This window comes from Acidiferrobacterales bacterium, assembly GCA_028820695.1.
GTDB lineage: Bacteria > Pseudomonadota > Gammaproteobacteria > Arenicellales > JAJDZL01 > JAJDZL01.
In genome coordinates this window covers 1-57,671 of sequence record JAPPIB010000048.1, presented here as the reverse complement: position 1 = coordinate 57,671, position 57,671 = coordinate 1, and the positions used below count along the sequence as shown (strand labels likewise).

Sequence of the window (57,671 nt, the reverse complement as noted above, 5' to 3'; positions counted from 1 at the left end):
AGTAAGTAAGCATATTCCAAAAAAATCTCATATGAAAATGTAAATCCCCCCAAAAATCGCGTTAGAAAAATTTTGGCGCCATGATCGGTGGATGCAATTTATAAATTTAATACAGTACATCAGTAAGTGTGGTGGTATTGCTGTACGGATACCGACCGACATCGCTGAACACTGTGAGATGATCGAAGGTGTACTATTTTTGGTTGCCCACGGTTGTGATTTTTGATTCTGACCACACTTATGGCATTTGTCAGCATGTTCGATTAAATCACATCTGACAATATAATGCGACGTCGAATTGACTGATGTTCGGTCAGTCATGCAGATTTCCCACTAACCCGACATTCAGGAGAATAGGCAAAAATGAAGCGGTTTCATATTCATATTGGCGTTGACGATCTAGAACGAAGCATCAGCTTCTACAGCCAACTGTTCGGTGAGAAGCCAACCAAGGTTCACCATGACTATGCCAAGTGGCTTCTTGATGACCCAAGAGTGAATTTCGCCATCTCAACGCGGGTGGACCGATCGGGTGTGGATCACCTCGGCATCCAGGTCGACGAAGAAGTCGAGCTGGACGATTTGCGCAAGAATCTGAAACAGGCGAATGTGACTTTGTTTGACGAAGGCGAAGTTGTCTGCTGTTATTCCCATTCCGCAAAGTCATGGTTGAAAGACCCTGCTGGAATAGCTTGGGAAGCGTATCATTCCATGGGGGATGCGAACGTATATTCACGCAAGATTGATGCAGGACAGGAACAATGCTGCGCTGAAGGCACACACAGCAAAACGTACGAACCCGATCTGAAAGCGACTGCAGACTGTTGTTCCTGACCGGAAAGGATCGACCGAATTCAGGGTTTCAGGCCAACAGGACAGTCAGCATCCAAGCCGGCACAACCGGCGTTAGCCTGTCATCCGCTCCAGAATCAGTGAGCCTGCGGCTCATCGATAGCGCCGCCCCATATATCGCCAACGGTAAACCCGTTCGGGAATGGGTCGTCGGGGTCCACTACGTATTCAGCGATTGAAGTGATCCAGGCCTGCCCGCGGATGGTCGGAACCACTGCAGTCAGGTCGCCAATTCGAGTTTCGCGAATCAGTCGACCGGTGAAGATTGTTCCCAGAATTCCCTCATGGTGATAATCCTGGTTTAACCCCAGCTCACCTTTTGCATACAGTGCGGCCATGCGGGCACAGGTTCCGGTCCCGCATGGCGAGCGGTCCACAATGCCAGTCCATGTTGTCGGCCGTTGCCAATCGAGTTGACCGGATGAGACAACCACAGCATTTTTCGCAGTCGCATCGACTGCTGTGGGAGTGCCTGTCATCACACAGATTGTGACTCCGGACACATCAGGGTTTTCCGGGTGTACACACGGCAACTGTTCCCGTGCTGCGGCCTTGATCATCTCTCCGGCACGGGTAATTTCACCGGCCCGGTCTGGAAGCAACGCGATCTGCAGCCGTTCAGCGTCCGCTATGACATAGAACATACCGCCCCAGGCGACGTCAACCGTGACCTTGCCAAGTTCCGGTACATCAATGGTCTGGTCCAGATGAACGGCAAATGCCGGTACATTTTCGAAAGTGATGCCTTTGGCCTTTCCATCGACCACCTCAGCAGTGACCTCGACCAATCCGGCAGGTGCCTCCAATGTCAGTATGGTCTCAGGTTCCGTGACCTCAACCATACCTGTCTCGATGAGTGCGGTGGCTACACAGATTATGTTCGAGCCCGACATCAACGGATACTCGACCTGTTCCAGAATTACGAATCCTGCGTCCGCTTGCGGGTTCTGTGACGGAAATACGATGTTGCAGTTGGCCGCAGGATAGCCTCGAGGTTCACGCAGCATCCGCTTGCGCAAGTCGTCACCATTCCGTTCAAGGTGGCACATCTTCTCGTACATCGTCTTGCCGGGCACATCCGGGAGACCTCCGACAATGACCCGGCCGGGCTCGCCACAGGCATGCAGGTCCACGGCGTGGATGACATTGGAAAACTTGGGAATTCTGTAATCGAACATGACAAGATCAAGCAGTGTTATTTTCTAGACAGCACGGCGTACCAACCGATTTTCAGTACGTTGCGATTGAGACCTGACTTCGCATGCAGAACCTCGGCCTGGCAATCGCCTCTGACATCCCCGATTCGCTGCCTGTGATCGGTTTTTGCCTGCTTGCAATCATCCGCCGAAACCGCCTGTGCCTTACCCGACCTGAGACACTGCCGCCAGTTATCAGGTTGGCGTGTCCTTGCCAGGCGTGTCGGCATACAGGCTTTTGCTCAGCAATCGGGCATCGGCGAAAGTCTCGGAACCAAGCCAAAAGCGAACTTTTCAGCGACGCATTAATTCAATTATAACTGCCTGTTATAACGGAATTTATACTGTTTCGACCTTCTGCTTTCAGACCAACTCATCCGTCCAATGTGGCAGGGTAAGCCGATGATGACTGCGCCTGCTGATATGGATTCGACGCATGCCGTCGGTGTTTCCTGGCCCGTATTGGCGTTTCTGGAATGAATGGATGCCGGCGAACTGACTGAAGGTCTTCGGTCGCAATCATCGGGGACGCCAGCTGCGCAACACCCACCACATATTCTGACGGGCTTTGTATCGTTGAATATAATCCGCATATCTTCCAGATTGGCGACATTCTGTCACATGCGTGAGACAACGCGACAGACAGTCGCGACCTCAGATTAACAACAATTCAGCTAAGGACAACCTGCAAATGTCGACTGAGTCGCTTCGACCCGGATTCAACTGGTTTCATCCGATCATCATTGTCACCTGCGGCTGCCTGGTGATTTTTCTCGGGTTCGGTACACGCTCCACCATGGGAGTGTTTCTGGTACCGATTACCGAACAGTATGAATGGGGACGAAGCATTTTTGCGTTTGCCGCCGCAATCCAGAACATCTTCTGGGGCTTTTCGCAACCGCTGTTCGGAGCCATAGCGGATCGGTATGGCTCAGGGCGGGTCATATTGCTTGGCGGCATTTGCTACATCATCGGTCTTTTGCTGATGATGGTCGCCTCATCGCCGCTTGGCTTCTATATTGCAAATGGCATCCTGATTGGACTGGGGCTTTCTGGAACGAGTTTTGCAGTCATTCTTGCGGTCATTGCCAGGGCCGTACCGGAACACAAACGTTCAATGGCACTGGGAATCGGGTCTGCAGCCGGCTCCCTCGGACAATTCGTGCTGGTGCCGGTCGCAAACTCGCTCGTTCTTCAACTCGGGTGGTCGAGTACCATTCTTGTATTGGCATGCCTGATGGCAATTGTCATTCCATTTGCGTTGATGCTGAAAGGAAAGCAGACGGTATCGGGTCCGGAGCAGAGCCTGACAGAAGCACTGTCTGAAGCGGCCAAGCACTCGGGATATGTTTATCTGACTGCCGGTTTCTTTGTCTGCGGATTTCAGGTGACATTCATTGGCGTCCATCTGCCGGCCTATCTGACGGATATCGGCCTGTCGAGCAGTGTGGGTGCGTGGGCGCTTTCGCTCGTCGGCCTGTTCAATCTTGTGGGAACGTTGCTCGCCGGATATATGGGAAACAGGTACCTGAAGAAAAACATCCTGAGTATCATCTATTTTGGTCGGGCGGTTGCAATCGCAATTTTCGTGCTGATGCCGCCTTCGGTCGCCAGTGCCTTGATTTTTGCCAGTGCCATGGGAATTCTCTGGCTTGCGACGATTCCGCTGACTTCAGGCATTGTAGGTCAGATTTTCGGTCCCCGATATCTGGGCACCTTGTTCGGTTTTGTTTTTCTGAGCCATCAGCTTGGAAGTTTTCTCGGTGTCTGGATGGGCGGGTTGCTCTTTGACACCACCCAGTCCTACGAGGTCGTCTGGTGGGTTTGCGCAGCACTCGGTATCATGGCCGCGGTACTGCACCTTCCGATCAATGAGGATCCGATCAGAAGAGCTGTTCCGGCGGCTCATTGATTTGCATGAGTTACAACAATTTCTAGATTTTTTGAGGTGAATAGTGAGTAAACGTAGTATTCAGACAGTAGCGGTGTTGGGCGCGGGTACAATGGGTGCCGGAATCGCTGCCGCTTGTGCACAGGCGGGTTGTGAAACTGTGCTGTTGGACGTGTCCGATGAGCTGGCACAGCGCGGCAAGGACAATATGCTGGCCGGCCGTGCGCCTATGCTGGACGATCCCGGTAGTGCCGACCTGATCACGGTCGGTAGTTTTGAAAACTCCCTTGATCTTGCATCAAATGCCGATTGGATATGCGAGGCGATCGTGGAGGACCTTGAGACGAAGCGCGGTATGTTCTCCAAATTGGAAGCGGTACGAAAACCGGGTTCGATCGTCACCACCAACACGTCCGGCATTCCACTTCGATCGATAAGCGACGGCATGCCCGAGCAATTCAGAAAGGATGTTGCTGTCACACATTTTTTCAATCCTGTCAAAGTCATGAGACTGCTGGAAGTCGTGCCCGGTGAGGAGACAGACCCCGAAGTCATCACCAGCCTGGCAACCTTCGCCAGGGACCGACTGGGCAAGGGCGTCGTCTACGCAAAGGATACCGTGAACTTTATCGGCAACCGGATCGGTTGTTTCTGGATGCTGGCAGGTCTTCACAAGGGCGGCGATGCTCAGAATAAGGGAATTTCGATTGAAAGGATTGATGCCCTGATGAGTGCTGGTTTTAAGACCCCATCCACCGGCCTTTATGGATTGATTGATCTTGTGGGATTGGATGTGATGGATCTGGTCGCCGACAATCTCGACAGAAACTTGTCGTCTGAGGACGCAGGCAGATCCTATCTGATGTTGCCTGCTGTCGAGCAAGCCATGCTGGATTCCGGACAGCTCGGGCGAAAGACCGGTGGCGGATTTTATCGAATGCTCAAAAATGAGGACGGCAGTCGCACCAAACAGATGTTCCAACCTGCTTCAGGCAGTTGGGTTGATGCGATAGGCTCCTCGTGCGATCAGGATGCTCGCACTTTGGCTTTTGAAATGTCCGACGAAGGGAATTTCGTCTGGAGCCTTATGTCCAAGACGCTGTGTTATGCCGCTGATCTGGTTACGGAGATTTCCGATGATATCGTGAATATTGATCGGGCGATGCGCTGGGGATTCAATTGGAAGAAGGGTCCATTCGAGCTGCTGGATGAACTTGGACCGAAAGATGTAGCGGATAGATTGCGCTCTGAACGCCGGCCGGTTCCCAGGATGCTGGCGCATCTGGAGTCCAGCGGCCAAGATCGATTCTACAGTGAATCAGGTGCGAGTTTTCTGGGAGCGGATGGTGCAATGCACGATATGCCTGCCGAGTGATTAAAGGATTTTGTTGGGATTCGATGAGTTGCTTATGTCAATATGATGAATGGGCCGGCTTGTGAAAAAGCGCAAGCTGACTTGCCGTTTAGGAATTTCAGAAAGTCCGTCCCGTTAGACGTCAATGACGACAAAATTCCATCTCTCGAGCGCCTGACAGCACTTTTTAACCTTGGCTCAATCAACGCATTTGGATTCGGCTTGGAGTTAAACAAGTCAATCGCTGCGTTCGAAGACGACGGTTGCGCAGGCACATCTGGTAATTTGGAGATCAAAAGTCGCAATGCTGCCGAGGTGTTTGCGGCCAGCCATACAAGCCAGGAAAGTTTTGAGCGATGGATTCGATTCCTATAGTATTTGATTTGGATGGACGATTCGGGATCGTTGGGCGTGGTACACAAATGTTCTGACAGGTATATCCCAAGTGGATGAAATCCAACTTCAGGAAAATTGTTTAGTGGGCGGAGAATCGGCAGATTATGCACGGAGGTCGGAATATCCATCAGTCGATTCGTCAACAATTGTCAATTGAATATCCCCAACGTGTACCGGTTGGCCATAGTCCAATCTGAGAGTGGTCAGATGTTGGAACAGTATGGCCAAGATGAGTGATTCTGCTGATGTCTGCGCCAAGAGCCGGGTCTTGAAAAAATCGAGTTTCCTGGCTGTATTATCTGGACTATGGAATCGGCCAACGCGGCGATATCCGAGATGCTTGATGTAAACTGCATGCATTACGCGGTTCAACCGGATATTTCTTTATTCCTCCAACCGCCGCCAAGAATCGGAAGTTATCGTGTTGCCCGCCGGTTGAATTTTCCAGTTGGGTCAGACCAAGTAACTGGTACCGGTCATCACCCGTGACATCAGTCGCATCATCCCTTTCGCGGGTTCTGACAGTTGCAGGTCACCGACTTGTTCGGCAGTCTTTGCGTGTTCAAGCTCATCCTCGGTCATCTGCCTGATGACGCTGTGACTTTTTCGATCAGCAGCCGGCAGTTTCTGAAGATGCCGGTTGAGATGGTCTGCAACCTGGTATTCGGTTTCTGCCAGGAACGCGGCGCTGGCCCGGTCTCCCAGCACGCCGGCCATCGCACCGATTGCGTATGATCCAACATAGAACAGCGGATTGAGACGGCTGGTTCGACCGTCCAGCGACCTGATTCGGTCCTCGCACCACGCGAGATGATCGTTCTCCTCTTCGGCCGCTTTGCGAAATGTTTCGCGCAGTGCCGGATTTCGGGCCGTCAGTGACTGCCCTTGATACAGTGCCTGCGCACATACCTCACCGGTATGATTCACCCGCATCAGACGTCGGGCTTCATCCTGCTCCCAGGTCTCAAGACCTTGATTTTCAACGTCCGTCGCAGGGGAGGGGCGGGCAGCGCTCGGCGGCGCGAACAGGGTACGAAGCATGTTGTCCGCATGACCGATCAGGTGGTCTGACAGGGAATATCGTCTTTGCATCGAAACGTTCTCGAAATCCAGTTTGGAATATGATAATGCAGGTTGCGTCTATAATACCGATCCATAGGCATCGTGCGGTTTTGAGCGGAAAGTGAACTTACAGGCTTACGAAAAATCACGAAACCCCGAGCTTGCTGGAATACTTCGCGCAATCGTCGGTACCGACGCTGTCATCACCGACGAGGAAGCCTTGCGGCCGTTTGAATGCGATGGCCTGACAGCTTACCGCGAACTGCCTCTCATGGTGGTACTTCCGTCCACTGTTGACGAGGTGCAGCAGGTCATGAATCAATGCGCCTTGCATTCAACCCCGGTAGTCACCCGTGGAGCAGGGACCGGACTTTCGGGTGGGGCATTGCCGATTTCAGATGGTGTCCTGTTGAGTCTGACGCGCATGGACCAGATTCTTGAAGTCAATGAAGCCGCCCGCACCGCCCGGGTTCAGCCCGGAGTCCGCAATCTGGCGATTTCAGAAGCAGTCCGGCATTTGGGACTGTACTATGCGCCTGATCCCTCGTCACAGATTGCCTGCTCCATCGGCGGCAACGTTGCGGAAAATTCAGGCGGTGTTCACTGTCTCAAATATGGGTTGACCGTACACAATATCCTGCAGTTGAAGGTTGTCACTGTCAATGGCGAATTGATCGAGGTCGGCAGTGAGGCGCTTGATTCCCCCGGGTACGATCTGCTCGCCTTGATGACCGGTTCTGAGGGCATGCTGGGAGTCGTTGTTGAGGTTGTGGTGAAGCTGCTTCCGATTCCGCCGGTCGCTCAGGTTGTCATGGCCGCGTTCGATGAGGTGGATCAGGCGGGTAACGCAGTCGCAGCAATCATTGGCGGCGGCATCCTGCCGGCCGGACTTGAAATGATGGACAGTTATGCAATCACCGCCGTTGAGGATTTTGTCCATGCCGGGTATCCGGTCGACGCAGCCGCCATCTTGCTGTGCGAGCTGGACGGTACGCAAGAAGAGGTTGACGCCCAGATCTCCAAGGTTGAGCGGATTATGGCCGAACATGGAGCGACCGACACGCAAGTCGCCGCCGACGAGGAGACGCGACAGCGATTCTGGTCAGGCCGCAAGGCGGCTTTTCCGGCAGTCGGCCGAATCTCACCGGACTACTACTGTATTGACGGTACGATTCCCCGACGCGAGTTGGGCACCGTCCTCACCGCAATCAGCGAGCTGTCCGAACAATTCGGTTTGCGTGTCGCCAATGTGTTTCACGCCGGTGATGGCAATCTGCATCCTCTGATCCTATACGATGCCAGCCAGGAAGGTGAGTTGGAAAAGACCGAGGAGCTCGGTAACCGAATTCTCGAACTGTGTGTCAAGGTCGGCGGTACGATAACCGGTGAGCACGGCGTCGGGGTCGAGAAACTGCGCCCGATGTGCTTGCAGTTCGAAGATCCGGTCCTTGAACAGTTCCACGCGGTCAAGGCAGCCTGGGACCCTGAAAACCTCCTCAACCCCGGAAAGGCGGTACCGACGCTGGCGCGATGTGCCGAGTTCGGTGCCATGCATGTCCATCACGGAAATCTGCCATTTGACAATCTGGAGCGATTCTGAATTGCCGGACAATGACGATATCAACCCTCTGGTTGAGCAGGTCCGCACCTCATATCGGAATTCCGAACCTCTCCGAATTTGCGGTTCTAAGAGCAAGTCTTTCCTCGGGCATCCCATCGTCGGATCCCTGCTGGATGTCAGTCGCCACACCGGAATCATGTCCTATGAACCTTCTGAACTGGTACTGACTGCCAGAGCCGGAACAACACTTCGGCAAATCACTGACACCCTGGCCGCGTCGGGCCAGATACTTGGATTCGAACCGCCGTGGTTTGGAGATAAAGCGACACTGGGCGGAACAGTTGCCTGCGGGCTGTCCGGGCCGCGTCGACCGTTTTCCGGCTCCGCCCGGGATTTTGTACTGGGCGTCAAGTGTATTACAGGCAAAGGAGAACTGATGTCGTTCGGCGGTCAAGTGATCAAGAATGTTGCCGGTTACGATGTCTCAAGACTGATGGTCGGCGCGATGGGAAGTCTCGGTGTCCTGACCGAAGTCTCGCTCAGGGTGCTGCCCCGTCACGAACTCGAGACGACGCTGATACTTGAGCTTGACGAACAGCGTGCGCTGGACAAGATGATTGATCTGGCGCGATTGCCGATTCCAATTTCCGCCTTGAGCTATTCCTCGGGGTTGATGCGGGTTCGACTTTCGGGCACCGAAAATGGAATTGCTTCGGCAACCGCTGAGATCGGTGGGCAGGACGATGCGCAAGGGCAGGAATATTGGTTGCAGCTCAAAGAGCAAAGGCTGAGGTTCTTCAGTCGAAATCAGATGCTTTGGCGAGTATCGGTTCCAGCAACCGCGCCGGCTATGAATTTGGGTGAGGATTGCCTGATTGACTGGGGCGGAGCCTTGCGATGGGTCTATACCGACATGACCGCAGACGAGATGTTCGAACTCGCAAGACAGATGAGAGGTCACGCGACAGTATACTGCGCCGAGTCCCACTACCAGGGCGAGAGATTCAGCCGATTGTCAGGTGCAGTCGCCGAACTCCATTCCCGATTGAAGTCGTCATTTGATCCGCACCGGATCCTGAATCCAGGCATCATGTATCGGGATGTCTGACGCGATTGTCACAATTGACTGCCTGACTGATAAGCAATGAAAACTGATCTGGCTGATTTCATCCGCAATACCGACCAAGGTCAGGTTGCCGAGTCGATCTTGCGGAAATGTGTCCATTGTGGGTTCTGCACCGCAACCTGTCCGACCTATCAGTTGCTCGGCAATGAGCTTGATGGGCCGCGGGGGCGAATCTATCTGATCAAGCAGATGGTTGAGGGTGCGCAGCCTACTGCCCGCACCCAGTTGCACCTGGATCGATGCCTGACATGCCGTTCGTGCGAGACGACCTGTCCATCCGGCGTCCGCTACAGCAAACTGCTGGAAATCGGCCGCGACATTGTAGAGCAGAAGGTGGGCAGAAGCCCTTTCCAGCGCGCAGTCCATATGGGATTGCAATTTGTCGTTCCGAATACATTCCTGACGTCCGTCGCACTCATGTCGGCTCGTCTTGTCGCTTTCGCGCTGCCTGAGAAACTGAAGCGAAAGATACCTCCCAAACAGAAAGTGGAGGCCTGGCCCGAACGCAATCATGTCCGAACGATGATCATTCATCAAGGATGCATCCAGCGGGTTGCCCGACCGGGCATCAATGCCGCCGCCGCACGATATCTTGATCGTCAGTCAATTTCAGCAGTGCGAACTTCAGACAGCTGTTGCGGTGCGCTGGGACTGCATCTCGGCAACCGTGATTTCCTGATCCGGCATGCGCGCAGGAATATCGACGCCTGGTGGCCGCAGATAAAGGCGGGCGCGGAGGCGATCGTGTCGACCGCAAGCGGTTGCGGGGTCACGATCAAGGAATATGGCGAGTTGCTTGCGGACGACCGCGAGTATGCGCACAAGGCCGAGAAAATTTCTTCGCTGACGATCGATATTTCCGAAGTCGAGACCAATGCGTCACCAGCCAAACTCGACAGTCAGGTCAGCAACGTTGCCTTCCACTCCCCCTGTACCCTGCAGCACGGTCAGAAAGTCACTCATTCAGTGGAGCAAATCCTTGCTAATCATGGTTTGACGCTCGAAACTGTGGAAAATTCCCATTTATGTTGCGGTTCAGCAGGTGTGTATTCGCTATTGCAGCCGGAAATCGCCGAAAAGCTGCTGGAAGACAAGATCGCGGCCCTCGAGCGCGGAAATCCTCAGATCATCGTCACGGGAAATATAGGCTGCCTGATGCATCTGAGTTCCCGTTCCAGTGTCCCGGTAAAGCACTGGGTTGAGATTGTCGCTCCGGCATCGGATACGTGACCGCGCACTTCGACACCATCAGATGGGCCGATGTGTCGGTTCGGGACTGGACCCGGGCGAAGGCATTTTATGCGGCAATGTTTGACTGGGAATTTGCGGATCAGCATTTCGAGGGACGGACAGTGTACAGTCTGGCACGACTGGATGGGCCTGCCGGACCGCATGCAAGCGTCGCGGTGGCAGGACTCGGTCCTGCGATGGACCCTGATGCGGACGACGGGCCGAAAAGCTGGCGCTCGTATATCAACGTTTCGGATCTGGCATCGACACTCGATAAAGTCGACTCTGCACGGGGGCAGGTGATCATGCCACCGATGGACGTGATGGATGCGGGGGTCATGGCCGTCTGCAAGGATTCGAACGGGGCTGTCTTCAGTCTGTGGCAACCGGTCCATCATACCGGTCACGATCGCGGAAACATACCCGGGATGATCTGCTGGTTTGAGCTGACCTCATCCGATCCACAGGACTCGCTGGAGTTTTATGGTTCGGTTTTTGGCTGGAACGCTGACAAGAGACGTTCGTCGACCGATGAATACTCCTGGATTTTCACCTCCGGCGCAAAGGCGGTTGCGAGCATGCACTCCAGACTGAATGAAACGTCCGGGAAGGCGCTTTGGCTGCCGTTCGTCCGGGTTGCCAGCCTCTCTCGGACTGAACGGATATGCAGGGAACTCGGCGGGTCTGTCCTGTTCGGTCCCCAACTGGAAGCGGGTATTGGAGTTTATGCGGTGGTGACGGATAATGAGCGCAATATGTTCGGAATCTCACAATTCAATGCGTGACATCACGGTTTCACCTTGAAATCGCCATGATCAAGTTTACGACCTACAATATTCAGTATGGCCGCGGCCTGGACGGCCGAATCGATCTCGGGCGAATCGCTGATACAGTCAGCGACTCGGATGTCATCGCCTTGCAGGAGGTGGAAAGATATTTTCCGCGCTCAGGTGATATCGACCAGGTCGCGGAATTGGCCGGGAAACTGGGTGGTTATCACTGGGTATACGGTGCCGGGGTGGACATCGATGCGGATGATATGAGCGACGACGGGACAGTCAGACACCGTCGCCGTCAGTTCGGCAACATGCTGCTCTCCAGACAACCGATCATCACGTCCAGAAATCATCTGCTGCCCAAATACGCGTCGACCGGACCTCTCAGTATCCAAAGAAGCGCCCTGGAGGGTGTTATCTCGTTCGGTGCTCGAAAGATTCGCGTGTATTCCGTGCATCTCACACATATCAGTGCCTGCACCCGTATGCGTCAGCTGCACGAACTGCTCCGAATCGATCGGGAAGCGGTTGTTGAGGGCGGGCCGATTGCAGGCGATGCATCTGTGACGGATTTCGATCAGGAAGTCAATCTTGCGGATATGCCGGCCGAGTCGATCTTGATGGGCGATTTCAATTTCACACCGGACTCTGAAGAATATACCGCGGTCGCTGGTCCCGTATCAGATTACGGTGGCCGAATTGTCAATCCAACGGGACTGATCGATGCCTGGACCCATTGCGGGAACAGCGAGATGGCGGGGGTCACCGCCGAACGACGGGGGGAAGGCGTTCGTATGGATTTCTGTTTTGTCAGCTATTCACTGAGCGACCGTATCGAGTCGTGCAGAATTGATTCCGACGCCGTCGGTTCGGACCACAAGCCATTTTCAGTAACGTTCGATTTGTGAGAACTCTTGTCGCAGCAAAGCGCCGCCGCACGGTCTCATGCTGATTCGCTGACTTCCTCGGCACCCTCAAGTCCAGGTTCCGACCGCCGCAGTCGGTCCAGTATCCTTTCGATCACAGCAAGCAGTGACGGGATGAAAAACAGCACCAGCACGGTTGAGAATGCGAGTCCGAATACCAGCGTTGCGGCCATCGGAATGAGGAACTGTGCCTGAGTTGACTTCTCGAACAGAAGCGGCGTCAGTCCTACGATGGTGGTCAGGCTGGATAGGACGATCGGTCGCAGCCGCTGACATCCGGCGTCCAGCATGGCTTGCTCGAGATTCTTTCCGGCGTCGTACCGGTTCTGTTTGTAAAAGACGATCAGGACGATCGCATTGTTCACCACGATTCCCGAGAGCCCGATGATGCCCAGCATTGTCAGGATCGTGAAATCCAGTCCAAGGAAAAGATGTCCCCATAGTGCGCCGACAATGCCGAATGGAATGGTCAGCATGACTACGACAGGCCAGATATAGGAACCGAATACCAGTGCCAAGGTCAGGTAGATCAGGGCCATCGCAAGGATAAACCCATTTCTCATTGATTCCTCAGTGCGCTCCTGATCCTCCTGTCGGGAGCCGACCGACCACTTCACCCCATGTTTGGCGATGATTGCCGGGCGCACCTCCTCGTCGAGAAAAGTTGACACATCTGTAATATTGGCAATTCGGGGGTCTACGCTGGCATTGACTTCAATCGCAAATTCGCCGTCGGCGTGCCGCAACGTATCGAACCCCCTGCTACTTTCTATCTCAACGACATCAAGCAACGCGATGGACTCCCCGGACGGAAGTATGACATGAATATTCTCAAATTCGCTGAGTTGGTGTTTTTCACTGTCAGGGAGCATAAGCCTGACATCAATCTCCTGATTCCGGGTTGTGAATGACTGCAGAGTCAACCCCTCGATTGATGCCCGCAACTGTTGACTGACATCAGCGACTGACAGGCCAAGCGCCTCGCCCAGAGGTGTCAGCGACAGTATCTGCTGCTGTCTGCCGTAGCTTGTATCGTCCTCGATTGCATACACCCCCGGTATCTCTCGCAGATACTCACTCAGTTCGAGGGCTGCACTCTTGACAACAGTCTTATCTGAACCGCTGAACCGGACCTCGACATCCCGCCCGGGCGGACCGCCGAGAGGTGTCACCACCACCAATTTCTCAAGTCCGGGGACGTGCTTGAGCTTGCTCTCCCATCGACGGACAAATTCCGTCGTGCGCACATCCCGATCGTCCGAATGAACCAGGTCGACCATGATGTTTCCGTTGTTGGACCCCCTGATCAGGGAGTCGCTGCTGACATTGAAATTGGCACCGTGAAAAATCAATGACGAAACGATGAGGTTGCCTCCCAAATCCGACTCGGTTTCAAGCAGCGCGTCATAGGCGTACTCCATGTACTCGTCGACAGTCTTTTCCGGAGTGCCAGCTGAAAAGCTTACATTCGCGAACAGCAGGTTCAATTCCGGAGTGGGGAAGAAACTGTAGCTCAGGCGCCCGGATGTAAACAGGCCCACGGTGAGGATCAGAAGCGAAATGCCGGTTGCAATCACTGTAATCGGATGTCTGATCGAGAGCTTGAGTGCTGAGCGATACCAGCGATCCCGGACCACACTCAGTATCCGATCCATGACGGTTGACTTGGCACGGGCGATGTTGTATTGCATTTTTTGGAACGATCCCCGCAGGTGGCCCGGAAGGATCAGAAAGGCCTCGATCAGCGATGTCAGGACGACGCAGACAACTACGAGCGCGATAAATCCCAGAAAAGTCCCGATCACGCCGGTGGCCAGGATGACAGGTAAAAATGCCAGTATCGTCGTCAAAGATGCAGCCAGAACCGGAATCAGCAGACGGCGTGCCGCGCCGTAGGCCGCTTTGAGTGGATGGGGCTTCTCCTCGAACTGACTCAGGGCTTCCTCACCGACAACAATGGCATCGTCTACAAGAATGCCGATGGTCATGATAAAGCCAAACATCGTAATCATGTTCAGTGTTCCGCCGAGGGCAAGAAGGAGGGCCAGTGCGCCAGACAGCGCTATGGGAATGCCCACAGCAACCCAGAACGCCAGTCTCGCGTTGAGAAACAGATAAAGAACAACCAGTACCAGCAAAAGGCCGATCAACCCGTTATTGACCAGCGTGTCGAGCCGTCCCTGAAGCGAGATCGACTGATCAGTGTATATGGAAAGCTCCACATCGGCTGGAAGGACGGACTCGGCCTCAGCTTTCCAATCCTTCAATATCTTGGCGCTTTTCAGGGTATCACCGGATCCCAATCGCTTGATGCGCAACTCAACCGCCGGTCGGTTTTTGAACGAGGCCTGCAATTGATCCGGTTTGGGCCGCTGCTCGATCGTTGCGATGTCGGAGAGCATGATCAGGCGTCCGTCTGAATCCGCAGCGATGGGCACCTGCTCAAACTCGATGTAATCGCGCCGCTGGTCCAAAACCCGAATTTGTCGGGCGGCGTCATCCCGACCGGAAATTCCGATCGATTCATCCTTGGATTGCGACTGAATGATGCGCCCGATCTGATTGAGCGACAGTCCCAGATCGCGAAGCGACTCACCGGGAATCTGAATGGCGATCTCCTCTTGCGGCAATCCCAGAATCTCAATCCTCTCAATTCCTCTTCTCAACAGCTCGTCCCGGAACTCATTGGCGAGAGTTCTCAGCTGTTCGAGAGAAGGGGCGGAGACAATCAGTCTTGCGACATCTTCATAGATTCTCAAGGCGACAATTTCCGGCCGCTCGGCGTTTTCCGGCAGCAGCCTGACCAGCGGGTCGACAATGCGCGACACATCATCTTTGGCCGTGTCAATGTCAGCATTCTCCCCGTACTCGAGTACCACAACAGAACTTCCCAAACTCGAGTAGGACGTCATCTGCTTGAGTTCATCAAGATTCTTGAGGTCAAGTTCCAGACGATTCGTAATCGACCGCTCGACATCTTCGGCAGCCGCACCCGGCCAATTGGTGGTGACGGTTATGAAGTTGACCTGGATCTCCGGGAGGAACTGAATGTTCAACCTCGATATCGAGAACGCCCCGACCGCCAGTATGACGACCATGAACACATTCACGGCAACCGGATGCGCCGCAATCAGTTCAAGAAAGTGTCTTTGCTGGCTGGGTTGGTACGCCATTGGACAACAGACGGTCGGGCATTACCCACCGTCGTAGGGTTTGACCTTGAGCCCATCAATTGCGTTCGTCAGCTGGGTCGTCACCAGTACGTCGCCATCCGTGAGTCCGTCGCTTGTCGCGACCACCAGGGAGGTTCCGTTACGGAAGACCTGACCGTGGCGCTTGATGGTCACTGATTTCAGCGCGCCCGCTTCGATCTTGTATACCCTGTCCAGTCCGAAAACAGCCCGATAGGGAATTGCGAAAGCGTCCGCTACCGGCGACAGGGTCAGTACAAGTTGAATGGATCGGGACAGTTCCGGTTGCAGTGGATTTGTGACCAGGCCGAAATATGCGTCGACCCCGCCGCGACCCCGATCAACTATTGATCCCAGACGGTCGAATGTAAGTTTCAGCACGTGATCGTCCAGTTCCGCCGCGGCTTGAGGGTGGTAACCGTCAGCTACGGAATTTCGAATCTCGCTGACGTAGCGATTCGGGATCATCGAGAGCACTTCCAGATTATTGTGATCATACATGGACAGCAATTGGGTGCCATTTCTGACTTGGTTTCCGACTCCGACAAGAACCTCTGTAACACGACCGGTATAGGGTGCGGAGATGACCGTATCCTCAATATCGAGCCGAGTCTTGTCGAGTGACGCCTGGATGCGTTCGACGTCGGCTTCGATTACAGCCACACGGCTGTCATATTCCCGAATCGCCGCCTCCCTGGCAGTGACCGCAAGGTGAGCCTGTTGTTCCGCACGTTCGAACGAATCAAAATCGGCCTGGGCGATCAGATTGCGGCTCTTGAGCGTTCGTGCACGTTCGAGAGATTCATTCGCCAGTTGCAGAAGTCTTTTCTCGTGTTCCAGAATCTCCTGGTCAGTGACAAGTCGCTGCGACTCTCTGGCAATGGATGCCTGGACCCTGCGCAATTCCGCTTCAGCCTGCCGCAACTGGGTTTCCAGATTCCTTGAATCCAATCGAATCAGCACGTCTCCGGCTTCAACCGACTGACCGGATTTGACATTGACCTGGATGATCTCCCCGTCCACAATTGCGCTCAGGGTGGAGAATGTCGGGGTTACCACACGCCCATAGAGCCTGACTGATGGATTGATCGTCTGCTTCTCGATCGCCTGGGTGTCGACGAGCCATGCGCGTTCCTCCTGTACCTCGGGCTGCTCTTGGACTTCCTCGACTTTCAGCAGGCCAAATCCCACTACGCCGGCAGCAATGATTACGACTGGAATGAGAAACTTAACGAATCTTTTCAGAAACTGGGGCAATGTTGACGGCTGACCGGCTTGAAAATACAGATGATGAAAGGCTAAGGCCTTGTACATTATAGAATTGGACGCTTGGGGCGAAGTGTGAAGTTGCGAGGTCGCCATCCGGCCAGCCCGCCCCCGGCCCGTTCATGCCGTTTTCCTGTTGTCGATCACTATCAGATACTGCGCTCACCTCGATATACCGATTACAATAGTCGCGGTGAATTCGAACGGCATGACAGGAACTTAGGAGGATCAGCCCATGGAAACCCGCAAAACAATCGCTTTTTTTCCAGAAGAGGCATTCGGACCGGCGCTGAATTCTGTCGGGATCGCCCAAGCGTGCAGGGATTTGGGACATCGTTGTGTGTTTCTCACCGACCCGGGATTTGCGGAGGTTTATGAAGGATACGGTTTCGAATGCAGAATCGTAAACCTTTCCGAGCCGATGTCCGCGGAACAGATGGCCAAGTACTGGTCGACATTCATTGATGGGCACATTCCGAACTTCAACCTCACTCCACATGAACAGATAGACAATTATGTCAAGGAGTGCTGGGAGGCCATTGTCGACACCGCCAAATGGGCCGAAAAGGATTTGCCCGGGGTACTGGGTGAATTGAATCCGGATCTGATCTGTATCGACAATGTAGTTCTGTTTCCCGCCGCGAAACGCTTCGGTGTCCCATGGATTCGCATCATTTCCTGCAGTGAGAATGAAATCACAGATCCCTGGATTCCGCCCCATCTGTCAGGTTGCGGCGAGTCAGACCGGGCCTGCTTCGACGCTTATAACAGCCGCTTCAATGAGGTGATCAAGCCGATACACGACGACTTCAATGACTTTATCGGATCCTGTGGTGAGACGCCCTATCCACTCGGCGAGTTTTTTGAGGCATCGCCCTACATGAATCTGCTGCTGTACCCGGAACCTCTGCAGTATCGAAGGAAAAACAGTCTGGACCCGGCAAGATTTCAATATCTTGAGGGTTGTGTGCGGTCAGAAGAGGCCTACACCATTCCTGACTTCGGAGATCAGAATGAATGTCCCCTGATCTATTTGAGTTTCGGGAGTCTGGGCTCCGGTGACACCGATCTTCTCAATCGTATGATCGAGGTGTTGGGTCAGCACGAATTCAGGGTGCTGGTCAATGTCGGTGATTATTCGGACGCGTACCGCGAGCTGCCCGGCAATGTCCACATTGCCTCATGGTATCCTCAACCGTCGGTTATCTCCCAGGTGGACGCGGTCATACATCACGGTGGCAACAATAGTTTCAACGAATGTCTCTACTTCGGCAAACCCGCCCTGATCATGCCGTATGTATGGGACGGGCATGACAATGCCACCCGGGTTCAGGAAACCGGTCACGGTCTCAAGATGCACCGGGCCAATTGGACCGATGGTGAATTCGTCTCAGCCTTGCGCACCCTGATTACAGATGAGGACATGCGCACTCGGCTGGTCGCGACCAGTGCGCATATGCAAGCGGCAGACGGCAGACGCAAGGCCGCAGGACTGATCGATCAGCTGCTTGGCTCGTCGTGAATTCGCACAATGAATCTGTGCGTCAAACCTGGACGTAAACCTTGCCTTCGGAAACAACCACCGGATACGTCTGCAAGTCCTCTTCCGCGGGATCTTCGACTACCGCGCCGGTCCTGACTTCGAATTCAGCGAGATGAAGCGGGCACACAATGCGGTCATCTTCGATATACCCATCTGAAAGGCAGGCATATTCATGTGTGCAGATATTGTTGATCGCAAAGATGTTGTCGTCCATCAAAACAAGGGCGATTTCCTCACCTGCGATATCAACCGGATAAGGTTCCCTGTCTTCGAGGTCGGAAATTTCTGCAGCGTAGTGGCAGTTTTCAAGATTGGTATCGTTCATGATTCCTATAGTGTTCGCGGCAAATGAATGAAAGCGATGATGCTTTCAGGAGTAATGAAAAAATTTCACAGGAATTATAGAAAACAGTTGGATTATATTTTTGGATTTGATTGCGTGGTCACGACGAACCATGCATGAGCTGATGGGTTGTACATAGGTTGAAAGTGAGATGATATCCAGCATGACCGGATTCGCGACGCGAATCGTCGAGACACAATGGGGGGTTGTTCAGTGGCAGGCGCGATCGCTCAATCATCGCGGCTTGGACCTGTCAGTTCGAGTGCCGGAAAGGTTCGCACCGCTGGAAGCGGAATGCCGAAAGTTGCTCTCAACCGGTTTCAGCCGCGGCAGAATTGACATCACGTTGAGATTCGATGACTCAGCTGCCCAGTCTGATCTGCAGGAAGTGGACCCCAAAGCGTTGGACAACGTACTCAGGCATGTGCATTCAGTTCAGGAACTCGCTCCGGATTCTTCGCCCATGTCGGCTCGCGATCTCCTCAGTTGGCCGGGTGTGCTCAAATCGGCCACACAGGAGAACACCCGACTCGACGAGACTGTCATGGCAGCCTTCGAAGAGTTGCTGACTGAACTCAAGGGCGATCGTCTGCGGGAGGGCGGTCAGATTCGGATGCTGCTTAACGGGAAGATCGGTGAACTCTCCCGATACCAGGATCAGATGGTTGAGATGGTCGAGGCGGCCGTGCAGGCGGAGCGTGAGCGATTGGAGAGTCGGTTGCAGGCGCTTGAATTCGATGTTGACCCGGAGCGGGTGGCTCAGGAAATCGCCATCGCCTTGATGAAAGGTGATGTCAGTGAGGAAGTCGAGCGCTTTCGCTTGCATGCGGTTGAGCTGGAGCGCGTGTTGCTCCAAGAGGAGGTCGCCGGCAAGAGATTGGGGTTTATTCTCCAGGAACTTAGCCGGGAGGCCAATACCATCTCTGCGAAGTGCGCATATCAACCGCTTGGTGCGTTGATGATTGACATGAAAGTTGTACTGGAGCAAATCCGTGAAGAGATTCAGAACATCGTGTAGCTGCAATGCCGGCAACTGAATCCGCGCTCATCGTCATCTCGGCGGCGTCGGGAGCCGGCAAGTCCAGCCTCGCCCGAGCCCTGGTCGAAAATACCGACCGGGTCGTCCTTTCGGTGTCCCACACCACCCGAACAATCGGCGACAATGAAGTCGACGGACGCGAATATCATTTTGTGACCGAACAGGAGTTCAGACGCATGATCGAGGCCGGTGAGTTCCTGGAGTACGCACAGGTATACGACAACTACTACGGCACCGCCCGCCAGACGGTCATGCGGGAACTCGAATCAGGAAAAAATGTAGTTCTAGAGATCGACTGGCAGGGAGCAAGGCAGGTCGAGGCCAGGTTTGCGAACATCATCAAGGTATTTGTCCTGCCGCCTTCCATTGAGGTCTTGAGACAGCGCCTGATCGGTCGTGGACGGGACTCGGACAATACCATCGAGAGGCGACTGACCGCCGCTATGGATGACATGCAACACTGCGTTGACTACGATTATCTGGTTGTAAACGATGATTTTGATCTGGCTCTGTCGGAGATTCGCAATGTGCTGCCCGGAGGGTCCGGGGTGATACGCCCGGTCCCCGAAAGCCTGAAGGAGAAGTTCAGCATTCCCGCCTGACGGGTGCCCTGTTTCGGGTCGCTTCGGATCAGATGATGTTGTGCTCCGGGTACCCTGTGTTGCTGAGCACTCTCTCATAACCCAGATTGGTCAGGTCAATTGAGACATACCGACCGCGGATTATCAGTTCTGAAACAGCCCGACCGACTGCCGGTGCCTGCTGAACGCCGTGCCCGCTGAATCCGGTCGCAACGAAATAGTTTGGGATTTCAGGATGTCTGCCGATGATTCCGTTCTGGTCGAGCGTGTTGTAGTCATAATGTCCGGCCCAGGCCCTGTCGAGTCGGATCGCCTCAAACCGGGGAATACGATGGGCCAGTGCCGGCCACAGAATCTCGTCAAAAATCTCGTAGTCCACCACCAGGGAATCACTGTCCGGATCCGGGTCCGTTTTCGCTGGTGTCCATCCGCAAAGATAACTGTCACCATCCGGTCGTACATAGAATCCCGCCGGATCTGCCACAAGCGGCAGATTGTCGATCGGCGCGGCAGCCTTGAAGGAAAAGACGCATCTTTTCCTGGGGGCGACAGGCAGGGGAATGCCTGACAGGCGGGCAAAAAGGCCGGATCGGGCACCGGCGGCATTGACGATCAGATCACAGGCGACTTCGGTACCGGACGCCAGTTCCACCGCGATGACGAGATTGTCCTTGTGCCGCACCGCGACGGCCTCCTCTTCGATATAGCATACCCCGAGTGAACGAGACTTGTTCTTGAACGCCATCAGCATGCTGTAGGGGTCAAACCAGCCTTCACTGCCGCGCCCCTGACAACCGGCGGCAATTCCATCTGTGTTGAGCCACGGAAACCTGCGCGAGACTTCTTGCGCATTCATGAAGTCCACCGACGCGTTGCAGCTGAGCTGAATGTCGTGCGCGGACCGAAGCTGTCCGATCCCATCCTCGGTGGCCAAGATGAGGTATGACGATTCAGTCAGGTTGATTTCCGGACTTGTACCGTGCACCTGCAATTCGGTTCCGGCGTTTTTGAGAAATTCGAAACCGTATTGCGAGATTTTTATGTTCTCCGGTGTGGAAAACTGCTGGCGGATCGAGCCCACTGAGCGTGCGGTGGCTCCATCGCTGTAGGTCGGGTCTTTCTCGATGACCGCAACTGAACCGTCGAAATCGGAATCCGAGGAGATAAAGTAAGCGATCGCACTGCCGATAATTCCACCGCCGACAATCACGACGTCGAAGCTCAAGCCATGTCGGGTGCAATTCATTGCAGGGTCGGTCCGCACCAACGTTTCAAAGTCGAAAACATTAACCGATTCTTAACTGCAGTAATTTTCCATAGGGCTATCGTATTGACTCAATCGCATGACTATTTTGGATAGGAGTCCAATATGAAATCAAAAATTATACGTTCGCCGATTCACTGGTGGATTGCTGTGGCAGTCATCGTGTCGATTTCAGCACTCTTGCTCACGCGATCCATACCCTCTGTGCTCGCGACGGATAGCTCTCCGGTCAATTCAGGCCTGAGCGCCAACGTCATGCACACAGGATTCGCAGATCTGGTTGAGGCCGTCGCACCGACCGTGGTGTCCATCCATGTCCAGAAAAGCAAGCTGGTTGAAAGTTCGAACACGATGGAAAAATTCTTTTTCAACTTGCCGGAAGAATTGCGAAATTCACCTTATCTGAAGTTCTGGGAAGATTTCAGTCCTGAACAGATGATTCCGCACGACAATCGCAGACCTCGCAAGGAACGAAGAAGATTTGGCCAGCAAGTAGGCGGTTCGGGAGTGATTATAGATACCAAGGGGTACGTGATCACAAATCATCATGTCATTGACGATGCTGAACAGATTCTGGTCACGACGATGGATGGAACCTCATACCCGGCCAAACTGGTTGGTGAGGATGCCCTGGCGGATCTTGCGGTCCTGAAAATCGAAAGCGAGGCGTCGTTTCCGTACGTCGAATTCGGAAACTCTGAGCAAGTCCGGGTCGGCGACTGGGTTGTTGCGATCGGTCATCCATTCGGATTGACCGGTACTGTGACTCTGGGTGTGCTCTCAGCGAAAGCCAGAACGATGCCCACGGCAGCGCCACAAGTTCCTCTCATTCAGGTCGACGCAGCGATCAATGAAGGAAATTCCGGGGGACCGCTTTTCAACACAGCAGGCCAGGTGATTGGTCTGAACACCCTGATTTTCTCGCCTACTGGAACCAGTGTCGGTCTGAATTTCGCGGTGCCGTCCGAAGTGTTGAAACATGTGTCTTACCAACTGATCGACAATGGCAGGGTTTCACGCGGGCAGCTTGGCGTCCTGATCCAGAACATTACGCCTGACATGGCGGGCATCCTGAGCCTGGAAGAGGAATCTCAGGGACAGTGGGGCGCGCTGGTCGCGGATGTCTATCCAGACAGTCCGGCAAATAATGCTGGAATCATGGCTGGAGATATCGTTGTTGAATATGACCGCAAACCGGTTGACAAAGTCGTATCCCTGCAATCCATGGTCAGGCAGACCAAGCCCGGGCAAGAGGTGACCGTGGTCGTCATCCGGGACGGGGAGAAAGTTGCCCTGGACGTCAAGATCGGTGACATGGCAGGCAACGGTGAAGTGACGGTTGCTCAGGATGATGGGGATCAGCCATCAATCGGAATCAAGCTCTCGGAATTGAATCCGGAACTGAGAGCGCAGTTGGACATCAGCGACGGTGTCGATGGAATCGTCGTTGTTGAGGTCATGCCTGGAAGTCCGGCGCAGACGGCCGGTTTGCGTCCGGGTGATGTCATTCACTCATTGGATCGCCAGACTGTCAGTTCGGTAGATCAGTTCCTCGGCAGCTTTGAGAAGATTGCTGAATCCGGATCAGACAAGGTGTTGCTGCACATCGAGCGCAACGGTTCGAAGAGTTTTACTGTAGTGGACCTGTCCTGATGGGTTTCACGTTCTGATTTTTCCTCCAAACTCCTCTTTTGCCCGTCGCGGATGCAAATCCGGCGACGGGCTCTTTTCTTGCTATGGGGTGCAAATTCTAATAGACTAAATCACATGTTGTTCGACGCTGTGGGAGACAGCAGCAATGGATAGGAAGCGGAAAATTCTGTTGATCGAGGACTTGGAAGTCATTCGAAAGGATTTTACGGAAGTTTTGACTGAAGCCGGATATCAGGTTGATACCGCAGTTGACGGCCTCGATGCCATGGGTAAAATCGAAAAGTCCGTGTATGACCTGGTTATTCTGGATAGAAAGCTCAACGAGAGCAACCCATACGGAAGATATAACAACGGCGTCGAATTCGCTGAGTATCTTCGCGACAAGGGTCATGTCATGCCAATTCTTGCGGTCAGTGCGTACATCCCGGCTGAAGATGATGTGCTCAACATGAAGAAAGCCGGGATCAACGGATTTCTCAGGAAAAAGGATCTGAATCCGACAACGATCCGCGAAAAACTGCCGCAGAAAATCGAGTCCACGATATCAAGCTGGAAAAACGAAAAGCAGTGCGCCGACAAGCCGAAAATCTCAGTGGGCGATTTCACGCTCGACCTCCAGACATGGGTTCTCAATGTGCGCGGTACGCAAATCAAATGTACAAAAATGCAGCGGGATATTCTTGAGGTTCTGATGAGGAAGCCGCGCAGTATCGTGACCCGAGAGGAAATTCACGATGCAGTGTGGAAGTCTGCCATCAGAAAGGATAAATACGAAAAGACCATCGCAACTCACATTTCCAATCTGAATTCGAAATATCGCGAGCAAACCTCGAATCAGGAAAAATTCGTCGAAATGGTCGGGGACGGCTATGTCTTGCGGCACCAGGCATTGGGACTGACCGAATAGAACGGTCGCGTCCCGATCGCAATCGTGCGGACTGTAGACTGTCAACACCCATTGATGCAGGAGACCGTGTGTGATCGCCATTAAGGAAAGGCTTTTTTTCCATTTCAGGAACTCGAGTTTCATTCTTGCGGTCGTGTTCGCGACCCTGATCGGTGTGGCATTCATCGTGACCTGGTCGGTCATGGGGTATTTCACGGTTCAGTACCAGTACGATCTTCTGGACGATGAGATGCGAGAGATTGTCAGTTCGAACTTTTCGAGTGACGGGGAGCCGCATTCAAAGTCGAAGCTGGTGAGAATTGTTGCGGATCGCAGCCATACCCAGATCCCCACCGGTCCGTATGTATATTTGCTATGGGATGCCGACCGGTTCAACGCAAACTGGCTGGCTGGAAACCTGCTGTCGAAGCCGGAGTTTGACTATGACAAATACGGCCGCGGCCGTTTCAAAGTGTCTTACGAAGGTGACTTGTATGAGTACTACGGCAGGGCGATAAGGATTTACGATACCTACGTTCTTCTTGTCGGAAGGAAGTTCACCACCAACGCGTTCCTGGACAAGCCGATTTACTGGACTTTATTTGCCCTGTTCATGATCATGCTGAGTATCTGGGGCTCCAGGATTTTCTCCAGGTATCTTGCCCGGCGCATGCAGGATTTCAATACGACCATCAGCGATGTGATGGACGGAACCGACTTGGGCGAACGGATCCCGCTGGAACAGCGAGAGGACCAGATCGAAAAGACTGCGAAACTGTTCAACGAGATGCTGGACAGAATTCAGACCAATGCCCAGCACAGCAAGCTCGCTACGCAGGAAATTGCCCATCGGATCATGAGTGATGTCTGGAGCGTGGAGAGCCACATCCATCAGATGAAACGGGCAATCGAGAAGTCCGATGACAACCGGCGGTTGGCTGATACAGTCACCGCTGCCGCTGATGCTGTTATCAATCTTCGGACCGGAATCGATGGTCTGTATGAATTGCTCTGCATCAAGAATGAGCCGGTTGTGAAAGTGGAAATAACTTTGCGCGATCTGATCGAAAAGTGCCAGATGAATGACGCGGAATCCGAATTTTGGCAACTCGCCGCGGAGAAAGGGATTCAGGTCGAAATCGACGAGGAGGCGTTTGATTCAAGAATCATTCTCGCGTCGGAAGTCCATCTGAAAACCGCGATCAGCAATTTGCTGGCCAATGCCGCAAAATATACGCCTGATGATGGCAGGATCATGATCTGCGTTGAGCACGATGCGCGCGGAATGACAATCGTAGTCTCCAACTCCGGAAACGGAATCAAGGCCGAGGACCGCGAGCGGGCGACCAAGGCGTTCATCCGGTTGAACCAAGGCCAGCCGGGAGCCGGGATGGGACTGCATATCGTTTCGGACATTGCAAATGCGCATCGGGTGGACCTGATTCTTGAGGATGAGTCTCCAGGCGAGATCGAACCCGGTCTGAGAGTGAAGTTGGGACCATTCCTGATGCCGGACCGTCGGTAGCGAACGCCCGTGACGGTCGCCACCAGGCATGAATCACAGCTCCAATCATGGTTTGAACTGAATGGTCGGGTCGCCACAACGCGAGATTCCCCACTCGCTTGTCGAGCGAATCGAAAAGTGGAACACAAAGGCAACCACCGAATTTGACTGTTCCATGACCAGGATGTTCTGGCATGCTTGCGTAAGCGAGCTGACGGCAGTCAAACCCGGTAATGTTCATTGTTTCGCTGCCGGTCACGGCATGGAAGTCGAACACTTCCTCAAAAGTGCATACGCGGTGGCGGGTGTCCTTGGGAATTCTCAACTGGGGACTGCACAGAAGATTTACCAGTCGGTTCAGGCAACGCGACAGGCAGTGGCAATGAATACGAACTTGGGGATTATTCTGCTGTGTGTTCCGATTGCACAGGCGTGCAGCGCAATGCCGACCAAAACACTTCAGCAATCTGTGCATGATGAGATTGAGGCCTTGGGTATTCAGCGCTCGAGACTGATTGTCGATGCCATCCGGTTGGCTGCCCCGTCCGGACTCGGAAAGTCCGCCCGTCATGATGTCTGCGAACCTGTGAATGCGACGATTCGGGAGATTATGGCGTTCGCTCAGGAATCGGACATGATCGCCCGCCAGTATGCGACCGGGTTTGCGGACGTGTTTCAGTTCGGATTTGACGCAATGGCGCAATTCGATTCAGACCAATCCGAATCTGTGACCGGTTTATATCTTTGTTATCTCAGTGCATACCCGGATACCCACGTGTGCAGGCAGCACGGTCTGGCAGTTGCCAAAGAGGTGCAGAATGAGGCCGGTGAACTATGTCGCAAGTTTCAGCAAGCAGGATTGACTGGTGCGTTATTTGATCAATTGCTATCTGTCGATACCCAATGGAAACAGCGGGATATCAATCCGGGCACCAGTGCCGACCTGACAGTCGCAACTCTCTTTGCACACCAGCTTGTAAATGAAGTAAATTAGTTGACGTAACTGACTCGTACAAAACTGATAGATTTCCGGCAGGATGTCTATACCGATTTTCAATGGAAAAGGAGAGGATAAGATGACGATTGATAATGTGAGAGTAGGGGAATCTTTGGTCGGTGACGGCAATGAAGTTGCTCACATCGACCTGTTACTCGGCCCGCGCGGCTCTGCCGTCGAAACGGCATTTTGCAATACGTTGTGCAACAACAAGGACGGCTTCACAAGTTTGCTCGCAGTTGCGTCACCCAACGTTCCGGCGAAGCCGAACACCGTAATGTTCAATAAGGTGACCATGAAAGGTGCGAAACAGGCGGTGCAGATGTTCGGACCGGCACAAAGAGGTGTTGCCATGGCGGTAATCGACAGCGTGGAAGATGGCACGATCCCGGCTGATGAGGCTGATGATCTGTTCATTTGTGTTGGTGTGTTCATTCACTGGGACGCCGAAGATGATGCAAAGATCCAGGACTACAACTACGAGGCGACGAGGGAAGCCCTCAGGCGGGCTGTTACCGGCAAGCCGACCGCACAGGAAGTGATCGCCCAGAAAAGTGCGTCGCATCCGTTCGCGGCACACGACTGATATCGGTTCTATTGCTGTAAGTGCCGGTTGCGGTTATCGCAGCCGGCATTTCGACGGGAAGACTCGCGATCCGCGGCCACACCTTAGCGCCGTGGATCACAACCGCCGACCAGCACGCCGGTTGGTGCAATCTGAATGATGTTCAACCCAACGGTCGGGTTATTGACTTCAGACTGAGAGTTTTTCAAAGGTGCGCTTCGTGGCGATGCAAGCCTGTGGCCGGGGTTTCACGATCGGAGTCGTAAGTTCCAGTAGATGGAGCTTGCGGTTAGTGCCGCCGCGGCAGGTGGAGATCTTTGTGGTGAACAGCAAGACTGCGGTGAGCGGATCATCAAGATAAAGGTATGCCTGCGCAGGAAGAGCCAGAGTAGTTGTACCGGAGCATGCAAACCGAAATTTAGATCAGGTGTCCTGTGTGCGAAAATCATCATGGCACACGGACAGCATTCATGCCTCCTCAATGGCAGGCCGGATTTACGACCGAACCCCGGGTTGTGTTTATCAACTCGCAAACTTTGCGCTTGCAATCCGAGAGGTTTCCATACAAGAATTTCTCCGCCCTGACCCAACGGCAATGCAGTAGACATGACGGGCGAGTCGAAATAAAATCACTACCTAATCATGAACTGGAAACCTGCTTGTTCAATGAGGCGACTGTCTGCCCGACAGCATAAAGACCAGTAGAAATACTACATGACAGTTTCAGGATATCAAGGGACGTTGCAATGACTATCCAGCTATCAGATATCGATATTCGTCAACTGAAGGTATTTCGGGCGGTGGTCGAGTGCAATGGCTTCACGAACGCCGAGGCCGTCCTCAATATCAACCAATCAACGATCAGTCACCAGATGATCAATCTGGAGGCTCGGCTGGGAATCAATCTTTGCGAGCGCGGACGTGGCGGCTTTAAGCTGACGGAAAAGGGTAAACATGTATACGAGGAGACACTGCGGCTGTTTAAGGCGCACGAGCAGTTTCAGTACGCTACAGGTGAACTGAAAGGCAAGTTGAGCGGTTACCTGAATATCGTACTCATTGACAATGTGGTAACCGATCCAAATTGTCCGATCGTTTCGGCATTGAACAAGTTCAACAAGCGCGACCACAGCGTCACGATCTCCATCGAAACTGCCGCTCTGCCAGGCGATATAGAGCGGTCACTGCTGAATATAGATACGGACATAGGAATTGGAACATTCGAGAGAAAGGTACCGGGATTAAGATACAGAAAGATTTATTCGGAAACCAACCATCTGATGTGCGGATTCGCACACCCGATCGCACAATTGCACGATTTGCAGAACGTGCCAGCTGAAGTCAGACGGTCTCGAAAGGTCACTCGCGGGTATCTGAATCACCATGACATCAGTCAGCTTGAACATGACCCGGAAGTCAATATTGGTGTCGCCCAGTCACTTGAAGCACAAGCAATACTTATCTTGGGCGGTAGCCATATCGGGTTTCTACCCGTTCACTACACCATGGAATGGGTCAAGCAAAATCACATGAAAGCAATTTCTCCAGATTACATTACCTACAAATCGCCGTTTTACGTAGTAACCCGAAATTCACCAAGAAAATCGAGGACTATCGACGTATTCATGACTGACTTGAAGTCCGCTATAAGAGAATGCAGCGGTAAAAAATGGGAATAACCGTCAATTGCTGACAAGCGCAAGGTCAATCCGATTTTTTGATTCCTGGAAGATTTACACCGGGCGGAGTTGAGCATGGATTTGGGCTTTACGCCCATCAGGACTTGCCGCCGGCATTCGTTCAAAATTCGATGTCGACCAGCACGTGACGCTTGCCATGGCACCGGAAAACCGCAGTCTCAATCTGTCAGATGCGCTTGCGGTCGCGGTCTGCGAAGCCTGGCGACAAAACGGTTTCAGCCCGCATTCTATGACTGAAATGCACTGGATGACTGTAATCTGAGATAGTTTCCCAGACAAGGAATCGGGAATTTGTATTGAGTCAGCGGTCCCTTGGCAGGAGCGAGCAGCCCAGCATGCAGGGACTCAAGCATCAGCGCTGATTTGCCAGCACCGGGTGCGCCTTGAAATATCATTGTGCTGTCACCGATTCTGCCTGCGCGCAGATTATTGGCAGCTTTCTGAAATGCTTCGAATTCGGCATCTCGACCGAAAAAGAACGGCTCTCGACCGACTTCGGCCCTATCGGTCTGATCTATCCATACTTCTTCTTCAAGAAGCTCAGCTGGCGGCGGTTTCGGAAAAGGTTTCTGTTCCATACGGATGTTGATTGAATGCTTGTCTTTCTATGTCGAAAAACGGTCAGATTCAGAAACTGGTTTCAAAAAAGTCGGATTGATTTTACACTTGTCCGCGATTAACGGTCATTCCCTGAAAATGGGATCCGCATCCAATTCGTTTTTTGGCCTGATCGTCAAGGGGATCATTAACCGCCGTTAATCCTCTGCAACCCTCAATGGCACGCAAAAAAACCAAATCTTCTCGGGTCATCCGACTGCCCTCAATTCTATTGCCTGTCGGGTTATCAATGTAAGCATAGAAAATTGAATATGTAGAAGTGTGATCTCAAACACTACCATAGTCCCTGCGATTGTGTTGCTTGGTTAGCGGATCGCGACAGTAAACTGACAATTTTCGAAGGTAGAACGGGTGCAGAAAAGGAAACAGATACTGAAGCTGCTCTCGCCTGTAGGGCCACGACAGTCTGTGGTGCTCGGAATCACAGGCGGCGTAATATTCTTTCTGATTTGGGAAATCGGGCATTACGTGACACCGGCGGAGAGCAAGCGATTTCTGCCGTCTCCACAGCATGTTCTATCTACGCTTTACACACTTATAGTTGCAAAGGATTTTCTGTCCGATATCGGAATCAGTCTGTTTCGGATCATTGGAAGTTTTGCCGCCGTGTGCATCGTCGCCACTCCCCTGGGTATATTCATGGGGTGTTTTGACAACATGCGAGCGTTGATCAATCCAGTTGTTTCCGGAGCTCGTTACCTCCCGGCAGCTTCGTTCATCCCCTTGTTGCTGGTCTGGTTCGGACCGACCGACACCCAGAAAATGGCACTGCTTTTTCTGGGTGTGATTTTCTTTCTCATTGCCTTGATACTGGACAATGTCAGAGCCGTCCAAAAAGAGCTGATTGAAGCGGCATTGACAATGGGAGCGTCCAGACGACAGATCGTATTTGGCGTGGTTGCGCGCGCTGCTTCACCCGCCATTTTGGACTCTATGCGAAACATGATTGCTGTCGGTTGGACTTATCTGGTGATCGCCGAAATCGTTGCTGCGCAAGATGGAATCGGTGCGGTGATGATGAGGGCAGGCAGATTCTTGAAGGCCGACGTCATCATGGCCGGAATATTAACGATCGGTGTACTCGGAGTCTTGACGGACATTGCGTTCCGGGTAATTTCTTACTACGCCGTGCCGTGGAACCGAAAACGATCCGAATAGTCAAATCGTCGATGAACACCAACGCTGCAACTGATTCTTCCAGCGAGCCTGTAATTCGCTGTGTCGGCGCGACCAGGCGTTATCTAGGCGGTAAATTTACTGCTTTAGAAGATGTTTCCCTGGATTTCATGAAGTCACAAGTGACCGCACTTGTCGGACCTTCGGGCTGTGGCAAGACGACTGTGTTACGCCTGATTTCCGGTCTTGAGGAGGCTACGGAAGGCCAGATTTTTGCAGACGGAAAACCCATTGATGGGCCTGGACCGGATCGGGGAATGATTTTTCAGGCCTATACCTCCTTTCCGTGGTTGACAGCACTGGGGAATGTCGAGTACGGGCTGAATATCTTGAAAGTACCAAAAACCGAAGCGCGGGAACGGGCGATGAAACTTCTCGAAAGCTTTCACCTCGGGAAATTTGCACATTCCTATCCTGCAGAACTGTCAGGTGGCATGAAGCAGCGTGTCGCTATCGCCAGGACTCTCGCGCAGAATCCACAGGTCTTGCTGATGGATGAGCCTTTCGGAGCATTGGACGCCCAGGTTCGATGGGAGATGCAGGAAATGATGATTGAAATCTTATCCCAAGAGGAAAAGACAGTAATTCTTGTTACCCACGACATACAGGAAGCCATTTATCTGGCGGACCGGGTCGTATTTTTTAGCAGTAATCCAGGGCGGGTAAAACACGACGTTGTTCTTGAATTCAAAAACGGAAAAAGGTTCGCCCGCAAGGAAGACATGCTGGTGTTGCCAGAGTATGCGAAGATCGAAGCCCAGTTGTTTGCTTGGATGAGGGAGGAAATACAAGAATTAGACTGAATTGAGCAGTCGTGTGAGAAATATATAGTTTTTATGACCCAGCAAAATGGAGGTGTCAAAATGAGATGTTCAAACACAGTTGCCCGGATTATCGGTTGCATGGCAGTGATGCTTATGCTGCTGGTTCCGCCGGCTATCAGTGCAAAGGAGAAAGTCGTAGTCTCGATCATTTCGGTTTCGGTCTACGGAGGGTGGTACATCGTCAATGAGAAAGGATTCGCAGACAATATCGAAGTTGACGTGCAGATAATTGAAGACATCACTGCACGAAACGCTGGTCTTTCCAGCGGTGATATCCATTGCATCATGACAACCATGGACTCGACTGTGGTCACCGCTGCTGCAGAGGTTCCAGTCCGGCATGTTGCTGTGCCGCTGATGTCATACGGGTTAGACCAAATGATTGCTGTTGCTGATGTGAAAACTGATGCAGACCTCAACGGTCGAACCTATGCTGCCGACTACGGATTCCTGAATCATATGTGGATGCTGTTGACCTTAAAGCGAGCCGGGCTGGCTTACGATGCTGCGAGACACAGCATCATGCTGCCCCAGGACGCCGCGGCGGCGTTCGTGAGCGGAAATCTTGATGTCGATGTGAATTTTGTCCCGTTTACCGAGCAGTCGCTGCAACTCGAGGGTTCGCACGTGCTCAAGACAAGTCTCACAGACAAAACCTGGGAGCGGGGTTTGATTTCCGACTCGATTGCTTGCAGTCAAAACTTTCTGGATGAATCTCCACAGGTTGCGAAAGAGTTGATTCGCGCATGGTTTGAGGCTATCGATTGGTGGAAGCAGAACCCCGACGAGGGTAATGCCATTGTCGCAAAAGGACTCGATTGGCCGGAAGCTGACGTCCGGCTCACACAAGCAGGAGCGTTGATGCTCAACTTGAACCAAAACCTAGGCGCACTGGGAATTGGTGACGGGCAACCGGTCTGCAGTTCTCTTCCAGAGGGCGTGGAACAACCGCCGGCTGAAGACAGCGGATGGGGTGCGCTTGTAGGCAGTGACTCGGACTGTGAAGCAGGATATCTGGAGTCGACCTGGGACTTATTCAATGAAATTTACCAGGAAGCGCAGGTCATTGACAGCACGATATCTTTTGCCGATGGAACGGACAGTTCAATCATTGAAGCGCTGTATGCAGCAGGCGTTCACAGTGATCTGAATTCCAATTTGTGGATAGGGCGACTGGAGCCCTAGGCGCAACGGATAGGTCGAATGACGGCTTGCTCAGAAACTCGTCAGTTTTTGCTCATGCCGCATTCGACCCTGCTGCCGCAATCGAATGACCAATGGAAAAATTTCGAAGACTTAAATTAGCGAGAAGGTTAGTGCTATGGAATCACATTTTGAATACTTAAGGCCTGGTTCGACCAAAGAAGCGTTACAGATGAAATCTGAATTCGGAGATCGGGCAAAGTTCTGGGCTGGCGGTACGGACATGGTGCTTCGCTGGCACCGTGAGATCGATCAGTTTTCCTATTGCATCGATATTACTTATCTGAATGAGATGAGCGACATCGCAGTAGGAAAAGACAGTATCCGAATAGGTGCGCTGGTAAGCCTGTCAACACTTGAACGCGCCGCAGACCAACATCACATCCTAAAGACGTTGAGTGATGTTACCAAGTTGATGTGTACACCGCAAACTCGAACACTGGCTACAGTCGGGGGCAACTTGATTAACGCCTCTCCTGCCGCAGACTTGACGCCACCTTTCATTGCTATGGATAGCTTGGCTGAAATCGCCACCGAAAACGGAACTCGTACAGTTCCGATGGACCAATTTTTCAAAGGTGTCAATAAGACAGTTGTCGCAGATGATTTGTTATCGACGATTGTGATTCCACTGCCTGAAAATCAGCGCAAGGCGGCCAGATACCACCGAATAGACCGAACTGTCGTTGATATCGCACTGGTCAATGCATCGACATCAATTTCAGTGGATCGGTCCAATACGATCACGCGTGCCGGAGTGGCATTGGGCGCAGTCGCTCCAATTGTTGTCAGGTCTCCGGCGGCGGAAAAGTTTCTTCAAGGAAAGTCCATAGAATCGATATCGCAAAGTGATATGGACGAAGCGGGTGAGATCGCATCGTTGGACGGCAAGCCAATATCGGATGTGCGTGCGAGTGCGCAGTACAGGCAAGCCATGATCAAGGTGATGACCGCCAGATGCATCAAGGATTGCGTTGAACAGTTAAGAGGCATGGATCAATGAAAATTAAATTGAATGTCAATGGCGACACGGTCGTGATGGATAGCCCGGCAAACCTTACGCTGGCGGACCTGTTGCGTAATCAGCTCGGATTGTATGGAGTTCGAGTCTCCTGTGCTGAAGGCGAATGCGGGTCTTGTACCATTTTGGTCGATGGAGAACCCATGACCTCTTGCATGATGCTGGCACACCAGGGCGAAGACAAGGAAATTTTGACGATTGAAGGATTGGGAACGCCGGATAATTTGCATCCGATTCAGGAAGCCTTCATCGAAGAGCAAGGATTTCAATGTGCGTTTTGCACTCCCGGATTCATTTTAAGCGCAAAGGCTTTTCTGGAAGAAAATCCTGATCCGACCGAGGATGAGGTTGCTTTCGCAATGAGCGGAAATATCTGTCGTTGCGGTGCTTACCCCTACATCGTAAAGTCCGTAATGAATGCAGCCGAAAGGTTGCGCTTGAATCATCCGGATACGAAGGAACAACACTAGGCGAGGTGAGAGATGAAATACAAGATAGACGAAAACTTCCCAAATGGCACACCCAAACCGATATTCGGTGTACAAGGCGGTATGTCTGACCAGGTCAACGGCATGAAAGTGATTGGTCGTGGATTTCCTGTCAAGGACGCTGTGGAAAAGGTGACCGGGTCGTTGAAGTATGCGGTCGACATGACCGTGCAAAACATGGTGCATGGCAAGATTTTGCGTTGTCCGCACGCGCATGCCCGCATCCGAAAAATCGACACCAGCAAAGCTGAGGCTCTTCCTGGAGTTGTTGGCGTTTTGACTCACGAGGACGTCCCGCAAAATGATTGGGAAGCTGCATGGTTCAACTATCGAGGAAAGGTGTTGGACGGTGTTGGAAGATTTGTAGGTGATGATCTTGCGGCCGTGGCTGCGACAACAGAGGAAATTGCGCAAAGAGCCATCGAACTCATCGAAGTGGAATACGAACTCTTGGATGCGGTGTTTGACATGGAGGAAGCGAGAAAACCGGACGCCCCTCAAATTCGGGAAGAGGGCAATGAAAGAGATCCCTATGTCGTCCGTTGGGGCGATACGGAGGAAGGTCATGACTTAGCTGACCATACGGTAGAGTGTGACATCTTTTATCACAGTCAGCATTATGCCTCCATCGGTCGCAACGCTGCCATTGCAGAGTGGATGGGGGACAAAGTGACGCTTTGGACATCTTCACAGACGCCGACCGAAACGCGGGACGGAGTACATGAGGCGCTTGGCATTCCGTTGAGCAAGATTCGCGTAATGGCGCTTCCTGCCGGAAGTTCGTTCGGGCAGTGGTGGAGTAACAACTTCATGATGATCACCGTATTGCTCGCACAGAAAGTGCGTCGGCCTGTGAAAATCGAACTTGATAATGAAGAATGCATGAATTCGGTCAAACGTCGCCACATGGAAAGAACCCGTGGACTGATGGGGTGCACTTCCGATGGGCAACTGACCGTAGCGAAAATCGACCATCTGATCGATAACGGCGGATATGGCTTCAAGGATGATGTCGGATTCTTCTGCGTTGATATGTGGGGGAAGGCGTTACACGGCCATTATGCAATTCACGGAATCAATACCAATCTACTGACCGCTGGCTGCATGCGGGGTGTTGGAGACTGTACTCTTGGCGCCAGTGTTGAACGTATGTGCAACCAGCTCGCCGAAAAGGTCGGCATGGATCCGGTCGAGTTCAGAATCAAAAACCAGATCAAACCTGGCGATGAGTTGAGAATGCAGCATTCGAAAGACAATCTGCATCACGACAGCGTCGAGGAATATCTCGCCGCTTTACCCGAAGAATATCGTGACCGGTGGCCTAAGCCGTTTCATCTTTCAAGCGGGTCAACAGAAGAAATTCTCAGACGCGGCGCCAAGCGTTTTGGCTGGGCCGAACGATGGAACGGATGGGGCAAGCCCTCCAGCGTCGATGGTGTCAAGCATCGTGCCGTCGGAGTCGGAACCGGAGCTCACGTATGCGGCGTGGAATTCGAAGGCAATGCATCTGCCATGGTCAGGCTCAATCCGGATGGAAGTTTGAAAGTACATTGCAGCGTGGGAAGACAGGGACAGGGGAGCGAAACTACACAAGCCCAGGTTGCAGCCGAAGAAATGGGATTGCCCATGTCAATGGTTGAAGTGGAAACCGGCGATACGGATTCCTGTCCATGGAGTCACGGCTCTTTGGCAAGCAACACCATGTTTCGGGTCGGCTGGGCGACGCGGGAAGCGACGCGCGATGCAAAAAGACAACTGCTTGAGATTGCAGCCATGGACGTGTTCAAGGACTCGGTCTCAGATGAATTGGAAATTACGGAGGGATTCATTCACCGAAAGAGCAATTCATCTGATTCGGTTTCTATTTCGGACGTATTGAACATGTATCGATCAGATACCTTGGGGCAGACCTCCTCGATCACTGGTCGTCCTGCTGTTCCGATGCCGCCGTCGACGACATTTGCAAGACACTTTGGAGCGCAGTTTGTCGAGGTGGAAGTTGACATTGAAACCGGACAAGTCGCACTTCTCGATTACCTGGCATGCCAGGACAGCGGCACAGTGGTGAATCCGCAAGTATTGAAGAACCAGGTTATCGGTGGTGCGATATGCGGAGCTGGGTTCGCTCTATATGAGCACCTGGTGTTTGATGAGAATACCGGTGCGATCAAAAACGCGAACTTGCTTGACTACAAACTGCTCAGGGTGGCAGATTTTCCGCATAAAGCGGAAGTCATGTTCGGTGATTCATACGATCCGGTTGGACCATTCGGAGCACGCGGGGCTGGTGAGGCTCCAATTGCCGCGTCGATCTCGGCTGTTTCGCAAGCGGTCTACAACGCAATCGGAGTTTGGGTCGATTTGCCCATGACACCGGAACGTGTCACACGGGCTTTGGGAAATGTCTAGCTGGCATTTTGTGTCATCAATTTTGAGCGAAATGGAGTCGATATGATTTCAAATCCAGTACCGTGGCCGGAAAATAAACGCTGTGCCGTTGCCTTTACTTTCGATATGGATGCCGATAGCATAATCCATCTAGAGCATCCCGAAAATGCTCATCGGCGAGTATCGGCTTTGTCGATGTTGCGATACGGCCCGGAAGTGGCCGTTCAGCGAATCCTGCAAAGTTACAAGGAATTCGACATCCAACAAACCTTTTATGTGCCAGCTTGGTGCATAGAGCAATACACGCCATCGGTAAAGGCAATGGTGGACGGTGGCCACGAAGTGGCACATCACGGTTATATCCACGAAAATCCAAACACGCTTGCTCCAGACGAAGAATTGTACTGGTTGAAACGCGGAATCGACGTTATTGAGAATGTCACCGGACAAAGGCCTCGCGGATGGAGGGCCCCACTTTATAACTTTTCCGATTCATCAATAGATTTTCTCATTGATGAGGGATTCAGTTACGACGCTTCACTGATGGGTGACGATATTCCGTATTTGCTTACAACGGACAAAGGCCGACTGCTGGAATTGCCGTCTTACTGGGGCATGGACGACTGGCCACAGTTTGTTCACTCAATTGATTTGAACTATATGATGCCACTGCAGTCTCCCACTCGGGGCATGGATGTGTTCAGAGATGAATTTGATGCCATGTACAAACACGGCGGTTTATGGGTCACAGTCTGGCATCCGTTTGCCTCAGGAAGACTGGCGCGATGGGAGAAGGTTGTTGAACTTATTGACTACATGAATGGCAAGGGCGATGTCTGGTTTGCCAGAATGGAAGACATTGCAGCACATGTATACCAATGCATTGAAGAAGGAACCTATACCCCGAGAGTCGATAAGTTACCTTACTATGAAGGCGCAATAACGATCTGATGCGAACTGTGATCCATGCAAGGGGACAAAGGCGTTTCGTCATTCCCCATGGTGTAGCTTCAGCAAGCTATATTTCAAAATCATGCCAATTTGACGCCGGTTCCAGCGGTGGCAGTGATTGGTGACATTCAGCTGCCGCGCCGAATCCATTCGCAGTGCAAACTGATACCGGCTCAACTGCTGCGAATGCCGGCCGCGGCTTTCATAGCCGGCATTTCGACGTGAAGACTAACGGCCCGCTGCCACACCTTCGCGCCGAGGATCAGAGCCGCCGATCAGCACCCCGGCCGGCGTAATCTGAATGATGTTCAGTCCAGAAGTCAGGTTCCTGACTTCGATTTCGTAACCCAATTTTTGAAGCCCATCCACTACACGGGCGGGTGTGTGCGGTTCGACGGTGATGCGATCGCTGTTTCGGTGCGAGATGTGTGGCAACGCGGAAGCCTCGGCAGGATCAAGATTGTAGACCAGCATCGCGAGCAGACTCTGTGCTACATATTCGGGAATTCGGTTGCCGCCGGGTGATCCGGCAATCAGCAATGGTTTGTCGTCCGAATAGACAATCGTCGGGGACATGGACGATCGGGGGCGTTTCCCCGCTGCCGGCGCGTTCGCGATGAGCAAGCCATCGCCGCTCCAGGCACGGAACGAGAAATCGGTCAGTTGACTGTTGAGCAGGACTCCGCCCGCCATCCGGCCGGAACCGAATGCGGTTTCGATTGAGGCGGTCAAGCTCACCGCAAGACCATCGCGGTCGATTACCGAAATGTGGGTGGTGCCCGGCAAATCCACTTGCAGATCAGGCGCCTGACGTGCGGCGGATCGTTGCGGCGGCTCACCGGCGACTGCTTTTTCCTCGGGAGCGTTGAGAAATTCGAAGAGTTGGGAACGGGACCTGATGTAGTCGCGGTCCAGCAGGCCCTTGACCGGCACCTTGATGAAATCAGCATCTGCCAGATAGTATGCCCGGTCGGCGTAGGCCAATCGAGAAGCGCTTGCGAAAAGGTGCCAGAGCATCGGTTCGTCGACCTTGAATTCTTCCAGTTCGAACTCATCAAGCAACATGAGAATCTGCCCGACTGTAGTCGCACCGGAAGACGGTGGTCCCATGCCACAGATGCGATATTTCCTGAACGGGTGACAGATTGCCGGCCGTTCAATGATTTCGTAACTGTCCAGATCATCCAGGCTGAGCGTGCCCGGACGCGGGTTTCGGCTGGCGGCCGCGACAATGTCATGTGCCAGCTGGCCCGTATAGAAGAATCCCGCGCCGTTTTCGGCGATGCGCTCCAGAGTGCCCGCCAGTTCCGGCTGTTTCAGGATTCTTCCGGCGGACAATGGTTTTTGCTCAGAAAAAAAGACTTGCGCGGCGTCCGAGTCCAGCAGACGGCTGGAATATGAGTCGAGCAAATGGGCCAGACGGGAGCTGACCTCAAATCCGTCTCGTGCCAGACGGACTGCCGGTTGAAATAGCTCCACCCAAGGTAATTTTCCGTGCAGACCGTGCAATCTTTCCATCAGGCGCAGCAATCCGGGAACGCCAATGGAGCGGCCGGAAGACAGGGCTTCAGGAAACTTCAGTGGCAGGCCGTTTTCGATAAAGAGTCCGGGCGTAACCCCCGCCGGCGCTTTCTCCCGGGCATCCCAGCTCGTCAGTCCGGAAGGGCTGTGGACCAGTGCGAACGCACCGCCACCGATTCCGCTTGATTGCGGTTCAACCACGTTCAGGACCAGCAAGGCGGCAATCGCCGCATCGACTGCCGACCCGCCGGCCGCCATGATCTGATCGCCTGCAGCGGCCGCGATGGGATTGGCGGCCGCGATCATGTATTCGTGTGTCTCAACCGCGAAGTTTGCCCGGATGTTTCCCTCGGCTTCAGGGTCGGTCTGGGTTTGTGCTGAAGCGAGTTGAGCGAGCAGTGCAGAAGCGAGAAGGACAGTCAGCCGCATGAATCAGGACCGCTCAGTGACCTGCTGATGCTGGCACTCAGTGACTTCCAACGCTCAGGCGAGTAATATTCGTACGTCACCGGAGTCCGACAGTGCTTGCATACGAGATTGCGGTGTGCTTGCCGGGCGGTAAACCAGCCGCAGTTTTGACAGCTCATGATTAGTTTGGGCGGTGTGAATTCCTGATCGTGGGTCCGCTTTGCGCTGCAACCGATCTCCTTGGCCTTCGAATGCCAGATATGGCTGTGCCCATGCTCGGGGCCTACGAGTGCATGAGCGATCTCATGCAGGATCGTGTCCCTGATGTCGCTATCGCTTGCGTTCAGACAGAACTCTTCCGACATGGTGATCGTTTTGTCAGTGTAATTGCATTGGCCGAGACGGCGGCTGGCGCAATCGAAGTTGAAGCGCCACTCATCGAGCTCATGGTGTCGGATCAGTTCGTCAGCCTGTGTGGCGATCGTGTCTAGGCGTTTGCGACGTTCCGAATTGATTTCAGAAGAACCGACTGACTCAAGCTGCGCATACGGTACGTTCCAGTATCGGTTGCCGACCCGGACCCTGGCGTACTTCGGATTCTTGCGAACCATCGTGCCCGAACGTCTAGTCCCGCGATCGGTAAATTCAACTTCATCATCGATGCGGAATTGGGATTTTTTCAGTTGATTTCGGGTATATACACGTTTGGGTCTCACACCTTCTCGAAGTCTCAGTGCATAAATGTGCTTGCGGTGCTCTGAACCATCCTCAGCAATGATTTCCGCCACGCTCCCTCTGATCGAGGCGATGTAGCCTTTCCTCGGTTGATTGTCTGCCGCAAGGTACGAAACAGGATCGCTTACTCTGAAAGGATGGCGGGCCATTTGCGCATTAATAATGGAATTAGATCGTTTCTCGTTGGATAGGCTTCCAGCTGCCGGAAGCTTGGCTGTCGGCACAAATCCTGACAGTCCGGATTGTCGGTAAATAATACCACCGACAGATTGAAACTTGAGCCCAACAAATCAACCGGCAGTGAAATTACAATAGCGTTATCGTTTCAATCATCCGAATTCCAATCAGGTACAAAGGCCAGCAGATGAGTCGACCGGATCGAACCGAAGAGTTCAGGACCATCGCCAGGGAACTTGCTGCAAAGTTTGCTCCCAGAGCCGCAAAATGGGATCAGACGCAGACCTATTGCTGGGAGAACATCAGCGATCTGGTGGATGCCGGATTGATGGGAATGACGATCCCAGCGGGGTATGGCGGTCGCTCCGCATCCTTTTACGATACAGTCGTCGTGGTGGAGGAAATTGCCAAGGCCTGTACACTCAGCGCACGGATTGCAGTCGAGTCCAACATGGGAGGAATCAGCGCGATCATGGCCTATGGCGATGATTTTCAGAAGAGCTACTGTGCACCGATTGTGCTGGCTGGCGATAAACCGGCAATCTGCATCACCGAACCGGAAGCAGGCAGCGCAGCGAACGAAATGCAGACGACAGCACGGAAAGCAGGTGATGAATACCTGATCAATGGCGTCAAGCATTGGATAACGGGTGGAGGTGTTTCAAAACTGTATCTGATATTTGCGCGCGTGGAAGACCCCGATGGGAAAAGTCTGGGAATCGGAGCGTTCATTGTGCACCGCGATCCTGAGATGGGCATCAATCCGAAAGGATTTACCGTTGAGGGACGAGAAAACACACTTGGATTGCGGGGCATGCCCGAGGCCCGTCTGCGATTCGATGATCTTAAGGTTGACGCAAGATTCATGCTGAGAACACCGTCCGGTTTGCGTCGGGGATTCGCCGAATTGATGAGTGCCTATAACAGCCAGAGGGTCGGTGCGGGAACCATCGCGATGGGGGTTGCGGCCGGCGCGTTGGACCATGCCAAGCGCTATCTGAAAACCCGCCATCAATTCGGACGACCGATCGCTGAGTTCCAGGGGTTGCAGTGGATGATCGCGCAGATGGATGCCTCGGTGCATGCGTCCAGGCTGTTACTGCACGAAGCTGCCCGGTCTGGCGGATCGAATGGAAGTCCTTTTCCTGACATGCTTTCAGCTGCCCGGGCGAAACTGTTCGCGTCGGAGACAGCCATCCAGGTGGTCAGTGACTCCTTGCAGATGTTCGGTGCACGAGGATACGGTGATCAGGAGCCGCTGGAGCGAATGTTCCGGGACGTAAGGATGTTTACGATCGGCGGCGGCACAGCACAGATTCTGAAAACCCAGATTGGGAGCAGCCTGCTCGGAATCAAGTCGCCTCAGACACGCGATGGATTTCATCGGATGGTTCAGTCCGGAGTGCTGAAGTGACAGGAACCGAAAATCAGTTTACCCTGGGTGACTTGGCACTGATTGGGGTTTCGAGGTGTCAGCCGCGCAATTCCGGACTTTGTTGCGATCGTCAGATAACATTGCGGCAGATTGTCCAATATCCAGCATTCGGGAAGTGATAGTCTTCGATTCGTTATCGGCAGGTTCCTTCTCATTGCCGTGGGAACATCGAGATCGACCTGGGTCTGTGTGTTGAGGCCGATTCAGTGGAACTTGCCGAAGTCAGAAGACTGATGCTCTGTTATCAGCCGACCCTTGTGGACCGGGCGGGTCGGAGAACAGCGGCAGTCGCACTGATTTTGCGCCAGCATGTTCAAGGTGCTGAGGTTTTGTTCATTGAGAGATCACGGCGAACTGACGATCCTTGGTCAGGTCAGATGGCGTTTCCAGGCGGTAAGACAGACCCGTGTGACAGAAGCTCGATGCAGACCACACTTCGGGAAACGCACGAAGAAGTCGGTATCAGCCTGAATCCAGAATTGAATATCGGATGTCTTGACGATCTTGTAGCGCCGCCGAACAGTCCGGCTCACGGGCTTGTCGTATCGTGCCATGCGTTTGAATTGGAGAAAAATGTGCGGATACAGCCCAATTCGGAAGTTCACGACACGATCTGGATTCCGATCGACTGGATGCTCGATCCCAAAAACTTCATCGCAGCCTTTCGACCGCGGGACTATGAAGGTGTGTTTCCCGGACTTCGTGTGGCTCCCGACGATAATCGGGTGATTTGGGGGCTGACTTTTCGGTTTGTCCAAAGTTTCTTGGGAAATCTCCGGCCAGGGTTCTCATTTCGCGTGTCATGAATCGGTGTAATCACATCTGTTTTTCTCAGGATTCGGCGCATTGGCAGCCTGGATTCGGGGGCGGTTCGGAATTGGTTCGCATTTGGCGAACGAGGACACATCAAATTGCGCCTGCCCCAGTAAATTTGTTAACATTTGAAACAGCTGACCGGCCATCTCTGGCGGGGAAATGTCACCAATTCAGGAGAAGAAAAATGTCTGATGAGACGACCGATCGAAGACAAGACGAGACGTTCGACCAAGCGACCATTGAGAGGCGACTCGCCGAAGAGCTGCCTCATTGGTACTACGAGAACGGTTGGATTCGCAGGAAATACCGAACGATGGGGTGGAAGGGGACGCTGATGGTCATCAATGCTGTCGGTCACCTTGCTGAAGCGGCTTGGCATCACCCCGACATCTCCGCCTCTTACGCCTTTGTCATCGTCAAGCTGATGAATCATGCGGCCAAAGGGGTGACCGAAAAGGACTTTGAGCTCGCCAAGAAAATCGAGGAGTTTGTCCATTGGCAACCGGGTCTCGAAGACAGCGCCCTTGAAGGAACGCCCGCGGATCAGCGATTTCGATATATTCGCTACGACGTCGAGAACGACCAGTAGCCCCAACGCAGTACCTTCCTGTTCATCATGGCAAGGACGTCGGATGTCATACTCAGTTTGGGTTCCAACAAGGGAGACCGCAGGGGCTCGTTGCACGAGGGACTGGTACGCCTGAAGGATGCCGGATTCCTGAGCAATCGGACCTCTCCGGTTGTCGAGTCCCCGGCTCTGCTTCCTCCGAACTCACCATCGCAGTGGAATCGTCCCTACCTCAATCTGGTCGTCCAGGGCAGCACGTCATTGGATTTGGATTCATTCTCAAATCTGACGAAGAAGATCCAGTCGGCAACAGGTACGAAGGACCCCCATAGTCGTTGGGCGCCTCGTGACCTGGATATCGATCTTGTGTCATGGGGAGACGAGGTCTTTCAATTCGACGGAACAACGTTGCCTGACGCAGAGGTGTATCTGAAGCCTTATGTTCTTTCACCATTGGTTCACATGAAACCCGATTTTCGATTTCCCGGGATGCGGGCCAAGTCAGTTCTCGAACTGAGCTGTGAGAGATCCGATATCTTCCATATCCCACTTTGGATGGGAATAGTCAACCTGACCCCGGATTCTTTCTCAGATGGCGGTATTCACTGCGATCCGGACAAAGTCGGCAGTACTGTGGAACAGATGATTGAGGACGGTGCCGGCATAATCGACCTTGGTGCCGAATCGACCCGCCCGAACGCGACTCCCGTCTCGCACGAAGAGGAGTGGAACCGGTTGTCACCCGCTCTGGAATCGGTCCTGGGAGTCTGTGAGTCCTGTCTGTTCCCGCCACAGATCAGTATCGATACCTATCATCCGGAAACGGCCCTCAAAGCAGTACAAAGCGGTGTCGACGTCATCAATGATGTCGGCGGTCTCGGTCGGGTCGAAATGCTTGATCTGGCAAAGTCCAGCGACTGTACCTTTGTCGCGATGCATAGCGTTTCAATTCCCGTGGATCCATCGAGAAGCATTGATCCGGATTCAGACGCCTGTGAGGTGTTTGAGGCCTGGTTGGAGGAGAGACAGCGAACCTGGGACAAAGTGGGTCTTGACTTGAGCAGGGTTATCATTGATCCCGGAATAGGGTTCGGCAAGAGCAGTCTGCAGTCGCTGCGACTGATGCGCTCTGTCAGACGTTTGCGCAGCCACGGTTTCCGGCTGCTGATCGGTCATTCGCGCAAGAGTTTCCTTAAGACGTTTTCCTCACGGGAGAGTTCTCAATCGGATCCTGAGACAGTCGGCGCATCGATTCAGTTGTGCTCGCAGTCGGTCGATATTCTGCGTGTTCACGACATCAATTCCCACATCCGTGCTTACCTGAGCTGGGCACACTTGCTGGGTAACACGGTGTAGTCCTGGAGAATCCGAATCTCGCGATCAGTCCGACTCCTGTCGAAAGTTCTCGATCGCCTCGACCAGCCACTGCCAGGCCTCCTTCTCCTTTGCGCCTGAGGTTTTTTCGACGGCAATCGAAAGATACTCCATCTCAGCATCTATCTTTTCCGCCGGCAGCATGTCAAGTCGGCTGACAAGCACTGAAGCTTCGATGATCGCTGCCTGTGCACGGTTGAAACCGCGGAATGCCCGTGTGACAGCATTATGCACCTCGATCATGTAGATTCTCGGGCGAAGTTCATCGTCTGCTTTCTTGACGACCCTGAGTTCGTTGTGTGAGATCGAAGCATCAAGGACATTTCCATTGACCATGGTGGCCGGGTAGACCGGCCAATCACTTCTTCCTGTCACACACCCTGCGAACAACCGTACGTCATCTGTAACGTTCACCACCGCCACGCCGGTCAATTCAACATTGGTTAGCGTCTGCGATGGCTTGAATGGTGCGATGACCGTGAATCCGTCCTCGGTCCAGATTCCCATCGGCGCGATGTGAACCGCCCCATGTTCATTGACAGTCGTCACGACAACTTCATGAATCATGACGCGTCAGTTTCCTTGTTCGATTGCTGTGTTGAGCGGGGTGTCTGATATTCATCATCGTCCTGTTCTGCGCGAAGCAGGCAACCCCAGTTCAGTGCCCGATCCTGAATATAGCGTTTTCCCAACTGCCAGGCAATTTGCGCCTTGGTGAGTTCTACGCCGAGATAGAATGCGTGCGATCCGTCATTGTCCACTTTCAGATGAGGGAACAGCTCGAAAGGATCGGTGGATTCCCATATTCCGTCGCGGTTGAAGATGTGCACACCGTTGTCGCTGACCTGAATCCGAAAACTGGGATCCTTGATCATCTGCGCCAATTCCCTGATCTCTGCGGCCGGAGTCGGAAACGGTTTTTTCTCATGTAGCGCAAGCAAGCCATCACTGTAATGCTGAGGCAAGCTCGAATCCTGTTTTGCGGCGTACATGATCCGACGTGCCAGGTCGGCTTCGGCGACAGCCGTTCTCGCATGTCCGCTCACCTCAGTAGTCAGTATTGCGCTCGCGTCCAATTCAGACGCGATTCCCGCCAGCAAGGCTGTCATGCCGATTGTGTCCGCTTCGGTCAGTTCAGTGATGTTTCCGGTTCCGATCATGATTGGAACTTCGGGATATCGCAAGCGTAACTCCTGATATTGGACAATGGACCGGACAAAGCCGAAGTGGATTGGATTTAGAATCGAATCCGCCAGAAAATTCCTTCCCCTCTCGCCGAGCGTGTCGATTGATCGGTAAAGAGACTCGACGCCCGTGTCAGCATCGGGAATCACAACCGGGATGCTATCGACTTCATCAGCAATCCACAACGAGCTTTCCGACAGACTCAGCAGGTAGTCGGCACCCGCCTGACCGCCGCGCACCAGTTCCTGATCGTCAAGTGAATCGACACTGACTTTGAATCCTTTGTGCTTGAGTTCTCTGACCGATTCCTCCAAGTGCTGAAAATCCTGCCCTGGCAAGCATCCAAGATCGATAACATCTGCACCTGAATCCTGATAAGTCCTTGCCAATTCGACAATCTGATCGATGGGCAGATTCGGAGCGTCGACAATTTCAGCGAAAATCAATACAGAATGATGGTCAAGCGAGGCTTTACGAGACTGTGCGCCGAAGTATTCCGGCAGATCCTTCAGTTCCTTGGGTCCCTTGACAACGTTGACGCCGAAGTGATCCGACAGGCGTTCGACATTTCCTGCGCACAGGCCGGGCAGCATGACCATGTCGAACGAGTCAACCGCGTCCAGCCGTCGCATCAGAATGCTTTCGGAAATCAGCGCTGCCACGCTGACACCCAGCGGTCGGATCTCATACGAGAACGCCTCGGAACTGATGCCGTCCATCGTGCGTTGCAGACTCGAGTGCGCCAGTTTCCCCGTTACGAATAGGATTCGGTCAGGCATTCCACCCTGTGCAATACAGCATGTTGCAGATCTTTCAAGTCTGTTGTCGAAGTTGTATTTTCGAATTCACCGATTTTCCTGGCGCATTCAAGATCAACTTCACGGGGATAGACCGTCACCATCTTGCCGGGAGCCGGCGTGATCACGATCGGTTCGGTGTCACAGGCATAGACGATGATCGGGATTCGGCATTTGCCTGCCTGCGCGAAAACATTGGTCACCAGGGTGTCCGAAATCCCGGCTACGCACTTTGCTACGGTATTGGACGTTGCCGGCGCTACGACGAGCGTATGGTAGTTTCCTTCGTAGAACTGGCCGACTGGGACCGCGCTGGCAGTTGAGTCATGGAACAGGCGGATCTTGGCATCTCGCAGTCGATCGATGTATTTGTACATCACGAGCACCTCTTCGACTGCCTTGCTCAAGAAAACATCGACATCTGTCAGTTCAATCAGAAAATCGAGGCACTCCTTGAGGTCGTGGCCGGAGCCGGTCAGCGCCCAGGCAAATTTCGCATTCTTGTATCGACGGGGCATCGTTATGTCTTCCAACCTGAAATCAGGCAGATTGCGCGGGCATGTGTGTCACTTCTCCCGCCAGCTGATCTCCTTGCCGATGATGTTGATTTTCTCCTTGATGACTTCTCTGGAGTAGAAGTCGTCAGCCGTTGTTTGGGCGGTTTTCAGAGTGCTCATTGCCTCGCTCAGGCTTCCTAGCCGAAAAAGATATTCGGCTCTTGCGAGGTAACCTGTCAGTAACTCACCGGCTTTCTGTGCCACTTCGGCCTGTAACTTGTACAGCTGCAGATTATCGGGAAACCTCTGAATATGTTTTCTGATGTACCGGTTTGCCCCGTGCGAGTCATCCGATCGCAATAGCGCCCGTGTGTACAGTTCGACAACAGCACTGTCAGGCTCCGGTCCCAGGGCAGTTTCCTCAAGCAGTAATCTGGCGGATTCAAATTCATGGGAGTCCAACATGATTTCGGCCTCTGCTTTCAGCAGCCAGACATTATTCGGCAGACGACTTCGGAGCGAGGAAAGAATATTGCGTGCCGCTTCGACTTGCCCATCTTTGGCCAGCGACAGGGCATAACCGTATTGGGCGGCGACTTGTTCAATTTCACTGCCAGCTGTCAATCTGCTCTCGAAATACCTATAAGTTTTATTCGGCTCCCACTCGAAGAGAACTTTGACCCGATTCCTGACAAAATGAAAATCTTCCGACATCTGTGGTTCGGGAATATTCTTGTATTTTTTGACTCTGGCTTCAAAACTGGCAATTCTTTCAGGCGTGATGGGGTGGGTATTATGGATATTGCTTTGTATGGCACCCTGTTCGCGGATCTCCTTTTCCATCACAAGCATGAAATCCCTGGCATCGAGCGGACTGTATCCGGACGCAGTCAGAATCTGAAGACCCACTGCGTCAGCCTCCCGTTCGTAGCTCAAGGTATGGTCAATGATCGATTCCACCCGTGCTGCCTGAGCGCCTGCAGCCACCGCAATCCCTTCATCTCCGCCTGCTGCGATTCCGGCCAGAATGAGCAGCACAGACGGTAGGAAAGTGGCTTGGTGGTCCTCGCTCAATCTCAGCAGATGGTCTTGTTTGTGATGTGCAAGCTCGTGCGCGATTACAGAAGCCAGCTGACCTTCGTTGCCAGCTGCCTCAATGATGCCGGTATTGATGAAAAACGTGGCACCGGGGCCGGCAAAAGCGTTGATTGCCGAGTCGACCGCGACATGGTAACTGAGCGGGTCGGAGTCCATGTTTGAGTTGCTTGCGAGTTTCCTCGCCAGATCGTATACATAGGTGTTGATCTGCGTATCGTCGGACAGGTCGACAGATTTGCGAACCAAATTCAGAAAATATCGGCTCTCCCGTTCAAGCCGCTTGGACTTGAACATATTTGCTGATTGTGCATGTGTCTGTTCGGACGCATGGGGTAAAAGCCACGAAACGATGCCGAACACGGAAAGCAGGATGATCAGTCTGGTTGTCTTGATCTTGATTGGTGAGTCTCCGCAAAGAATTCGGGTGTGGTGGCCAACGCAGGTCGTAAAGCACTGAAGTCAGCGGTAATGTCTAAATTTTACCAGTATCGAAATTTATAAATTTCGAATTCGGTAAAATGAATCGTATTGGATTGATCGTTACGGTAAGGATGCAGGAAGTCAGTCTTCCTGATCCGCAGTCTGATTTATGAAGTTCAATATCCTAGTCAACGAAGGACCTTACACCCACCAGGCATCCGACTCGGCATATCAGTTTGCAAGGGCCGCAGTCGGTGCAGGGCACGAAGTGGTTCGTGTGTTCTTCTACCATGACGGAGTCTACAACGCGAACAGTCTGAGTACACCGCCTGTTGATGACCGTGACGTTGTAAGCCAATGGGTACGTCTTGCTGACGAACACGAAATTGATCTTGCGGTATGCGTCACCGCCTCCCTGAAACGCGGTATCTTGAGCGATCAGTCGGCTCTTCGATACGGTAAGAATGCCGACAATGTCGAGAGCAGGTTCCAGGTTGCCGGCGCCGGTTACTTTATCGAGGGCAGCATCATTGCGGATCGTACGATTGTATTTGGCGACTGATATTCTGCATGCCTGACCATGGCTTCTCAAAAAAAACGCATCATGTATTTCAATCGCCGGGCGCCATACGGCACCGCATACGCGCTCGAAGCTCTTGATGTAGTTTTGGCGGGTGCGGTGTTTGAGCAGGAGGTCAGTGTTGTCTTCGTCGATGACGGTGTGTACCAGCTAAAACGCGGTCAGAATCCCTCGGTCCTGAATATGAAAGACTTTTCCAAGACCTTTGGCGCCTTGCCTGATTTTGACGTGATGCATCTGTATGTTGAGCAAGAGTCCCTGGCGAAGCGTGGCTTGACGGTTCAGGATCTGATCGAGGTACCGCGCCGCGACGACACCGATGCCGTGACGCCGATCTCGTCGGCCGACCTGTCCGTCCTGATGGATCGGCAGGATGTGGTCCTGCAATTCTAGCGACACCCGATGCTGCATACAGTCAACAAATCCCCATCAGAAAAAACAACGCTGATCAGTTGTCTGCGTCTTGCAGCCGAAAACAGCGACATCATTCTGATTGAGGATGCGGTGTACGCAGCGATGACCGGCACGCACACTGAATTTCTGATCCACAGTGCATTGGCAAGATGCCGGATTTATGTTCTGGAACCGGATATGGAGTGCCGCGGACTTGATAAATCCAGACTGATCGATGGCATAAGAACCGTCGATTACGATGGGTTTGTGGAACTGTCGGTCAGGAACAGCGCGGTACACTCCTGGCTCTGAAGGGACCGAAAGCATGACTCTGGAATTTGACGGCAAGATCTATCCGACAGACCCTGAGGGTTTCTTGCTCAATCCCGAGCAGTGGTCTGAGAACCTGGCTCGAAAGATGGCACAGGATGACCGATGCGAGTTGGGCCCAGACCATTGGCAGGTCATCTGCTTTGTGCGGGAGTATTATGCGCAATATGCAATCGCGCCACCGATTCGTATATTGGTACGTCATATGGGAAACAAGCTTGGCAGGGAAAAAGCCAACAGTCCCTATCTTTATGAGCTGTTCCCACACGGGCCGGCAAAACAGGCATGCCGCTATGCGGGACTGCCGAAGCCGACCGGTTGTATCTGATCATACTTGCAGCAGACGGATATTGATGCCCTTGGCGGGCATGTGAGCCTGTTTTTTTTGCTAATGCCTAATATACAGCGGTCGCCATATTCACCATTGGCGTGCTTGGCGTTGTGCGTTTGGGCTTTGCCCGACTGCTGAACCGCGTCGATGCGGTCAATGCGTTTCAGTTCAGCATCGCCGAGTATTGTGGAGTAGGATTGGTTCTGAGCCAGTCGTATCGGTCCCCGGACTCCACGACAATTTCCCTGACAATGCCGTTGCGCACGACCGAAATGCGCACATCAACGCCTGCGGGTCCGGTCGCCCAGACATTTTTATAGAAACTGGCCATACCCGAAACCGGCTGACCGTTGACGGCTACGATGATGTCGTTGAGTTTGATTCCCGCTTTTTCAGCCGGACTGTCGAAGGCCACTCGAAAAACGAAAAGATGTCCTCGGTCCACCGCAGTGTAGACTCCTAGCCACGGCCGCTGCTCACCGGCGGCCCGTCCATGCAGTAACAGGTCATTGAAAATGGGTTTCAGCAAATCGATTGGTACAAACATGTTCCCTGGAACGGGTCTGGAACCGTCGATGGTTGTCGCATCGTTGACGATCAGTGAGCCTACACCGACCAATCTGCCGTTGGTGCTGATCAGTGCCGCACCACCGAATCCGCTGAACGGCGGAGTGGTAAAAATGGCCTGATCCAGCAGATATTCCCAGTAGCCTGGAAATTCCCTTATATCAACGATCTGCACGACCTGCATGTAGTCCGGTCCGATATGTGAAATGATCAATGCTGCATCGTCGGGTGACAGGAGAGAGGACTCTCCAAGCGGAATGCCTCGGATGCCCATCGAATGTATCGCTCTGACCAGACCAAAGCCACTGTCGTAGTCGTATGCAACGATTTCAGCCGGCACATAATTGCCTTGGATGTCTGTAACCTCAACATCGGAGGCTTCCAGAATGAGGTATCCAATCGTCAGGACCAGTCCATCGTCACCGATTACGATTCCGCTCCCTTCGCGCTCGGTTCCCAGAGAATTTGCAGTCCTTGCCGAATCCGGCACGATCGAGCGAAGTCCGACAACCGCTTGGATCGTTGCCTCAACCAGATCATCTGAGTCCTGAGAGGCGAATGTCGGAGAGATTATGAGCAGTGCGGCAAAAATGCTGCCGAGCAGTGTGCACATCAGTCGATCGATTGCGGAAGATGGATTTGCGTTCATCATGATCTACCGGGCAAATTCCAGGGTGCCACTTGCAGTATCGGAAAGTTCTGACACCGATATACAGGATTGTAACCACAATTACTTGTCGCCTGCAAAAAATCAACACCGGACTCCATCGGCACTGCACGGCCCTGGAAGTCAGTCCGCATGCATGGCCGATGTCTGCTCGTTTTGGCTTGATAGCGGCAGCTGAACGAGGACAACGATTGTCAAAGTCTCGCGATTGCCGATAAAATGTACCGAGATGGCGGTCTGAAAAGGTTTCACGCTGAAGCATGTGCATTTTCGGGTTGACGGCATGCGCGACTGCCGGGGGTGGATGTGAATTTGCAGAATTTCCATGGTGATCAGTTACTGAATGATGAGACCGGATTGGCCAGATTCAATCAGAACGGTTATCTGATTGTGAGAAATCTGTGCGATGCCGGTGATCTTCAGGAGATGGTCGACGTAATCCTTTCGTCGATTGAACCTGCACTGGCACCGGTCGAGTATGAAGCTGATGTACATTATCCCGGTGCGCCCGATTCCCGCCAGGCGCCAGGCGGTGATACGCCGCGAAGGCTGCTTCATGCGATTGCAAGAGATGCGCGGTTCCGCAACTGGGCGGTTGACGATCACGTGACCGGTCATGTGATGAATCTGTTGCGCACCACCCATATCCAGGTCAGCCAGAATCATCACAACTGTATCATGACAAAATTCCCAGGATACGGGAGTGAGACCGGATGGCATCAGGATATCCGTTACTGGAGTTTTGATCAGCCCGAACTTGTCACCACATGGTTGGCACTGGGAGAAGAATCGAATGAGAACGGCAGTTTGACGGTAATTCCCGGGTCGCATAGAATGGACTTCGACAGAGGGCAGTTTGATGCTGCATTGTTCTTTCGGTCTGATGTTGAGCGCAATGTTCCCCTGATGGAGTCCGCCGAGTCGATCAAACTCAATGCGGGTGACGTGATGTTCTTTCATTGCAGGCTGCTGCATTCCGCAGGTCAAAACCGCACCGATTCGGTAAAACTCTCCGTGGTTTTCACTTATCATGCCTATTCCAACCGTCCCATAGCGGGGACGCGATCGGCTGAACATCCGGACATTGATATTCGACGATGATGGAAAATCTTGGTTACTTGCTATATCCGGTCATGGTTGTGATTGTGGTTTGGATGTGGCTCAGGGTACGCGGTATGACAATTGAGCAGATCGTCGCGCAATCCGCCGACGAACATCACACTGTGAATGATATTTTCGAGCGTCATCCATATGGGGGTGACTGGCTGGAATTCACCGCGTGGGTTGACGACCATCGTCATTGAGCCGATTTTCAGGACAGCCTTCTCGCCATGACAGCCACTGTCAACACGTTCACACAACACAAGCGCGAAGGTCGTAAATTTGCCTGCCTTACGGCTTACGGATACTGTGAGGCGGTTGCCGCCTCTGAGTCAGGCGTGGAACTGTTGCTTGTCGGAGATTCCCTGGGCATGGTGGTTCAAGGGCACGACAGCAGTTTGCCTGTGACGATTGAGGAGGTTGCCTATCACGTCGGCTGTGTCCGGCGCGGCAACCGTGGCGCCTTGCTGATGGCAGATCTGCCGTTCATGAGTTACTACACCGAAAACGCGACGCTGGAAAACGCCGCACTGTTGATGCGGGAAGGCGCGCAGATCGTCAAGCTGGAGGGGGGCGCATGGCTTGCGGAGTCGACAAGACTGCTCGTCGAAAGAGGCGTGCCGGTCTGCGCCCATATGGGGTTGACACCACAGTCCGTCAATCATCTCGGTGGCTATCGGGTACAGGGGCGGGACCCTGTCAAGGCCAATACCATGATTGCCGAGGCCAAATTGCTTGAGGAGGCGGGTGCGAGTTTCATCTTGCTGGAATGCGTTCCGACATCATTGGGCAAGTCGATCACAGAAAGTCTGTCGATTCCCGTGATCGGGATCGGTGCCGGGCCGCATACCGACGGACAGATCATGGTGCTTCACGACTTGCTTGGACTTTACCCCGGCAAGTCCGCCAAGTTTGTCAAGAACTTCTTGCTTGGCAGCACCGATATCCAGTCGGCGATCGGTGCGTACGTTGCCGCAGTTCGCAATCAGGAATTTCCGGCCCGGGAACATTGCTATGAGTGACCGCGGGATGCTTGCCTGGACCATGGGTTATGGCGATCGGACCATCAGTGAATTTATCGGTCTGTTGGCTCGCTGCAATCTCGATACAGTGGTCGACATCCGGCTTTTCCCCGCCGCCGGTAACAATGACCACTTCAGAAAGAGGGCGCTTGGACAGGTACTGGAGTCAAACGGGATTGAGTTGCACCTGGCAGGACATCAGTTTGGAGGTCCCCGGGATGAGAGTGAGGATTCTCCCCATGTCGCGTTACACAGAAAAATGCGGGGATATGCCGACTACATGTCAACATCGGCATTCAGGTCCGGAATTCACAGACTCGTCGAACTTTGCCGAACCCGCCGACTCGTTATCGTCAATGAGCAAGTGGATTATGAAAAATGTCATCGAAAGCTCCTTGCCGACTATCTGTATCTGGTCGAGGGTGTCAGGATGATTCACATTATTGGGCACGAGACATTTGAGGAACATCGCGTGACTGTTTCCGCTCAATACCAATTCAATACAATAACCTATGACAATTACAGTGAACCGAGCCGCCAGCTCCACTGAATACCGATATCGGCGTTGCATCATCTGAATTGGCATCTGCCAGACTTCACATGCACTCCGTCTCGAATCGCTTGTATTTCAAACCTCAGTCGCAGGAACCCGCTTATGTTCTTTAACTTCAATCGAAAAACCTCAATACCCGACCGCAATGAGGCATTGCCCGGACGCACGGAATCCATTCCAATATTGGGCAATCACTTCATGAATGGCCGGTCCATGATCGAACCTTATCCGCAGGACTCCCGTATCGCCATGTTCGGAGGGGGATGTTTTTGGGGCGTCGAAAGAAAATTCTGGCAATTGGACGGCGTCCATGTGACCGCAGTGGGGTATTCGGGCGGTTACACGCCGAATCCAACTTATCGCGAGGTCTGTTCCGGAATGACCGGCCATAACGAGGTTGTCCGGGTTGTGTTCATGCCGGATCGGATATCTTATGAAAGTCTGTTGCAGGTATTTTGGGAGTGTCACGATCCCACCCAGGGAATGAGACAGGGTAATGATGTCGGAACACAGTACCGTTCCGGAATCTACACCTATGGATCGGAACAGAAAGCAATCGCAGTTGAATCACTGCAAGCGTATTCGCAAGCAATCAGGAAAAAAGGTTACGGAGCGATAACCACCGAAATTGTCGATGCGTCTGAATTTTACTTTGCTGAAGCGGAGCACCAGCAATATCTGGGTAAGAATCCGCACGGCTATTGCGGACTCGGCGGGACCGGCGTGTGCTACGTTCCGACACAGGAACCTGTTTCCGCCTCGGCATGAAGAACAACGACGTTGCGCTGAGCCTGGAGGAGGTTTACCAGCTGAGTCTGGATGCCCTGACGGGTTGCGGCGCACGACGAGCGAACGCACAACCCGTCGCGAAGTCGATTCAGGATGCTGAGGCTGATGGCATAAGAAACGTCGGACTGAACTATCTTTCCCACTACTGCGAGCATCTTCGTTGCGGAAAGGTCGATGGCGATGCTGAGCCTGCGTGGCAGCAGACCGCGCCTGCGGTCATGGTGGCGGATGCCGCAAACGGATTTGCCCATAGCGCTTTCGATCAGGTTTATGGCGAATTTCTGCAAATGGTGAGAGCAACCGGTATCGGTTCGCTCGCCATAAAGAATTCCTATGCAGCCGGTGTCATCGGCTGGTATGTCGAAATTCTTGCTGATAACGGACTGATTTCCCTGGCCTACGCCAACTCCCCGCCTGCCATCGCGCCTTGGGGCGGTGCCAAGGCATTTTTCGGTACCAATCCACTTGCATTTGGTGTTCCGAGAAAGAGCAATCCACCAATGATTATCGATCAGTCATCCAGCGTAACGGCAAAGGTGAATGTCGTACAGGCAGCCAAATCCGGAGAGCCCATTCCTGACTCGTGGGCACTGGACAGCAATGGCAATCCGACGGTGGATGCCAAAGCGGGTCTGGCGGGTTCAATGGCGCCTGCGGGAGGATACAAAGGTGTGGCACTGGCAATGATTGTCGATTTGTTGGCGGGTGGACTCGGTGGTCCGAACATGTCGTATTGCGCGGACACCTTTGGAGACACCAGCGGTGGCCCGCCCGGCGTCGGACAGTTCTTCATTGGAATCGCGCCGGAGTACTTCGGCTCGGAATTCGGCGCAAGGGCTGAATCGATGTTTGCGCAAATGTGTGTCGAGCCCGGTGTTCGGCTTCCTGGAGACCGGCGTCACGAACACCGAATCAAGGCCTGGTCACAGGGTGTAAGTCTTCCCGAATCTCTCTATCGTAAGCTGCTCGACTACGCACGCTGACTGAAACAGCAAAGTAGTCTGTGTCTGCAATTCTGGGTACACTCTAAACTGGCTACCTTTGACGAGTTGAAATGATGACTGAAATGTGGTCTGTAGGAATTTCGGTCTCTCCATGTCGCGAGGCTGAACGAATTGGTTACGACGCCAGCGCCCGGGCCTGTCAGGCGTATCGGCCTCGGACGAAAAGTGCGTTCGTCCGGCGACTTTCCATTCTCCGACAGACAACTGAATGCCACCGGTGAATCAATACCATCAGGCGACCGACAAAAAATTGCGATTCGTTCTCGAACCTTCTAAAATCATTGATCCAGACTCAATGATTTCCGACTTGATCAGAGCATGAAGAGTGTCCATGGAGGAGTATATTCGACAATCCGCCTATCGTCCTAACGTAGCGATTGTATTGTGCAACAAGCAGGCACAGGTACTCTGGGCGCGACGTACAAGACGCGATGGATGGCAATTCCCGCAAGGTGGCATCGCGCCGAATGAGACTTCTGACGAGGCGGCATACCGTGAACTGGAAGAGGAACTGGGTCTGAAACGCTGCCATGTCCGACTGATCGGTTCGACCAATCAATGGTTCCAGTATGATATTCCGCGAAAATATCTTCGGAATCGATATCTGAGCCGATTCCGGGGACAGACGCAGAAGTGGTTCCTGTTCGAGTTTATCGGCAAGGAGTCTGATTTCTGTCTAGACTGCTCATCCCACCCCGAGTTCGATGACTGGAAGTGGGTTGACTATCGGTCGGCTGCGGATCGCGTGGTGAGTTTCAAGCAAGCGGTGTATCGCGATGCGCTTGCGGAACTCGAACCGTATCTGGGTTGCATCCGCGAAAACGAATAGCACCAACTCGTTTGGGATAGACCAAGTCGAGCGGGCGTAGTTCAATGGTAGAACTTCAGCTTCCCAAGCTGACTACGTGGGTTCGATTCCCATCGTCCGCTCCATCAGTTCGATTCGGCTCGAGCGGATCCCGCGACCGACATCAGGTCTGGGATTCTTCCACGGTTTTCAGTTCGAATACCGTAATCACCCGTTCCGAGCGTCTCGTGTTCTGCGCGATTTTCGCAGCTTGCTCGGCGACCTCTTCGGAGACGACACCCATCAGATAGACAGTCTTGCGGTACACCACCACATGTACCGTCGGCGAGTTCTTTTTCAGTTCCCTCGAAATTCGGTGTTTCACAGACATCTGCAGAATTTTATCCCTGCCTAGCACCAGGGGGCTGCGGGACTTCTCCACCCTGATTTCATTGACAACCTTTCGAACGTAAGGATGCTCTTCGACCAGGCTTTCCACCTGTTCCTTTGCTTGTGCCGACTCGACTGATCCGGTCAGTAGCACGACACCGTTGACGGTTGTCACATTGACCTGGGTGTCTGCGCCCAGCTCAGGTGTTTGCCTTGCGATCAGATTGCTCAGTCGGAACGTGATCGAGCTGTCTTCGATCTTCTTGGTGATGGTTCTGGATTCGACAGGCTTCTCGGTTTGCGCAAAACCGGCGATCGAAAACAGCATCAGTATTCCGAACATGAACGGACGTAAAATGCCCGGATTTAAAGGACTTGGATATATAAACATGGAATTCACATCCGAGGGGAATTAGGACTGGAACAAACATCCAAAACGAGATGTCTACACTGGCAGATATTGTACATTATCTGCTGTTTTGACGTGTTTTTCTTTGGTGACCCTGAAATCGCGTTAGAGCATTATTTTCGCATCAACAGCCCGATTCTGGCGTA

56 protein-coding genes and 1 tRNA gene are annotated in these 57,671 nt (G+C 53.0%); 41 read left to right on the top strand and 16 right to left on the bottom strand.

Features of this window, described 5'->3' with window-relative positions; translation table 11 throughout:
- Positions 1–363 precede the first annotated feature (363 nt).
- On the top strand, positions 364–834 hold the full coding sequence (locus OXI60_07725; protein ID MDE0309700.1) for a VOC family protein: 471 nt from the start codon (positions 364–366) through the stop codon (positions 832–834).
- A 95-nt stretch (positions 835–929) separates the two neighbouring features.
- On the opposite strand, the gene OXI60_07720 is transcribed toward OXI60_07725, so the two are convergent.
- Together OXI60_07720 and OXI60_07715 are read right to left on the bottom strand one after the other, a co-directional pair.
- Positions 930–2,030, bottom strand: a complete 1,101-nt coding sequence (locus OXI60_07720; GenBank protein MDE0309699.1) for a proline racemase family protein — start codon at positions 2,028–2,030, stop codon at positions 930–932.
- A 17-nt stretch (positions 2,031–2,047) separates the two neighbouring features.
- Positions 2,048–2,278 carry a hypothetical protein gene (locus OXI60_07715; GenBank protein MDE0309698.1) on the bottom strand — a complete coding sequence of 77 codons (231 nt, stop codon included), beginning with the start codon at positions 2,276–2,278 and terminating at the stop codon, positions 2,048–2,050.
- Between the two features lie 461 nt (positions 2,279–2,739).
- Between OXI60_07715 and OXI60_07710 the strand changes: the two genes are divergently transcribed.
- From OXI60_07710 to OXI60_07700, 3 genes are all read left to right on the top strand, one after another.
- On the top strand, positions 2,740–3,960 hold the full coding sequence (locus OXI60_07710; GenBank protein MDE0309697.1) for an MFS transporter: 1,221 nt from the start codon (positions 2,740–2,742) through the stop codon (positions 3,958–3,960).
- A 43-nt stretch (positions 3,961–4,003) separates the two neighbouring features.
- Positions 4,004–5,314 (top strand): 3-hydroxyacyl-CoA dehydrogenase NAD-binding domain-containing protein, encoded by a 1,311-nt coding sequence (locus tag OXI60_07705; GenBank protein ID MDE0309696.1) that lies wholly within the window; start codon positions 4,004–4,006, stop codon positions 5,312–5,314.
- An 81-nt stretch (positions 5,315–5,395) separates the two neighbouring features.
- Entirely contained in the window at positions 5,396–5,668 is a 273-nt protein-coding gene (locus OXI60_07700) for a hypothetical protein (protein ID MDE0309695.1), read from the top strand.
- 474 nt (positions 5,669–6,142) lie between these two features.
- Here OXI60_07700 and coq7 read toward each other — a convergent pair whose 3' ends face one another.
- A complete protein-coding gene (gene coq7, locus OXI60_07695) occupies positions 6,143–6,781 on the bottom strand; it encodes a 2-polyprenyl-3-methyl-6-methoxy-1,4-benzoquinone monooxygenase (GenBank protein ID MDE0309694.1) in 639 nt (212 codons plus the stop codon).
- Positions 6,782–6,872: 91 nt separating this feature from the next.
- On the opposite strand from coq7, the gene OXI60_07690 reads away from it, so the two are divergent.
- Genes OXI60_07690 through OXI60_07670 form a run of 5 tightly spaced genes read left to right on the top strand, consistent with a single transcriptional unit; the run spans position 6,873 to position 12,352 of the window.
- Positions 6,873–8,351: an FAD-binding protein gene (locus OXI60_07690; GenBank protein MDE0309693.1), complete on the top strand. Its 1,479-nt coding sequence runs from the start codon at positions 6,873–6,875 to the stop codon at positions 8,349–8,351.
- Positions 8,329–9,420, top strand: a complete 1,092-nt coding sequence (gene glcE / locus OXI60_07685; GenBank protein MDE0309692.1) for a glycolate oxidase subunit GlcE — start codon at positions 8,329–8,331, stop codon at positions 9,418–9,420. Before OXI60_07690 ends, glcE begins: the two co-directional genes overlap by 23 nt.
- Before the next feature lie 36 nt (positions 9,421–9,456).
- Positions 9,457–10,668 (top strand): glycolate oxidase subunit GlcF, encoded by a 1,212-nt coding sequence (glcF, locus tag OXI60_07680; protein ID MDE0309691.1) that lies wholly within the window; start codon positions 9,457–9,459, stop codon positions 10,666–10,668.
- Complete coding sequence (locus OXI60_07675; GenBank protein MDE0309690.1) at positions 10,665–11,453, top strand: VOC family protein; 789 nt, start codon at positions 10,665–10,667, stop codon at positions 11,451–11,453. The genes glcF and OXI60_07675 overlap by 4 nt, the downstream gene beginning before the upstream one ends.
- A 26-nt stretch (positions 11,454–11,479) precedes the next feature.
- Positions 11,480–12,352 (top strand): endonuclease/exonuclease/phosphatase family protein, encoded by an 873-nt coding sequence (locus OXI60_07670; GenBank protein MDE0309689.1) that lies wholly within the window; start codon positions 11,480–11,482, stop codon positions 12,350–12,352.
- 35 nt (positions 12,353–12,387) lie between these two features.
- Here the strand turns inward: OXI60_07670 and OXI60_07665 are convergent, their stop codons facing one another.
- The gene (locus OXI60_07665; GenBank protein ID MDE0309688.1) at positions 12,388–15,543 is read right to left on the bottom strand and encodes an efflux RND transporter permease subunit; all 3,156 of its coding nucleotides are present in this window, start codon (positions 15,541–15,543) and stop codon (positions 12,388–12,390) included.
- A gap of 21 nt (positions 15,544–15,564) precedes the next feature.
- Entirely contained in the window at positions 15,565–16,875 is a 1,311-nt protein-coding gene (locus OXI60_07660) for a biotin/lipoyl-binding protein (protein MDE0309687.1), read from the bottom strand.
- 187 nt (positions 16,876–17,062) lie between these two features.
- Between OXI60_07660 and OXI60_07655 the strand changes: the two genes are divergently transcribed.
- Positions 17,063–18,349, top strand: coding sequence for a glycosyltransferase (locus OXI60_07655; protein MDE0309686.1), 1,287 nt, complete (start codon positions 17,063–17,065; stop codon positions 18,347–18,349).
- Positions 18,350–18,371: 22 nt separating this feature from the next.
- On the opposite strand, the gene OXI60_07650 is transcribed toward OXI60_07655, so the two are convergent.
- Entirely contained in the window at positions 18,372–18,695 is a 324-nt protein-coding gene (locus OXI60_07650; GenBank protein MDE0309685.1) for a non-heme iron oxygenase ferredoxin subunit, read from the bottom strand.
- Positions 18,696–18,876: 181 nt separating this feature from the next.
- Here OXI60_07650 and OXI60_07645 point away from each other — a divergent pair, with 181 nt between their 5' ends.
- Positions 18,877–19,731, top strand: coding sequence for a YicC family protein (locus OXI60_07645; protein ID MDE0309684.1), 855 nt, complete (start codon positions 18,877–18,879; stop codon positions 19,729–19,731).
- A gap of 5 nt (positions 19,732–19,736) precedes the next feature.
- A complete protein-coding gene (gene gmk / locus OXI60_07640; protein ID MDE0309683.1) occupies positions 19,737–20,354 on the top strand; it encodes a guanylate kinase in 618 nt (205 codons plus the stop codon).
- Positions 20,355–20,382: 28 nt separating this feature from the next.
- Here gmk and OXI60_07635 read toward each other — a convergent pair whose 3' ends face one another.
- Positions 20,383–21,597, bottom strand: a complete 1,215-nt coding sequence (locus tag OXI60_07635) for an FAD-binding oxidoreductase (protein MDE0309682.1) — start codon at positions 21,595–21,597, stop codon at positions 20,383–20,385.
- Between the two features lie 105 nt (positions 21,598–21,702).
- Between OXI60_07635 and OXI60_07630 the strand changes: the two genes are divergently transcribed.
- The 6 genes from OXI60_07630 (at position 21,703) to OXI60_07605 (ending at position 28,881) form a co-directional block, all read left to right on the top strand.
- Positions 21,703–23,250: a Do family serine endopeptidase gene (locus OXI60_07630; GenBank protein ID MDE0309681.1), complete on the top strand. Its 1,548-nt coding sequence runs from the start codon at positions 21,703–21,705 to the stop codon at positions 23,248–23,250.
- A 145-nt stretch (positions 23,251–23,395) separates the two neighbouring features.
- Entirely contained in the window at positions 23,396–24,157 is a 762-nt protein-coding gene (locus tag OXI60_07625) for a response regulator transcription factor (protein ID MDE0309680.1), read from the top strand.
- A 70-nt stretch (positions 24,158–24,227) separates the two neighbouring features.
- On the top strand, positions 24,228–25,661 hold the full coding sequence (locus OXI60_07620; protein ID MDE0309679.1) for a HAMP domain-containing sensor histidine kinase: 1,434 nt from the start codon (positions 24,228–24,230) through the stop codon (positions 25,659–25,661).
- A 61-nt stretch (positions 25,662–25,722) separates the two neighbouring features.
- Positions 25,723–26,634, top strand: coding sequence for a triphosphoribosyl-dephospho-CoA synthase (locus OXI60_07615; protein MDE0309678.1), 912 nt, complete (start codon positions 25,723–25,725; stop codon positions 26,632–26,634).
- Between the two features lie 82 nt (positions 26,635–26,716).
- On the top strand, positions 26,717–27,223 hold the full coding sequence (fae, locus tag OXI60_07610; GenBank protein ID MDE0309677.1) for a formaldehyde-activating enzyme: 507 nt from the start codon (positions 26,717–26,719) through the stop codon (positions 27,221–27,223).
- 725 nt (positions 27,224–27,948) lie between these two features.
- Entirely contained in the window at positions 27,949–28,881 is a 933-nt protein-coding gene (locus tag OXI60_07605) for a LysR family transcriptional regulator (protein MDE0309676.1), read from the top strand.
- A 248-nt stretch (positions 28,882–29,129) separates the two neighbouring features.
- Here OXI60_07605 and OXI60_07600 read toward each other — a convergent pair whose 3' ends face one another.
- The gene (locus OXI60_07600; protein MDE0309675.1) at positions 29,130–29,480 is read right to left on the bottom strand and encodes a hypothetical protein; all 351 of its coding nucleotides are present in this window, start codon (positions 29,478–29,480) and stop codon (positions 29,130–29,132) included.
- A gap of 391 nt (positions 29,481–29,871) precedes the next feature.
- On the opposite strand from OXI60_07600, the gene OXI60_07595 reads away from it, so the two are divergent.
- From OXI60_07595 to OXI60_07565, 7 genes are all read left to right on the top strand, one after another.
- Positions 29,872–30,678: an ABC transporter permease gene (locus OXI60_07595; GenBank protein MDE0309674.1), complete on the top strand. Its 807-nt coding sequence runs from the start codon at positions 29,872–29,874 to the stop codon at positions 30,676–30,678.
- 11 nt (positions 30,679–30,689) lie between these two features.
- Positions 30,690–31,499: an ABC transporter ATP-binding protein gene (locus OXI60_07590; GenBank protein MDE0309673.1), complete on the top strand. Its 810-nt coding sequence runs from the start codon at positions 30,690–30,692 to the stop codon at positions 31,497–31,499.
- Between the two features lie 60 nt (positions 31,500–31,559).
- Positions 31,560–32,705 (top strand): ABC transporter substrate-binding protein, encoded by a 1,146-nt coding sequence (locus OXI60_07585; GenBank protein ID MDE0309672.1) that lies wholly within the window; start codon positions 31,560–31,562, stop codon positions 32,703–32,705.
- A gap of 136 nt (positions 32,706–32,841) precedes the next feature.
- A complete protein-coding gene (locus tag OXI60_07580; GenBank protein ID MDE0309671.1) occupies positions 32,842–33,726 on the top strand; it encodes an FAD binding domain-containing protein in 885 nt (294 codons plus the stop codon).
- Positions 33,723–34,214 carry a (2Fe-2S)-binding protein gene (locus tag OXI60_07575; protein MDE0309670.1) on the top strand — a complete coding sequence of 164 codons (492 nt, stop codon included), beginning with the start codon at positions 33,723–33,725 and terminating at the stop codon, positions 34,212–34,214. Before OXI60_07580 ends, OXI60_07575 begins: the two co-directional genes overlap by 4 nt.
- A 12-nt stretch (positions 34,215–34,226) precedes the next feature.
- Entirely contained in the window at positions 34,227–36,641 is a 2,415-nt protein-coding gene (locus OXI60_07570; protein MDE0309669.1) for a xanthine dehydrogenase family protein molybdopterin-binding subunit, read from the top strand.
- Between the two features lie 42 nt (positions 36,642–36,683).
- The gene (locus OXI60_07565; protein MDE0309668.1) at positions 36,684–37,571 is read left to right on the top strand and encodes a polysaccharide deacetylase; all 888 of its coding nucleotides are present in this window, start codon (positions 36,684–36,686) and stop codon (positions 37,569–37,571) included.
- Between the two features lie 228 nt (positions 37,572–37,799).
- Here the strand turns inward: OXI60_07565 and ggt are convergent, their stop codons facing one another.
- Both ggt and OXI60_07555 read right to left on the bottom strand, forming a co-directional pair.
- A complete protein-coding gene (gene ggt, locus OXI60_07560) occupies positions 37,800–39,521 on the bottom strand; it encodes a gamma-glutamyltransferase (GenBank protein ID MDE0309667.1) in 1,722 nt (573 codons plus the stop codon).
- Positions 39,512–40,384 carry a SprT-like domain-containing protein gene (locus OXI60_07555; protein ID MDE0309666.1) on the bottom strand — a complete coding sequence of 291 codons (873 nt, stop codon included), beginning with the start codon at positions 40,382–40,384 and terminating at the stop codon, positions 39,512–39,514. Before OXI60_07555 ends, ggt begins: the two co-directional genes overlap by 10 nt.
- 215 nt (positions 40,385–40,599) lie before the next feature.
- On the opposite strand from OXI60_07555, the gene OXI60_07550 reads away from it, so the two are divergent.
- The 4 genes from OXI60_07550 to folP all read left to right on the top strand — a co-directional run bounded on the left by OXI60_07550 (position 40,600) and on the right by folP (position 44,587).
- Positions 40,600–41,826 (top strand): acyl-CoA dehydrogenase family protein, encoded by a 1,227-nt coding sequence (locus OXI60_07550; GenBank protein MDE0309665.1) that lies wholly within the window; start codon positions 40,600–40,602, stop codon positions 41,824–41,826.
- 227 nt (positions 41,827–42,053) lie between these two features.
- Complete coding sequence (locus tag OXI60_07545; GenBank protein ID MDE0309664.1) at positions 42,054–42,653, top strand: CoA pyrophosphatase; 600 nt, start codon at positions 42,054–42,056, stop codon at positions 42,651–42,653.
- Positions 42,654–42,847: 194 nt separating this feature from the next.
- Entirely contained in the window at positions 42,848–43,252 is a 405-nt protein-coding gene (locus tag OXI60_07540) for a 4a-hydroxytetrahydrobiopterin dehydratase (protein ID MDE0309663.1), read from the top strand.
- 27 nt (positions 43,253–43,279) lie between these two features.
- Positions 43,280–44,587, top strand: a complete 1,308-nt coding sequence (gene folP, locus OXI60_07535) for a dihydropteroate synthase (GenBank protein MDE0309662.1) — start codon at positions 43,280–43,282, stop codon at positions 44,585–44,587.
- Positions 44,588–44,611: 24 nt separating this feature from the next.
- On the opposite strand, the gene OXI60_07530 is transcribed toward folP, so the two are convergent.
- The 4 genes from OXI60_07530 to OXI60_07515 are packed head-to-tail and all read right to left on the bottom strand — an operon-like array spanning position 44,612 to position 48,476.
- Positions 44,612–45,172, bottom strand: a complete 561-nt coding sequence (locus OXI60_07530; protein ID MDE0309661.1) for a DUF447 family protein — start codon at positions 45,170–45,172, stop codon at positions 44,612–44,614.
- Positions 45,169–46,569: a DUF6513 domain-containing protein gene (locus OXI60_07525; protein MDE0309660.1), complete on the bottom strand. Its 1,401-nt coding sequence runs from the start codon at positions 46,567–46,569 to the stop codon at positions 45,169–45,171. Before OXI60_07525 ends, OXI60_07530 begins: the two co-directional genes overlap by 4 nt.
- Positions 46,545–47,105, bottom strand: coding sequence for a hypothetical protein (locus OXI60_07520; GenBank protein MDE0309659.1), 561 nt, complete (start codon positions 47,103–47,105; stop codon positions 46,545–46,547). The genes OXI60_07525 and OXI60_07520 overlap by 25 nt, the downstream gene beginning before the upstream one ends.
- Before the next feature lie 48 nt (positions 47,106–47,153).
- Positions 47,154–48,476 (bottom strand): M48 family metalloprotease, encoded by a 1,323-nt coding sequence (locus OXI60_07515; GenBank protein MDE0309658.1) that lies wholly within the window; start codon positions 48,474–48,476, stop codon positions 47,154–47,156.
- 295 nt (positions 48,477–48,771) lie between these two features.
- On the opposite strand from OXI60_07515, the gene tusD reads away from it, so the two are divergent.
- Genes tusD through OXI60_07495 form a run of 4 tightly spaced genes read left to right on the top strand, consistent with a single transcriptional unit; the run spans position 48,772 to position 50,233 of the window.
- Positions 48,772–49,164 carry a sulfurtransferase complex subunit TusD gene (tusD, locus tag OXI60_07510; GenBank protein ID MDE0309657.1) on the top strand — a complete coding sequence of 131 codons (393 nt, stop codon included), beginning with the start codon at positions 48,772–48,774 and terminating at the stop codon, positions 49,162–49,164.
- 18 nt (positions 49,165–49,182) lie between these two features.
- Positions 49,183–49,575, top strand: coding sequence for a sulfurtransferase complex subunit TusC (gene tusC / locus OXI60_07505; protein MDE0309656.1), 393 nt, complete (start codon positions 49,183–49,185; stop codon positions 49,573–49,575).
- A 9-nt stretch (positions 49,576–49,584) separates the two neighbouring features.
- Positions 49,585–49,887, top strand: coding sequence for a sulfurtransferase complex subunit TusB (tusB, locus tag OXI60_07500; protein ID MDE0309655.1), 303 nt, complete (start codon positions 49,585–49,587; stop codon positions 49,885–49,887).
- A 13-nt stretch (positions 49,888–49,900) separates the two neighbouring features.
- On the top strand, positions 49,901–50,233 hold the full coding sequence (locus OXI60_07495; protein ID MDE0309654.1) for a TusE/DsrC/DsvC family sulfur relay protein: 333 nt from the start codon (positions 49,901–49,903) through the stop codon (positions 50,231–50,233).
- A gap of 166 nt (positions 50,234–50,399) precedes the next feature.
- On the opposite strand, the gene OXI60_07490 is transcribed toward OXI60_07495, so the two are convergent.
- A complete protein-coding gene (locus tag OXI60_07490) occupies positions 50,400–51,455 on the bottom strand; it encodes a S1C family serine protease (protein MDE0309653.1) in 1,056 nt (351 codons plus the stop codon).
- Positions 51,456–51,776: 321 nt separating this feature from the next.
- On the opposite strand from OXI60_07490, the gene OXI60_07485 reads away from it, so the two are divergent.
- The 8 genes from OXI60_07485 to OXI60_07450 all read left to right on the top strand — a co-directional run bounded on the left by OXI60_07485 (position 51,777) and on the right by OXI60_07450 (position 56,872).
- Entirely contained in the window at positions 51,777–52,571 is a 795-nt protein-coding gene (locus OXI60_07485) for a phytanoyl-CoA dioxygenase family protein (protein ID MDE0309652.1), read from the top strand.
- On the top strand, positions 52,568–52,774 hold the full coding sequence (locus tag OXI60_07480; protein ID MDE0309651.1) for a hypothetical protein: 207 nt from the start codon (positions 52,568–52,570) through the stop codon (positions 52,772–52,774). The genes OXI60_07485 and OXI60_07480 overlap by 4 nt, the downstream gene beginning before the upstream one ends.
- A 27-nt stretch (positions 52,775–52,801) precedes the next feature.
- Complete coding sequence (gene panB, locus OXI60_07475) at positions 52,802–53,593, top strand: 3-methyl-2-oxobutanoate hydroxymethyltransferase (GenBank protein MDE0309650.1); 792 nt, start codon at positions 52,802–52,804, stop codon at positions 53,591–53,593.
- On the top strand, positions 53,586–54,143 hold the full coding sequence (locus OXI60_07470; protein ID MDE0309649.1) for a DUF488 domain-containing protein: 558 nt from the start codon (positions 53,586–53,588) through the stop codon (positions 54,141–54,143). Before panB ends, OXI60_07470 begins: the two co-directional genes overlap by 8 nt.
- Before the next feature lie 105 nt (positions 54,144–54,248).
- Entirely contained in the window at positions 54,249–54,914 is a 666-nt protein-coding gene (gene msrA, locus OXI60_07465; protein MDE0309648.1) for a peptide-methionine (S)-S-oxide reductase MsrA, read from the top strand.
- Positions 54,911–55,918, top strand: a complete 1,008-nt coding sequence (locus OXI60_07460; GenBank protein ID MDE0309647.1) for an Ldh family oxidoreductase — start codon at positions 54,911–54,913, stop codon at positions 55,916–55,918. The genes msrA and OXI60_07460 overlap by 4 nt, the downstream gene beginning before the upstream one ends.
- 352 nt (positions 55,919–56,270) lie before the next feature.
- The gene (locus OXI60_07455) at positions 56,271–56,768 is read left to right on the top strand and encodes an RNA pyrophosphohydrolase (GenBank protein ID MDE0309646.1); all 498 of its coding nucleotides are present in this window, start codon (positions 56,271–56,273) and stop codon (positions 56,766–56,768) included.
- A gap of 30 nt (positions 56,769–56,798) precedes the next feature.
- Positions 56,799–56,872: transfer RNA gene (locus OXI60_07450), tRNA-Gly, on the top strand.
- Between the two features lie 38 nt (positions 56,873–56,910).
- Here OXI60_07450 and OXI60_07445 read toward each other — a convergent pair.
- Positions 56,911–57,507 (bottom strand): BON domain-containing protein, encoded by a 597-nt coding sequence (locus OXI60_07445; GenBank protein ID MDE0309645.1) that lies wholly within the window; start codon positions 57,505–57,507, stop codon positions 56,911–56,913.
- Between the last annotated feature and the right edge of the window lie 164 nt (positions 57,508–57,671).

Bases quoted from the DNA above. Each gene is read 5' to 3' on its own strand.
- ggt (MDE0309667.1), bottom strand. From the start codon at position 39,521: ATGCGGCTGACTGTCCTTCTCGCTTCTGCACTGCTCGCTCAACTCGCT.
- OXI60_07615 (MDE0309678.1), top strand. From the start codon at position 25,723: ATGGTCGGGTCGCCACAACGCGAGATTCCCCACTCGCTTGTCGAGCGA.
- panB (MDE0309650.1), top strand. From the start codon at position 52,802: ATGACAGCCACTGTCAACACGTTCACACAACACAAGCGCGAAGGTCGT.
- OXI60_07570 (MDE0309669.1), top strand. From the start codon at position 34,227: ATGAAATACAAGATAGACGAAAACTTCCCAAATGGCACACCCAAACCG.
- OXI60_07565 (MDE0309668.1), top strand. From the start codon at position 36,684: ATGATTTCAAATCCAGTACCGTGGCCGGAAAATAAACGCTGTGCCGTT.
- tusD (MDE0309657.1), top strand. From the start codon at position 48,772: ATGAAGTTCAATATCCTAGTCAACGAAGGACCTTACACCCACCAGGCA.
- OXI60_07670 (MDE0309689.1), top strand. From the start codon at position 11,480: ATGATCAAGTTTACGACCTACAATATTCAGTATGGCCGCGGCCTGGAC.
- OXI60_07515 (MDE0309658.1), bottom strand. From the start codon at position 48,476: ATGTTCAAGTCCAAGCGGCTTGAACGGGAGAGCCGATATTTTCTGAAT.
- folP (MDE0309662.1), top strand. From the start codon at position 43,280: ATGGCAAGGACGTCGGATGTCATACTCAGTTTGGGTTCCAACAAGGGA.
- OXI60_07520 (MDE0309659.1), bottom strand. From the start codon at position 47,105: ATGCCCCGTCGATACAAGAATGCGAAATTTGCCTGGGCGCTGACCGGC.
- OXI60_07495 (MDE0309654.1), top strand. From the start codon at position 49,901: ATGACTCTGGAATTTGACGGCAAGATCTATCCGACAGACCCTGAGGGT.
- coq7 (MDE0309694.1), bottom strand. From the start codon at position 6,781: ATGCAAAGACGATATTCCCTGTCAGACCACCTGATCGGTCATGCGGAC.
- OXI60_07630 (MDE0309681.1), top strand. From the start codon at position 21,703: ATGAAATCAAAAATTATACGTTCGCCGATTCACTGGTGGATTGCTGTG.
- OXI60_07650 (MDE0309685.1), bottom strand. From the start codon at position 18,695: ATGAACGATACCAATCTTGAAAACTGCCACTACGCTGCAGAAATTTCC.
- OXI60_07605 (MDE0309676.1), top strand. From the start codon at position 27,949: ATGACTATCCAGCTATCAGATATCGATATTCGTCAACTGAAGGTATTT.
- OXI60_07720 (MDE0309699.1), bottom strand. From the start codon at position 2,030: ATGTTCGATTACAGAATTCCCAAGTTTTCCAATGTCATCCACGCCGTG.
- OXI60_07625 (MDE0309680.1), top strand. From the start codon at position 23,396: ATGGATAGGAAGCGGAAAATTCTGTTGATCGAGGACTTGGAAGTCATT.
- OXI60_07585 (MDE0309672.1), top strand. From the start codon at position 31,560: ATGAGATGTTCAAACACAGTTGCCCGGATTATCGGTTGCATGGCAGTG.
- msrA (MDE0309648.1), top strand. From the start codon at position 54,249: ATGTTCTTTAACTTCAATCGAAAAACCTCAATACCCGACCGCAATGAG.
- OXI60_07540 (MDE0309663.1), top strand. From the start codon at position 42,848: ATGTCTGATGAGACGACCGATCGAAGACAAGACGAGACGTTCGACCAA.
- fae (MDE0309677.1), top strand. From the start codon at position 26,717: ATGACGATTGATAATGTGAGAGTAGGGGAATCTTTGGTCGGTGACGGC.
- OXI60_07575 (MDE0309670.1), top strand. From the start codon at position 33,723: ATGAAAATTAAATTGAATGTCAATGGCGACACGGTCGTGATGGATAGC.
- OXI60_07460 (MDE0309647.1), top strand. From the start codon at position 54,911: ATGAAGAACAACGACGTTGCGCTGAGCCTGGAGGAGGTTTACCAGCTG.
- OXI60_07660 (MDE0309687.1), bottom strand. From the start codon at position 16,875: ATGTACAAGGCCTTAGCCTTTCATCATCTGTATTTTCAAGCCGGTCAG.
- OXI60_07480 (MDE0309651.1), top strand. From the start codon at position 52,568: ATGATGGAAAATCTTGGTTACTTGCTATATCCGGTCATGGTTGTGATT.
- OXI60_07600 (MDE0309675.1), bottom strand. From the start codon at position 29,480: ATGGAACAGAAACCTTTTCCGAAACCGCCGCCAGCTGAGCTTCTTGAA.
- OXI60_07470 (MDE0309649.1), top strand. From the start codon at position 53,586: ATGAGTGACCGCGGGATGCTTGCCTGGACCATGGGTTATGGCGATCGG.
- OXI60_07645 (MDE0309684.1), top strand. From the start codon at position 18,877: ATGACCGGATTCGCGACGCGAATCGTCGAGACACAATGGGGGGTTGTT.
- OXI60_07550 (MDE0309665.1), top strand. From the start codon at position 40,600: ATGAGTCGACCGGATCGAACCGAAGAGTTCAGGACCATCGCCAGGGAA.
- OXI60_07715 (MDE0309698.1), bottom strand. From the start codon at position 2,278: ATGCCGACACGCCTGGCAAGGACACGCCAACCTGATAACTGGCGGCAG.
- glcF (MDE0309691.1), top strand. From the start codon at position 9,457: ATGAAAACTGATCTGGCTGATTTCATCCGCAATACCGACCAAGGTCAG.
- OXI60_07655 (MDE0309686.1), top strand. From the start codon at position 17,063: ATGGAAACCCGCAAAACAATCGCTTTTTTTCCAGAAGAGGCATTCGGA.
- OXI60_07525 (MDE0309660.1), bottom strand. From the start codon at position 46,569: ATGCCTGACCGAATCCTATTCGTAACGGGGAAACTGGCGCACTCGAGT.
- OXI60_07710 (MDE0309697.1), top strand. From the start codon at position 2,740: ATGTCGACTGAGTCGCTTCGACCCGGATTCAACTGGTTTCATCCGATC.
- tusB (MDE0309655.1), top strand. From the start codon at position 49,585: ATGCTGCATACAGTCAACAAATCCCCATCAGAAAAAACAACGCTGATC.
- OXI60_07665 (MDE0309688.1), bottom strand. From the start codon at position 15,543: ATGGCGTACCAACCCAGCCAGCAAAGACACTTTCTTGAACTGATTGCG.
- OXI60_07555 (MDE0309666.1), bottom strand. From the start codon at position 40,384: ATGGCCCGCCATCCTTTCAGAGTAAGCGATCCTGTTTCGTACCTTGCG.
- OXI60_07530 (MDE0309661.1), bottom strand. From the start codon at position 45,172: ATGATTCATGAAGTTGTCGTGACGACTGTCAATGAACATGGGGCGGTT.
- OXI60_07455 (MDE0309646.1), top strand. From the start codon at position 56,271: ATGGAGGAGTATATTCGACAATCCGCCTATCGTCCTAACGTAGCGATT.
- OXI60_07580 (MDE0309671.1), top strand. From the start codon at position 32,842: ATGGAATCACATTTTGAATACTTAAGGCCTGGTTCGACCAAAGAAGCG.
- gmk (MDE0309683.1), top strand. From the start codon at position 19,737: ATGCCGGCAACTGAATCCGCGCTCATCGTCATCTCGGCGGCGTCGGGA.
- OXI60_07725 (MDE0309700.1), top strand. From the start codon at position 364: ATGAAGCGGTTTCATATTCATATTGGCGTTGACGATCTAGAACGAAGC.
- tusC (MDE0309656.1), top strand. From the start codon at position 49,183: ATGGCTTCTCAAAAAAAACGCATCATGTATTTCAATCGCCGGGCGCCA.
- OXI60_07590 (MDE0309673.1), top strand. From the start codon at position 30,690: ATGAACACCAACGCTGCAACTGATTCTTCCAGCGAGCCTGTAATTCGC.
- OXI60_07445 (MDE0309645.1), bottom strand. From the start codon at position 57,507: ATGTTTATATATCCAAGTCCTTTAAATCCGGGCATTTTACGTCCGTTC.
- OXI60_07490 (MDE0309653.1), bottom strand. From the start codon at position 51,455: ATGATGAACGCAAATCCATCTTCCGCAATCGATCGACTGATGTGCACA.